Annotated in this window: 48 protein-coding genes, 1 other RNA gene and 1 riboswitch (2 of these 50 running past the window's edge); of the genes, 15 read left to right on the forward strand and 34 right to left on the reverse strand. The window is 67.1% G+C overall.

The window, feature by feature from the left end; genetic code table 11:
- The 8 genes in view from ftsW to mraZ are tightly spaced (at most 14 nt apart) and all read right to left on the reverse strand, a layout consistent with a single transcriptional unit that may run on beyond the window.
- Positions 1 to 86: the start of a putative lipid II flippase FtsW gene (gene ftsW, locus TEP_RS16295; protein ID WP_132825950.1), read on the reverse strand. It extends 1,234 nt beyond the left edge of the window; the window shows 86 of its 1,320 coding nt (coding positions 1-86); the start codon lies at positions 84 to 86; its stop codon lies off the left edge, out of view.
- Positions 86 to 1,171: a phospho-N-acetylmuramoyl-pentapeptide-transferase gene (gene mraY, locus TEP_RS16300; protein WP_025876592.1), complete on the reverse strand. Its 1,086-nt coding sequence runs from the start codon at positions 1,169 to 1,171 to the stop codon at positions 86 to 88. Before mraY ends, ftsW begins: the two co-directional genes overlap by 1 nt.
- Positions 1,161 to 2,555: a UDP-N-acetylmuramoyl-tripeptide--D-alanyl-D-alanine ligase gene (gene murF, locus TEP_RS16305; protein ID WP_132825951.1), complete on the reverse strand. Its 1,395-nt coding sequence runs from the start codon at positions 2,553 to 2,555 to the stop codon at positions 1,161 to 1,163. Before murF ends, mraY begins: the two co-directional genes overlap by 11 nt.
- On the reverse strand, positions 2,552 to 4,060 hold the full coding sequence (locus TEP_RS16310; RefSeq protein WP_132825952.1) for a UDP-N-acetylmuramoyl-L-alanyl-D-glutamate--2,6-diaminopimelate ligase: 1,509 nt from the start codon (positions 4,058 to 4,060) through the stop codon (positions 2,552 to 2,554). Before TEP_RS16310 ends, murF begins: the two co-directional genes overlap by 4 nt.
- Positions 4,057 to 5,901 (reverse strand): penicillin-binding protein 2, encoded by a 1,845-nt coding sequence (locus TEP_RS16315; protein ID WP_132825953.1) that lies wholly within the window; start codon positions 5,899 to 5,901, stop codon positions 4,057 to 4,059. Before TEP_RS16315 ends, TEP_RS16310 begins: the two co-directional genes overlap by 4 nt.
- Complete coding sequence (ftsL, locus tag TEP_RS16320; protein WP_025876599.1) at positions 5,898 to 6,161, reverse strand: cell division protein FtsL; 264 nt, start codon at positions 6,159 to 6,161, stop codon at positions 5,898 to 5,900. The genes TEP_RS16315 and ftsL overlap by 4 nt, the downstream gene beginning before the upstream one ends.
- A complete protein-coding gene (gene rsmH, locus TEP_RS16325; protein ID WP_025876600.1) occupies positions 6,158 to 7,126 on the reverse strand; it encodes a 16S rRNA (cytosine(1402)-N(4))-methyltransferase RsmH in 969 nt (322 codons plus the stop codon). Before rsmH ends, ftsL begins: the two co-directional genes overlap by 4 nt.
- A gap of 14 nt (positions 7,127 to 7,140) precedes the next feature.
- On the reverse strand, positions 7,141 to 7,587 hold the full coding sequence (mraZ, locus tag TEP_RS16330) for a division/cell wall cluster transcriptional repressor MraZ (protein WP_025876601.1): 447 nt from the start codon (positions 7,585 to 7,587) through the stop codon (positions 7,141 to 7,143).
- A 324-nt stretch (positions 7,588 to 7,911) separates the two neighbouring features.
- On the opposite strand from mraZ, the gene TEP_RS16335 reads away from it, so the two are divergent.
- Entirely contained in the window at positions 7,912 to 8,700 is a 789-nt protein-coding gene (locus tag TEP_RS16335; RefSeq protein ID WP_132825954.1) for an NRDE family protein, read from the forward strand.
- Positions 8,701 to 9,023: 323 nt separating this feature from the next.
- On the forward strand, positions 9,024 to 9,524 hold the full coding sequence (locus TEP_RS16340) for a DM13 domain-containing protein (protein WP_132825955.1): 501 nt from the start codon (positions 9,024 to 9,026) through the stop codon (positions 9,522 to 9,524).
- 95 nt (positions 9,525 to 9,619) lie between these two features.
- Here TEP_RS16340 and rnpB read toward each other — a convergent pair.
- Both rnpB and rsmI read right to left on the reverse strand, forming a co-directional pair.
- An RNA gene (gene rnpB / locus TEP_RS16345) (RNase P RNA component class A) lies at positions 9,620 to 9,971 on the reverse strand.
- Between the two features lie 114 nt (positions 9,972 to 10,085).
- A complete protein-coding gene (gene rsmI, locus TEP_RS16350; protein ID WP_132825956.1) occupies positions 10,086 to 10,904 on the reverse strand; it encodes a 16S rRNA (cytidine(1402)-2'-O)-methyltransferase in 819 nt (272 codons plus the stop codon).
- An 81-nt stretch (positions 10,905 to 10,985) separates the two neighbouring features.
- On the opposite strand from rsmI, the gene TEP_RS16355 reads away from it, so the two are divergent.
- From TEP_RS16355 to TEP_RS16370, 4 genes are all read left to right on the forward strand, one after another.
- A complete protein-coding gene (locus TEP_RS16355; RefSeq protein ID WP_132825957.1) occupies positions 10,986 to 12,707 on the forward strand; it encodes a penicillin-binding protein activator in 1,722 nt (573 codons plus the stop codon).
- Positions 12,697 to 13,065 (forward strand): YraN family protein, encoded by a 369-nt coding sequence (locus tag TEP_RS16360; protein WP_206140232.1) that lies wholly within the window; start codon positions 12,697 to 12,699, stop codon positions 13,063 to 13,065. Before TEP_RS16355 ends, TEP_RS16360 begins: the two co-directional genes overlap by 11 nt.
- 109 nt (positions 13,066 to 13,174) lie before the next feature.
- Complete coding sequence (locus tag TEP_RS16365; protein WP_132825959.1) at positions 13,175 to 13,819, forward strand: metal-dependent hydrolase; 645 nt, start codon at positions 13,175 to 13,177, stop codon at positions 13,817 to 13,819.
- Positions 13,816 to 15,201 (forward strand): FAD-linked oxidase C-terminal domain-containing protein, encoded by a 1,386-nt coding sequence (locus tag TEP_RS16370; RefSeq protein WP_132825960.1) that lies wholly within the window; start codon positions 13,816 to 13,818, stop codon positions 15,199 to 15,201. The genes TEP_RS16365 and TEP_RS16370 overlap by 4 nt, the downstream gene beginning before the upstream one ends.
- Positions 15,202 to 15,302: 101 nt before the next feature.
- Here TEP_RS16370 and TEP_RS16375 read toward each other — a convergent pair whose 3' ends face one another.
- From TEP_RS16375 to TEP_RS16400, 6 genes are all read right to left on the reverse strand, one after another.
- On the reverse strand, positions 15,303 to 17,321 hold the full coding sequence (locus tag TEP_RS16375) for an acyltransferase family protein (protein WP_132825961.1): 2,019 nt from the start codon (positions 17,319 to 17,321) through the stop codon (positions 15,303 to 15,305).
- Between the two features lie 154 nt (positions 17,322 to 17,475).
- On the reverse strand, positions 17,476 to 20,409 hold the full coding sequence (locus tag TEP_RS16380; protein WP_132825962.1) for an autotransporter outer membrane beta-barrel domain-containing protein: 2,934 nt from the start codon (positions 20,407 to 20,409) through the stop codon (positions 17,476 to 17,478).
- A 147-nt stretch (positions 20,410 to 20,556) separates the two neighbouring features.
- Positions 20,557 to 23,820 (reverse strand): autotransporter outer membrane beta-barrel domain-containing protein, encoded by a 3,264-nt coding sequence (locus TEP_RS16385; protein ID WP_132825963.1) that lies wholly within the window; start codon positions 23,818 to 23,820, stop codon positions 20,557 to 20,559.
- A gap of 169 nt (positions 23,821 to 23,989) precedes the next feature.
- On the reverse strand, positions 23,990 to 24,982 hold the full coding sequence (locus TEP_RS19970) for a fimbrial protein (RefSeq protein WP_240790718.1): 993 nt from the start codon (positions 24,980 to 24,982) through the stop codon (positions 23,990 to 23,992).
- Between the two features lie 37 nt (positions 24,983 to 25,019).
- Entirely contained in the window at positions 25,020 to 25,529 is a 510-nt protein-coding gene (locus tag TEP_RS16395) for a fimbrial protein (protein ID WP_132825964.1), read from the reverse strand.
- Between the two features lie 34 nt (positions 25,530 to 25,563).
- Positions 25,564 to 28,014: a fimbria/pilus outer membrane usher protein gene (locus tag TEP_RS16400; RefSeq protein WP_240790761.1), complete on the reverse strand. Its 2,451-nt coding sequence runs from the start codon at positions 28,012 to 28,014 to the stop codon at positions 25,564 to 25,566.
- Between the two features lie 500 nt (positions 28,015 to 28,514).
- Here TEP_RS16400 and TEP_RS16405 point away from each other — a divergent pair, with 500 nt between their 5' ends.
- The 3 genes from TEP_RS16405 (at position 28,515) to TEP_RS16415 (ending at position 30,645) form a co-directional block, all read left to right on the forward strand.
- A complete protein-coding gene (locus tag TEP_RS16405) occupies positions 28,515 to 29,030 on the forward strand; it encodes a fimbrial protein (protein WP_132825965.1) in 516 nt (171 codons plus the stop codon).
- Positions 29,031 to 29,087: 57 nt separating this feature from the next.
- Positions 29,088 to 29,810, forward strand: a complete 723-nt coding sequence (locus TEP_RS16410; protein ID WP_206140234.1) for a fimbria/pilus periplasmic chaperone — start codon at positions 29,088 to 29,090, stop codon at positions 29,808 to 29,810.
- Positions 29,811 to 30,234: 424 nt separating this feature from the next.
- On the forward strand, positions 30,235 to 30,645 hold the full coding sequence (locus TEP_RS16415) for a hypothetical protein (RefSeq protein WP_032978965.1): 411 nt from the start codon (positions 30,235 to 30,237) through the stop codon (positions 30,643 to 30,645).
- A gap of 438 nt (positions 30,646 to 31,083) precedes the next feature.
- On the opposite strand, the gene thiL is transcribed toward TEP_RS16415, so the two are convergent.
- From thiL to TEP_RS16440, 5 genes are all read right to left on the reverse strand, one after another.
- Positions 31,084 to 32,046: a thiamine-phosphate kinase gene (gene thiL / locus TEP_RS16420; protein ID WP_051562411.1), complete on the reverse strand. Its 963-nt coding sequence runs from the start codon at positions 32,044 to 32,046 to the stop codon at positions 31,084 to 31,086.
- A gap of 120 nt (positions 32,047 to 32,166) precedes the next feature.
- Entirely contained in the window at positions 32,167 to 32,646 is a 480-nt protein-coding gene (gene nusB, locus TEP_RS16425; RefSeq protein WP_049469504.1) for a transcription antitermination factor NusB, read from the reverse strand.
- Entirely contained in the window at positions 32,643 to 33,110 is a 468-nt protein-coding gene (gene ribH / locus TEP_RS16430; RefSeq protein WP_025876639.1) for a 6,7-dimethyl-8-ribityllumazine synthase, read from the reverse strand. Before ribH ends, nusB begins: the two co-directional genes overlap by 4 nt.
- Before the next feature lie 165 nt (positions 33,111 to 33,275).
- Complete coding sequence (gene ribB / locus TEP_RS16435; protein ID WP_132825966.1) at positions 33,276 to 34,376, reverse strand: 3,4-dihydroxy-2-butanone-4-phosphate synthase; 1,101 nt, start codon at positions 34,374 to 34,376, stop codon at positions 33,276 to 33,278.
- A complete protein-coding gene (locus TEP_RS16440; protein ID WP_132825967.1) occupies positions 34,373 to 34,999 on the reverse strand; it encodes a riboflavin synthase in 627 nt (208 codons plus the stop codon). Before TEP_RS16440 ends, ribB begins: the two co-directional genes overlap by 4 nt.
- Before the next feature lie 77 nt (positions 35,000 to 35,076).
- Positions 35,077 to 35,223: riboswitch (FMN riboswitch) on the reverse strand.
- A 300-nt stretch (positions 35,224 to 35,523) separates the two neighbouring features.
- Between TEP_RS16440 and TEP_RS16445 the strand changes: the two genes are divergently transcribed.
- The 3 genes from TEP_RS16445 (at position 35,524) to TEP_RS16455 (ending at position 37,806) form a co-directional block, all read left to right on the forward strand.
- On the forward strand, positions 35,524 to 36,147 hold the full coding sequence (locus TEP_RS16445) for an outer membrane beta-barrel protein (protein ID WP_132825968.1): 624 nt from the start codon (positions 35,524 to 35,526) through the stop codon (positions 36,145 to 36,147).
- Between the two features lie 149 nt (positions 36,148 to 36,296).
- Complete coding sequence (locus TEP_RS16450; protein ID WP_132825969.1) at positions 36,297 to 37,178, forward strand: hypothetical protein; 882 nt, start codon at positions 36,297 to 36,299, stop codon at positions 37,176 to 37,178.
- Complete coding sequence (locus TEP_RS16455) at positions 37,165 to 37,806, forward strand: hypothetical protein (protein ID WP_132825970.1); 642 nt, start codon at positions 37,165 to 37,167, stop codon at positions 37,804 to 37,806. Before TEP_RS16450 ends, TEP_RS16455 begins: the two co-directional genes overlap by 14 nt.
- A gap of 70 nt (positions 37,807 to 37,876) precedes the next feature.
- On the opposite strand, the gene ribD is transcribed toward TEP_RS16455, so the two are convergent.
- The 6 genes from ribD to TEP_RS16485 form a co-directional block, all read right to left on the reverse strand.
- Complete coding sequence (gene ribD, locus TEP_RS16460; protein WP_132825971.1) at positions 37,877 to 38,962, reverse strand: bifunctional diaminohydroxyphosphoribosylaminopyrimidine deaminase/5-amino-6-(5-phosphoribosylamino)uracil reductase RibD; 1,086 nt, start codon at positions 38,960 to 38,962, stop codon at positions 37,877 to 37,879.
- A gap of 120 nt (positions 38,963 to 39,082) precedes the next feature.
- Complete coding sequence (gene nrdR / locus TEP_RS16465; RefSeq protein WP_025876654.1) at positions 39,083 to 39,604, reverse strand: transcriptional regulator NrdR; 522 nt, start codon at positions 39,602 to 39,604, stop codon at positions 39,083 to 39,085.
- A 94-nt stretch (positions 39,605 to 39,698) separates the two neighbouring features.
- Positions 39,699 to 40,142 (reverse strand): hypothetical protein, encoded by a 444-nt coding sequence (locus tag TEP_RS16470; protein WP_025876656.1) that lies wholly within the window; start codon positions 40,140 to 40,142, stop codon positions 39,699 to 39,701.
- A 30-nt stretch (positions 40,143 to 40,172) separates the two neighbouring features.
- Positions 40,173 to 40,592 (reverse strand): hypothetical protein, encoded by a 420-nt coding sequence (locus TEP_RS16475; RefSeq protein ID WP_132825972.1) that lies wholly within the window; start codon positions 40,590 to 40,592, stop codon positions 40,173 to 40,175.
- A gap of 67 nt (positions 40,593 to 40,659) precedes the next feature.
- Complete coding sequence (gene glyA / locus TEP_RS16480; RefSeq protein ID WP_132825973.1) at positions 40,660 to 41,913, reverse strand: serine hydroxymethyltransferase; 1,254 nt, start codon at positions 41,911 to 41,913, stop codon at positions 40,660 to 40,662.
- A 185-nt stretch (positions 41,914 to 42,098) separates the two neighbouring features.
- A complete protein-coding gene (locus tag TEP_RS16485; RefSeq protein WP_132825974.1) occupies positions 42,099 to 42,575 on the reverse strand; it encodes an RcnB family protein in 477 nt (158 codons plus the stop codon).
- 252 nt (positions 42,576 to 42,827) lie between these two features.
- Here TEP_RS16485 and ettA point away from each other — a divergent pair, with 252 nt between their 5' ends.
- The 3 genes from ettA (at position 42,828) to TEP_RS16500 (ending at position 46,807) form a co-directional block, all read left to right on the forward strand.
- Complete coding sequence (ettA, locus tag TEP_RS16490; protein ID WP_117309515.1) at positions 42,828 to 44,492, forward strand: energy-dependent translational throttle protein EttA; 1,665 nt, start codon at positions 42,828 to 42,830, stop codon at positions 44,490 to 44,492.
- Positions 44,493 to 44,737: 245 nt separating this feature from the next.
- Positions 44,738 to 45,427, forward strand: coding sequence for an outer membrane beta-barrel protein (locus TEP_RS16495; protein ID WP_093818867.1), 690 nt, complete (start codon positions 44,738 to 44,740; stop codon positions 45,425 to 45,427).
- A gap of 63 nt (positions 45,428 to 45,490) precedes the next feature.
- Positions 45,491 to 46,807, forward strand: coding sequence for an NCS2 family permease (locus tag TEP_RS16500; RefSeq protein ID WP_132825975.1), 1,317 nt, complete (start codon positions 45,491 to 45,493; stop codon positions 46,805 to 46,807).
- Between the two features lie 33 nt (positions 46,808 to 46,840).
- Here the strand turns inward: TEP_RS16500 and bcsZ are convergent, their stop codons facing one another.
- The 7 genes in view from bcsZ to bcsG are tightly spaced (at most 3 nt apart) and all read right to left on the reverse strand, a layout consistent with a single transcriptional unit that may run on beyond the window.
- The gene (gene bcsZ / locus TEP_RS16505; RefSeq protein ID WP_132825976.1) at positions 46,841 to 47,974 is read right to left on the reverse strand and encodes a cellulose synthase complex periplasmic endoglucanase BcsZ; all 1,134 of its coding nucleotides are present in this window, start codon (positions 47,972 to 47,974) and stop codon (positions 46,841 to 46,843) included.
- Positions 47,958 to 51,533, reverse strand: a complete 3,576-nt coding sequence (gene bcsC, locus TEP_RS16510) for a cellulose synthase complex outer membrane protein BcsC (protein ID WP_132825977.1) — start codon at positions 51,531 to 51,533, stop codon at positions 47,958 to 47,960. The genes bcsZ and bcsC overlap by 17 nt, the downstream gene beginning before the upstream one ends.
- Positions 51,534 to 51,536: 3 nt before the next feature.
- Positions 51,537 to 53,909 (reverse strand): cellulose biosynthesis cyclic di-GMP-binding regulatory protein BcsB, encoded by a 2,373-nt coding sequence (gene bcsB, locus TEP_RS16515; RefSeq protein WP_132825978.1) that lies wholly within the window; start codon positions 53,907 to 53,909, stop codon positions 51,537 to 51,539.
- On the reverse strand, positions 53,906 to 56,530 hold the full coding sequence (gene bcsA / locus TEP_RS16520) for a UDP-forming cellulose synthase catalytic subunit (RefSeq protein WP_132825979.1): 2,625 nt from the start codon (positions 56,528 to 56,530) through the stop codon (positions 53,906 to 53,908). The genes bcsB and bcsA overlap by 4 nt, the downstream gene beginning before the upstream one ends.
- Complete coding sequence (gene bcsQ / locus TEP_RS16525) at positions 56,527 to 57,282, reverse strand: cellulose biosynthesis protein BcsQ (RefSeq protein ID WP_117309510.1); 756 nt, start codon at positions 57,280 to 57,282, stop codon at positions 56,527 to 56,529. Before bcsQ ends, bcsA begins: the two co-directional genes overlap by 4 nt.
- A complete protein-coding gene (gene bcsR / locus TEP_RS16530) occupies positions 57,279 to 57,458 on the reverse strand; it encodes a cellulose biosynthesis protein BcsR (protein ID WP_117309509.1) in 180 nt (59 codons plus the stop codon). Before bcsR ends, bcsQ begins: the two co-directional genes overlap by 4 nt.
- On the reverse strand, positions 57,458 to 57,671 hold the 3' end of the coding sequence (bcsG, locus tag TEP_RS16535; RefSeq protein ID WP_132825980.1) for a cellulose biosynthesis protein BcsG. The gene runs 1,415 nt beyond the window's last position; 214 of the gene's 1,629 nt are visible here — the last part of the coding sequence; its start codon lies beyond the right edge, outside the window — the gene reads right to left on this strand; it ends in the stop codon at positions 57,458 to 57,460. The genes bcsR and bcsG overlap by 1 nt, the downstream gene beginning before the upstream one ends.

The raw sequence follows: 57,671 nt of genomic DNA on the forward strand, positions 1-57,671 counted from the left end.
AGCGCGATCATCGCGCCGAGCAGCCACTTGTCGTAGCTGCCACCGATGGCCTCAAGGCGTGTTGCCTGGTGCGACAGGTCATTCATCAGCGTACCTTCAACGTGGCCAGGCCGATCAGCACCAGCACGACGGAGATGATCCAGAAGCGCACGATCACGCGCGGCTCCGGCCAGCCCTTCAGTTCGAAGTGGTGATGGATCGGCGCCATGCGGAACACGCGCTTGCCGGTCAGCTTGAACGAGGCGACCTGGATCATCACCGACAGCGTTTCGATGACGAACACGCCGCCCATGATCACCAGCACCAGTTCCTGGCGGGTGATCACCGCGATGGTGCCCAGCACCGCGCCCAGCGACAGCGCGCCGATATCGCCCATGAAGACCATGGCCGGATAGGTGTTGAACCACAGGAAGCCCAGCCCCGCGCCGGCGATCGCCGCACAGATGATGACCAGCTCACCGGCGCCTGGAATCTGCGGGATCTGCAGGTAGTTGGCGAACACCGCGTTGCCCGAGGCGTAGGCGAACACGCCCAGCGCGCAGGCCACCAGCACCGTCGGCATGATCGCCAGCCCGTCCAGGCCGTCGGTCAGGTTGACCGCGTTGGAGAAGCCGACGATCCAGAAATAGGCGATGGCCACGAAGCCGATCCCGGCCAGCGGCAGCGCCACCGACTTGAACATCGGGATGTAGAAGGTCAGCGCCGCCGGTACGTCGGCGGTCTGGAACAGGAAGATGCCCGCAGCCAAGCCAAAGATCGACTGCAGCAGGTACTTCCATCGCGACTTCAGGCCGTTCGGGTCGCGACGGACGATCTTGATCCAGTCGTCGTACCAGCCGATGGCGCCGAAGCACAGCATCACCGCCAGCACCAGCCACACGTAGCGGTTGCGCAGGTCGGCCCACATCAGCACCGACAGGGTGACGGTGAGCAGGATCAGCGAACCGCCCATGGTCGGCGTGCCGGCCTTGGAGAAATGGGTCTGCGGACCATCGGTCCGGATCGGCTGCCCCCCCTTGAACTGGGCAAGCTTGCGGATCATCGCCGGGCCGAGCCACAGCGACAGGAACAGCGCCGTCAACGCGGCAAGGATGGCGCGGAACGTCTGGTAGTTGAACAGCCCGAACAGGCTCTCCAACTGCTGCAACCATCGAGCCAGTTCATACAACATGCGGGGATTCCTCTCCTTGCGCCAGCAGCGCTTTGACAATCGTGTCCATGGCGCTGCCACGGGAACCCTTGACCAGGCAGCGCACGCCGGCGTGCAGCGCTTCCTGCAACGCCTGCGACAGCGCGTCATGGGTGGTGAAATGATGTCCGCCCTCGCCAAACGCAGCGGCGGCAGCGGCGCTGAGCGGGCCCAGCGCATACAGGCGCTTGAGGCCGGCTGCACGCGCGCGGATACCGGCCTGTGCATGCAGCGCCTCGGCGTCGGCGCCCAGCTCGCGCATGTCACCCAGCACCAGCCAGCCCTCTTCCGGGGCGGCGGCCAGTGCATCGATGGCCGCAGCCAGCGAACCGGGGTTGGCGTTGTAGCTGTCGTCCACCAGCACTGCGCCATTGCGCAGCTGATGGGCGATCTGGCGGCCCGGCACCGGCTGCGCTTTGGCCAGGCCGGTAGCTACCAGTGACAGCTCGATGCCGGCGGCCAGCGCCAGGCTGGCGGCGGCCAGCGCATTGCTGATGTTGTGGCGGCCCGGCAGGCCCAGCACCACGCCCGCCTCGCCCATCGGCGTGACCAGGGTGAAGCGGCTGCCCTGCGCGCCGGCGCGGATGTCGCGCGCGGTGACGTCGGCGGTGTGTTCCAGGCCATAGCGAAGCACCCGGCAACGTGCCGGGGTACCGATGAAATGCTGTTCAAACCAGCGCCCGTAGGCATCGTCGGCGTTGATCACGGCCACCCCATCGGCCGGCAGCGCGGCGTAGATCGCGCCCTTGGTCACCGCCACGCCGAGCAGGCTGCCCATCCGCTCCAGGTGGGCCGGGGCGATGTTGTTGACCAGGGCATAGCGCGGGCGCGCGATGTCGGTCAGGTAGGCGATGTCGCCCGGCTTGCCGGCGCCCATCTCGTAGACGGCGTAGTCGGCATCTTCCGGTGCGTCGATCACCGCCAGCGGCAGGCCGATCTCGTTGTTGCGGTTGCCCGGGTTGGCGTAGACCACCTTGTGCGCGTGCTGGGCCACCTGCTGCAGGATCGCCAGCAGCAGGCTCTTGACGCTGGTCTTGCCGTTGCTGCCGGTGATGGCGAACAGTTCGGTCGCGCGGTCGCGCTGCATGCCGGCGGCGATCTTCGCCAGCGCGCGCTCGCTGTCGGCCACCAGCACCTGCGGCAGCTCCAGCGGCAGCAGGCGCTCGACCAGCAGCGCGCTGGCGCCACGTGCCTGTGCGTCGGCAGCAAAATCGTGGCCGTCGAAGCGTTCGCCACGCAGCGCCACGTACAGGCTGCCCGGGCCAAGGCTGCGGGTATCGTTGCTGACCGCGTCGATGGCCACGTCGTCGCCATGGATCTCGCCGCCAGCCCAGTGTGCGATCAGCGAAAGCAGGGTGCGCTTCATGCGTCGCCCTCCCCGGTCTGGGCTGCTAGAACGCCGGCCTTCGCAGCCAGCGCGGCGGCCGATACTTCGGTGTCGTCGAAGTCATGCCGCACGCCGTTCACTTCCTGGTAGGGCTCGTGGCCCTTGCCGGCGATCAGGATGATGTCGCCGGCACCAGCGCGCTTCACCGCCAGGCCGATCGCACGCGCGCGGTTGCGCTGCACGGTCACGGCCGAGGCATCGGTGAAACCGGCCAGGATGTCGGCCACGATCACGTCGCCGTCTTCGCCACGCGGGTTGTCGTCGGTGACGATGACCTGGTTGGCCAGGCGCTCGGCAATGGCGGCCATCTGCGGGCGCTTGCCGGTATCGCGCTCGCCACCGCAGCCGAACACGCAGAACAGCGTGCCCTGCAGGTGGCCGTGCAGGCTGTCCAGCGCCTGTTCGAGTGCGTCGGGGGTGTGTGCGTAATCGACCACCACGGTCGGCAGGCCGTCTTCACCGCCCAGGCGTTTCATGCGGCCACGGATCGGCTGCAGTGCCGACAGCACCTCGGCGATGCGCGGCAGCGGATGCCCTAGCGCATGCAGGCTGCCAGCCACGGCCAACAGGTTGTCCACGTTGAAGCGGCCCAGCAGCGGCGACTGCACTGCAGCGCGCTGGCCGTCGACGACCAGTTCGAAACCGATGCCGCGGCCATCCAGCTGCAGCGCTTCGGCGCGCACGCTGGCACCGTCGGCACCACGCGAGCTCAGGCCGATGGCCTGCACGCCCGCCGACAGGCCGGCGAACAGCTGGCGACCGAACGCATCGTCAAGATTGATGACCGCCGCCTTCAGGCCCGGGCGATGGAACAGCCGCGCCTTGGCCGCGCCGTAGCTGGCCATGTCACCGTGGTAGTCAAGGTGATCGCGGGTGAGATTGGTGAACACCGCCACGTCGTAGTGCACCGCATCCACGCGGCCCTGGTCCAGCGCATGCGAGCTGACTTCCATCGCCACCGCGCGCGCGCCGTCGTCGCGCAGCTGCGCCAGCAGCGCATGCATCTGCAGCACCAGCGGGGTGGTGAAACCGGTTGGCTCGACCGCACCATAAAGTCCGGCGCCCAACGTGCCGATACTGCCACTGGGCGTACCGAGCAGATGCCAGGCCTGGGCCAGCAGCTGCACGGTGGAGGTCTTGCCGTTGGTGCCGGTCACGCCAACCATGGTCATCGCCCGCGAAGGCGCGCCATGGAACTGGTCGGCCATTGCCCCCAGACGCGCGCGCAGGTCCGGCACGGCGATGGCATCGGCCGGTGCAGGCAGCTCGGCAGGCGCCGGCGCCTCGAACAGGATCGCACCGGCACCGGCAGCACGCGCCTGCTCGACAAAACCCAGGCCATGCGCGCCGAAACCGGCGATGGCAACGAAGGCATTGCCGGGGCGCACGGCACGGCTGTCCAGCACCAGGCCGGTCAGAACGGGATCATGGCCCGCCAGGGCCACGTCCGGAAGCAACTGCGAAAGCAACATCGAAGGGCTCATTGCGTGCCTCCCGTGGCGGGCGGCACATGGGGGTGCGCGCTGGGCAGCGCGGCATCGAATTCAGCGGCGGCATCCACCGGCAGTGCGGCTTCGGCCGGCGGCACCGGCAGCACCGAGGCCGAATGCCCGATCTTTCCGGACTGCTGGGCAGCCAGCCACGACTGCAGGTCATCCAGTGGCACGTCCATCAGGCGCAGGGTGCCTTCCATCACGTTGTGATAGACCGGCGCCGACACCAGGCCGCCGTAGAACTTGCCGCCCTGCGGATCGTTGATGACGATGACGGTGGCAAAACGCGGATTGGTGGCCGGCACCACGCCGGCGAACAGCGCGTTGTAGTGGCCGCGCTCGTAGCCACCGGGGCCGGTCTTGCGCGCGGTACCGGTCTTGCCGGCCACGCGGTAGCCCAGCACCGCCGCCTGCTTGGCGCCGCCCTGGGTGACCACCGTTTCCATCATCGCCACCACCTGCTTGGCGACGTTCTCGTCGATGATCTGCTGGCCTTCGTTGCGCTGGCCCTTGACGAAGGTCGGCGCGATCAGCTTGCCGCCGTTGGCCAGCGCCGAGTACGCGGTGGCGATCTGCAGCGGCGTGACATTCAGGCCATAGCCGTAGGACATGGTGGTCTTGGTGGTGCCCGACCAGCGCGCCGGACGCAGCACCACGCCACCGGACTCACCCGGGAAACCACTGTGCGGGACCGAGCCGTAGCCGAAACGGCGCACACCGTCGTAGAACACCTGGTCGGGCATCTTCGCGGCGACCTTGGCCGCCCCCACGTTCGAGCTGCGGGTGATCACGCCGGTGACGTTCAGCACGCCGTTGTTGCGCGGCACATCGCGGATGGTGAAGCGCCCCAGGGTCATGTAACCCGGGTTGGTGTCGATGACGGTGTCCTTGGTCACCGCACCGGCCTGCAGCGCGGTGGCGATGGTCAGCGGCTTCATCGTCGAACCCGGCTCGACCAGATCGGTCACCGCGCGGTTGCGGCGCGTGTCCGGCTGCGCGCTGGTCAGCGAATTGGGGTTGTAGGTCGGCAGGTTGACCATGGCCAGGATCTCGCCGGTGGTCACGTCCATGATCACCATCGAGCCGCCGGCCGCCTTGTTGGCCACCAGCGCGTTGCGCAGTTCCTTGAAGGCCAGGTACTGGATGCGGCGGTCGATGCTGAGGGTCAGGTCCTTGCCCGGCTCGGCCGCACGCAGCAGATCGCTTTCGACCGTCTCGCCCTTGCGGTTGCGGATCACCCGCTTGCCGCCGGGCTTGCCACGCAGCCATTCGTCGAAGGCCAGCTCCAGGCCTTCCTGGCCGCGGTCGTCGATGTTGGTGAAGCCCAGCACGTGCGCCATCGCTTCGCCCTGCGGGTAGAAGCGGCGGAACTCGCGCTGTGCGGCCACGCCCGGAATCTTCAGCGCGACCACGCGCTCTGCCTCGTCCGGATTGATCCGGCGACGCAGGTACATGAATTCCTTGTCCGACTTCTGCGACAGGCGGCTGCTCAGCTCGTCCACCGACATGCCCACCGCCTGTGCCAGCTCGGGGATGCGCTCGGGAGAACGCAGCAGGTCCTGCGGGTTCACCCAGATCGAGGCGACCGGCGTGGACACCGCCAACGGCTCGCCGTTGCGGTCGGTGATCATGCCGCGCGAAGTCTTGATCGGCAGTTCGCGCAGGTAACGCGCTTCGCCCTGGCGCTGGTAGAAGTCGCTGTTGATGATCTGCACGTATGCGGCACGACCGACCAGCGATACCGAGCACAGGCCGAGCGCCAGAGCCACCCAGCGCAGGCGCTGGCGCAGGTTGAAGGCATTGCGTGGACGGTTGCGGCCGGTCTTGCTCATGGGCGCACCACCACCACGTCGGCGGCTTCGGGGAACTTCATGCCGAGCTTTTCGCGGGCGATGCTGTCCACGCGGTTGGCTTCGGCCAGGGTCGCCTGCTCCAGCTGCAGGCGGCCGAATTCGATGTTCAGGTCATCGCGTGCACGCTCGGCGCGCGACAGCTCGATGAACGTCTGCCGGTGACGGTGACGCACGAACACGACGCCGATCGCCGAGGCCACGGTGCAGGCCAACAGGATGATCAGCAGCAGCCGGCTCATGCATCGGCCTCCCGCTTCTGGGCCACACGCAGCACGGCGCTGCGGGCGCGCGGGTTCATCGCCAGCTCTTCGTCGGTGGCCTTGATGGCGCCGCCGATCAGGTCCAGGGTCGGCACGAAGGCCTGCGCCTCGGGCAGCCGGCGGTTGGCCGGCGGTGCCTTGGCCAGGCGGTTCATGTACTGCTTGACGATGCGGTCTTCCAGCGAGTGGAAGCTGATCACCGCCAGCCGGCCACCGGGCTTCAGGCGCTCCACCGCCGCGTCCAGGCCGGCTTCGAGGTCGGCCAGTTCGCGGTTGATGTGGATGCGGATGGCCTGGAAGCTGCGCGTGGCCGGATGGATCTTGTCCTTGCCACGCGGCATCACCGAGGCGATCAGCTCGGCCAGTTCTGCGGTACGGGTGAACGGCTGCTTTTCGCGGCGGGCCACGATGGCGCGGGCGATGCGCCGGCTCTGCCGCTCTTCGCCGTAGGTCCACAGCACGTCGGCGATCTCGCGATCCTCCACGCGGTTGATCCACTGCGCAGCGCTTTCGCCACTGTCCGGGTCCATGCGCATGTCCAGCGGGCCGTCCTTGCCGAAGCTGAAACCACGCTCGGCCACATCCAGCTGCGGCGAGGACACGCCAAGGTCGAACAGCACGCCATCCAGGCCTTCGGCGGTCTCGTTCCACTGCAGCAGCTGGGCGAAGCTGCCACGGAAGATCGACACGCGCGGGTCCGGCGCGAAATCGCGCTCGGCAACGGCAATGGCTTCCGGATCCTTGTCCATGACCAGCAGGCGTCCCTCGGGACCGAGCTGGGTGAGCACGCCACGTGCATGACCGCCACGACCGAACGTGCCATCCAGATAACGTCCGTTTTCGATCACCCTCAGGCCTTCCAGGACCTGGGTGTACAGGACCGGCAGATGCACCGCCGGCGACTGCGACACCGGAAGGTGACCGGTCTGCGCTTCTGGGCGCATCCGGGCACCCCGGCTCACAACTTCAGGTCGAGCAACCCATCACCCAGATCCTCATCAGACAACGTCTGCTGGATCAGGGCCCGATGCGCCTGCTCGCTCCACAATTCGAATTTGTCGCCCATACCGAGCAATACCGCCTTCTTCTCAATACCCACCGCACCGCGGTGGCTGGCGGGAATGCTGATGCGACCGTTGCCGTCCAGCTCCAGGTGGGCGGCTGAACCGACCAGCTTCTGCTGCAGCAGACGGACGACGCGCTGTGTGTTGGGTTTGGACATGACGTCGTCGCGTACCCGCTCCCATTCCGACTCGGCATACAGCCACAGGCAGCCGGATTCGAAGGGGTTGTAGGTCAGCACGAGACGGTTGTTGCTGACGCGCGCAACCAGGTCGCGGTGAGCGGTGGGAACCGCCATGCGTCCTTTGTCGTCAACTGTGATGGCCGTCTCGCCCTGGAACACGACGCCTGCACCTTATCCTTCGCCCGGTGAAACATTGAACCACGAAAATCCACAAAACACCCGGATTTCCCTCTGATGCCCACCTTAGCAGCGGGCCAAGGGTTGTCAACAACTTTTCAGCAGGGAAATCGCCAGCCGCATCAATGGTTTGCGCCGATCTTTAGAGAGTTGTTCAAGGTTTATCCACAAGTTGCTGATCCGTCTCAATTTTTGAGATTGAACGGAAGTTCAGGGGTGTGGAGGGCGCGTGAAACATGGCCTGCGCATTCATCCAGAACGGCCTGGAAGCGACGTCCCACTGCGCAAACCGGGCACAATGGCGCCATGTGCCTGCTTGCTATTGGCTGGTTGCACCACCCGCGGTGGCGGCTGGTGATGGCCGGCAACCGTGATGAGTTCCATGTCCGACCGACCGCGGCCCTGGCCCCTTGGCAGGACGGGACGTCGGTCATCGGCGGACGCGACCTGCGCTCTGGCGGTGGCTGGGCCGGGGTCGGCGCCTCGGGCCGGATGGCGGTGGTGACCAACGTCCGTGACCCGCTGGCCGCCCAGACCGGTCCGTCGCGCGGGGCACTGGTGGCCGACTTCCTGCGCGGCCGCGACCCGGCCGCCGTGCATATCGAACGACTGGCAACGGTGGCTGGCGCCTACGCGCCATTCAACTTGTTGCTGGCCGACGGCCACAGCCTGGAGTTCCTGGGCAACCACCCCGCCGAGCGGCGGACGCTTGGCCCGGGTGTGCATGGCATGTCCAACGGCGCGCTTGATGCGCCTTGGCCGAAGACCCGGCGGCTGATGGATGCGCTGTCGGCGTGGCTGGAACAAGACGGGGTCAGATCCCTTTCCCAACGGCAAAGGGATCTGACCCCGGACCTGACCCCACTGTGGGATGCGCTGGCCGACGAACATCGCCCGGTCGACAGCGACCTGCCCGATACCGGTATCGGCCTGGAACGCGAACGCTGGCTCAGCCCCGCTTTCATCCGTGGTGACGATTACGGCACCCGCGCCAGCACCGTGCTGCTGATTGACGGCAACGGCCACGGCGAAATCCATGAGCGCCGCTTTGGTCCGCAGGGCATACCCAGCGGACAGGGTCACGTCATTTTCTGACGGGAACGGTAGTGCCGGCCGCTGGCCGGCAACTTCTGGATCTTCGGATGCACCTTGCGACTGCCGGCCAGCGGCCGGCACTACCGGGCATCGCGTTGTCGCGATCCACGCGACGGCAGTTGTCATCGCAACGGGCGAGAAACGTCATTCAGCTTCCAACCGCGACCGCGATCCACCCACGCCACAGGGGCTCCGTCGTCGCAGCCCGCGCACTGTGTCCTTTTCGTATCCGGCTCTGTGTCTATAAATGTCGGCCCTGACCTCCCAGGGTGGTCACGCCCGGCACTGAGCCGTGCGATCGACCACACCCACAAGGAGGCCCCATGCGCCGCATCCTCATCCTGCTCGTCACCCACCTGCTTGCCCTCGGCCTTGGCTTCGGCCTGGGCGTGTACTTGCTGCCCATCCTGATCGCTCCCGATGACCCGCCGGTCGCGCAGGTGCAGGCGGTAATGGCCGACGCCACTTACCACACCACCTTCCGTCGCAACCTCAAGGGCAGTGACGCGGTGCATTGGGCCGAAGGCAAGGTCAGCGTCAGTCCGCGCCAGGTCGCTTTCGACGGCAAGATGGGCCCCGGCCCGGACTACAAGGTCTACCTGGTGCGCGACTTCGTCGACAACAAGGCCGACTTTCTGAAGATCAAGGACAAGGCCCAGCGCGTCGGTGAGGTCAAGACCTTCAACCGCTTCCTGGTGGACGTGCCGGCCAATGTGGACGTGGACCAGTTCACCACCGTGGTGGTGTGGTGCGAGCGCTTCTCGCAGTTCATTTCCGCCGGGCACTACCAGGTCCACACGCCCTGCGTGGAGGGCGATAGGTAGATCCACGCCATGCGTGGATGGGGTAGATCCACACCCTGCGTGCATGGAGGTTGGTAGATCCACGCCATGCGTGGATGGATGTGGATGGAATGAAGGGGCGGAGCCGGCCGATAAGCCGGGTTCTGTCGTGGACAGTCATTCCTCTAGGCGCTGCGTCGCCGCAACGCTCAAGCAACCTACCCGGATCCAACGCGGGCCGCGCCAATGGATCCCTATTTGGTCTTGCTCCAGGTGGGGTTTGCCGTACCGGTCTGTTGCCAGACTCGCGGTGCGCTCTTACCGCACCATTTCACCCTTACCGGCCTTCCGAAGAAGACGTAGGCGGTATCTTTCTGTTGCACTTTCCGTCGGCTTGCGCCGCCCAGGCGTTACCTGGCACCTTGCCCTATGGAGCCCGGACTTTCCTCGGCACCCCCGAAGGGATGACGCGACTGTCTGGCCGACTCCGCCGCGCGCATTCTAGCGTACATGGGAGGTTCCTGCCCGCCGCGCTCCGGTAGCGCCGGGCCATGCCCGGCAGCTGTTCGATACCGCTACGCGCTCGCCGGGCATGGCCCGGCGCTACCGGCCGTACAACGCCTTGCGCGGTGCGCCCGTCAGCTCGGCCGCCAGCTTGGCCGCGGTCGACGGTGGCAGGTGCTCGCTCAGCTTGGCGTAGACGTGCCGGCCATGTGCCAGCTGCGCCTCGGCATCGTCGCCAGCGCCCTGCACCATCACCACGAACTCGCCTTTGCGCTGGTTGTCGTCGGCTTCCACCTGCGCCAGCAGCCCGGCCAGGTCGCCATCGAGTACGGTCTCGAACAGCTTGGTCAGTTCGCGCGCCAGCACGGCCGGGCGCTCGCCACCAAAGATGGCCGCCATGTCGGCCAGCGACTCGGTGATGCGGTGCGAGGATTCGTAGAACACCATCGTGCGTGCTTCGCCGGCCAGCCCCTGCAGGCGGTCGCGGCGGCCGCTGGCCTTGGCCGGCAGGAAACCTTCGAAGCTGAAGCGGTCGCTGGGCAGGCCGGCCACGCTCAGCGCAGCGATGGCCGCGCAGGCACCGGGAACCGGGCTGACCTTGATGCCGGCAGCACGTGCCGCACGCACCAGCCGGAAACCCGGATCGCTGACCAGCGGGGTGCCGGCGTCGCTGACCAGCGCCAGCGACTCGCCGGCCTGCAGCCGCGCCACCAGGCGCTGGGCCAGCGCCTCTTCGTTGTGTTCGTGCAGGGCCACCAGCGGCTGCTGGATGCCGAAATGCGACAGCAGCTGGCCACTGCGGCGGGTGTCCTCGGCGCAGATGGCCGCCACCGAACGCAATACGTCCTGCGCGCGCGGGCTCAGATCGGCCAGGTTGCCGATCGGCGTGGCGACGACATACAGGGTTGGGACACTCATTTCAGCGGTACTCACGGGGCAAGGGTAGAATCCTAGCGTGTACCTGGCCAAGGCCGCTGCCCTCATCGCATGGACCCGATCATGAACAAGCCCGCCGCACGCATCTCTGCCCTGTCGCTGTCGTTGATGCTGCTGGCCGGTTGTGCCACCACCAGCCTCGTCAGCACGCCCGAATCGCCGGCCCAGAGCCAGGCGCTGGCGCTGATTGAACAAGGCAAGCCGCGCGACGCCGCCCTGCAACTGGAAGCGCTGGCCGCGACCCTGCGCGGCGGTGCCCGCAGCAACGCACTGGCCGATGCGGCCTGGGCCTGGCACCTGGCCGGCGACAGCGCGCGCGCGCGCGGCCTGCTGGGGCAGGTGAACGCCCGCCAGCTGACCGGCGCCAGCCTGCAGCGTTACCAGCTGGCCAGCGCCGAACTGGCGCTGGCCGACAAGCAGCCGGCGCAGGCACTGGCCCAGCTGAAGGATCATGGCGACAACGTGCACCCGAGCCTGCGCACGCGCTGGTACCTGGCCCGTGCCAACGCGCTGCAGGCCACCGGTGACGCCTTCGGCGCCGCCACCGAACGCGCCCGTGCGCATGCCGGCCTGGCCGGCACCGCGCGCAGCGAGAACCAGGCCGCCATCTCCGGTCTGCTCGGCACCCTCGACGATGCCACCCTGCGCAGCCGCGCCGCCGCCTTGCCGGCCAATGATCCGCTGTACAACTTTGCAGGCCGTGCACTGATCGCCCGTGGCCTGCCGCTGCCGCGCCCGTTCGATCGCGATGGCGCCGCCCAGTTCGACACCAGCAAGCGCCCGCCGGCGATGAGCGATGGCTACCGCCCGCCGGCCAAGCTGGCCGTGCTGCTGCCGCTCAGCGGCCGCCTGGCCACCGCCGCACAGCCGGTGCGCGATGGCCTGCTCAGCGCCTACTACGGTGAAACCCGCCGTCGTCCGGAGGTCAACTTCTTCGACACCGCCGGTACCCCGGCCGGTGCGCTGGCCGCGTATGACAAGGCCGTCGCTTCCGGCGCCGACTTCGTGGTCGGCCCGCTCGGCCGCGACGAGGTGGATGCGGTATACGGCCGCCAGCAGCTGCCGGTGCCGGTGCTCGGCCTGAACCGCGGCAAGGATGCACCGCCCGCCGGCAGCGCCGGTTTCTCGCTGGCACCGGAGGACGACGGCATCGTCGCCGCCGAATACATGCGTGGCCGCGAGCGCAGCAAGGCGCTGGTGATCAACAGCAGCGACGACACCGGCCGCCGCGCCGCAGCCGCCTTCGCCCAGCGCTTCGCCCAGCGCGGCGGCAGCGTCGCCGCCACCATCGCCGTCAGCGAAACGGTGGGGGATGTCAGCGCGCAGGTGCGCAACGCCGGCGCGGTCGATGCCGTGTTCCTGGCCGTACGTGCACCGCAGGCCCGCCTGCTGGCCCCGCAGCTGGCGCTGGCCGGTGCCGGTGGTGCCACCCGCGTGGGTACCTCGCAGCTGACCACCGGCAGTGGCAAGGTCGAAGAGGACGTGGCGCTGGACGGCATCATCTACCCGAACGAAGCCTGGAACGTGCGCAGCGTGTCCGGCGTGCCGTCCGCTGCCCAGGTCACGCAGACCCTGCCCAGCGCGCGCGGCGCCGCCAGCCGCCTGTTCGCCTTCGGCGCCGATGCGTGGAAGATCAGCGCCTACCTGGACAAGCTGGCCACCGAAGGCGGCCTGGACGGCGCCACCGGCACGCTGTACCTGGACAGCAACGGCAACATCCTGCGCCAGCCGGCATGGTCGACCTTCAGCGGTGGCCGGCCGATGCCGATCGCCGGTGGTCGCTGAGCACCTGCAACGTGGCTCGGCGGTGGAAGCCGCCGCCGAGCAGCACCTGCAGCAGGCCGGGTTGCGGCCGCGTGCACGCAACGTGCGCTATCGCGGCGGTGAACTGGACCTGGTGATGGATGACGCCGGCACCGTGGTATTCGTGGAAGTGCGCTACCGCGCGCGGCAGGACTTCGGTGGCGGCGCGGCCTCGGTCGATCCGCGCAAATGCCGGCGCCTGATCCACGCGGCACAGCTGTACCTGCAGGACCACCCGGCACTGGCCAATGCGCCGTGCCGCTTCGATGTGGTTGACGCCACGGGCGAGCCGCCGCAGCTGCGGTGGCTTCGTGATGCGTTCCGATTGGATGATTGCTGATGGCTACCGTTTGCTCTGGTAGAGGCCGACCTTGGTCGGCGCTTCTGTGCCAACCAAGGTTGGCACCTACCAGAGCGCAGCTTGCCGGCACTACCACGGTGCGTGACTGATGCCTTCGATCATCACCCACGCGGCGGTGCCACTGGCGTTGTGGTGCGCTGCTGATCGCGGCCGCATTCCGCCGCGCCTGCTGGGCGCCGGCGTAATCGCGGCGATGCTGCCCGACGCCGATGTACTCGCGTTTGCCCTGCATATTCCCTACGCCGATGCGTTCGGCCATCGCGGCGCCAGCCATTCGTTGTTGTTTGCCCTGGTGCTGGCCGTGTTGGCGGCAGTGTTGGCGTTCTTTGCTAGCCGCCGACCGTGGTCGGCGCCTCTCGGCTCCTGTAGTCGCCAACCTTGGTTGGCGGTGCTGTGCCAACCAAGGTTGGCACCTGCCACGGCAAAGCCAACCTTGGCATCGACCGCACAAGCGGCGGTGTTCGTGTTCGTCTGCGCGGCCAGCCATCCGCTGCTGGATGCGTTGACCTCCGGCGGCCTTGGCGTCGCGCTGGCCTGGCCCTGGAGCGAACACCGCTTCTTCGCACCGTGGCGGCCAATCCGCGTTTCACCGTTTGCCCCGCAGTTCTTCAGCGCGCGCGGCCTGGCCACCCTGCTGTCGGAACTGCGCTGGGTGTGGCTGCCGCTGGCCGGCGCTGTCATCGCTTGGAAACTGATTCAGCCCGCCCCTGCTGCCCCACGAGATCCGTCATGAGTACCGCACTACCCGCTGCACTGGTTGCCGAACTGTCCGCCCTGCTGGGCAGCGACGGCTGGCGCATGGATGACGGCGCACTGGAGGCGAACGCGCAGGACAACTCGTGGCGCCACCAGCGCCCGGCTGCGGTGGCACTGCCGGCCGACATCGAACAGGTGCAGGCGCTGGTGCGTGCCTGCCGCGCGCATGGCGTGGCCCTGGTCGCGCGCGGTGCGGGCACCGGCACCACCGGCGCCGCCGTGCCGATGCCCGGCAGCATCGTGCTGTCGTTCACCCGCATGGATCGCATCCTCGAGATCCGCGCCGGTGACCGCTGTGCGGTGGTACAGCCGGGCGTACTCAACGGGACGCTGCAGCAGGCGCTGGCACCGCACGGCCTGTTCTGGGCACCGGACCCGTCCAGCGCGGAGATCTGCAGCATCGGCGGCAACCTGGCCTGCAATGCCGGCGGTCCGCGCGCGGTGAAGTACGGCACCAGCCGCGACAACGTACTGGGCCTGGTGGCGGTGACCGGTGCCGGTGAAGTGATCCGCTGTGGCGGCGCCTACACCAAGGACGCCACCGGCTACGACCTGACTCATCTTCTGGTGGGCAGCGAAGGCACGCTGGCGCTGATCGTCGAGGCAACGCTGAAGCTGACCCCGCTGCCGGTCAGCCAGGCCGGGCTGCGTGTGCTGTACCGCGATGCCGACGCGGCCGCCGCTGCCGTGTCGCGGCTGATGTCGCAGCCGGTCGTTCCCACGCGCTTGGAATTCATGGACGCACGCAGCCTGGAGCTGCTGCGCCTCAACGGTGCCGATGTACCCGACGCTGGCGCGATGCTGCTGGTGGAGGCCGATGGCGACCATGACACCCTGCCCTACCTGCTGCAGGCATTGGCGACCGCCGCCGAAGGTGACGGCATGATCGCACTGGACGTGGCAATGGAAGGCCGCGCGCGCGACCAGCTGTGGGCCGCACGCAAGGCCTTATCACCCGCGCTGCGCAGCGTTGCCCCGGGCAAGATCAACGAAGACGTGGTGGTACCGGTGTCGCGCATCCCCGATCTGGTGGCCGGCGTGCAGGTACTGGCCCGCGACTACTCGCTGACCATCGTCACCTTCGGCCATGCCGGCAACGGCAACCTGCACGTCAACATCCTGTACCACCCGGACGATGCCGACGAGAACGCACGCGCGCATGCCGCGCTGCCGAAGATCTTCGAACTGACGCTGGCGCTGGGGGGCACGCTGTCGGGAGAGCACGGCATCGGCCTGGCCAAGCGTGATTTCATGGCGAAGGCGTTCACCGCGGAAACGCTGGCGGCGATGCGCGCGATCAAGGCCGCGCTGGACCCGGATGGCATCCTCAACCCGGGCAAGGTGCTGCCGCCGGCATAGACCGCGGATCTACCTGTAGAGCCGAGCCATGCTCGGCTGTTCTTCGACCAGATCGCGATGAAGGCCGCGCTGCGCGCGGCAAGCCGAGCGTGGGCTCGGCTCTACGGCCTGTCGCCCGCAACATCGATCAGCGTCTGCCGGAAGCTGGGCAACAGCACGCGATTGCCATGGCCGCTCAGGTGATCGTTATCGAAGAACAGCGGTTCACCGTCCTGCACGGCCGAGCAGGTATCCGGCCCGCACAGCAGCGGCAGCGGATCCCACACGGTCAGTGACGGGTAGCGCGCGGCCAGTTCGGCCAGTAGTGCCATCTGCGGCGCACGCAGCCGCTGCAGATCCGCGCGCGACATGCTCAGGCCACCGGCGCACGCCGGATTGCCACGGTTGAACCAGTCCGAGCAGCGGTAGGCCCCTGCCTTGAACAGCGGCAGCGGCCCATCGATGACCACGTGCACGCCCAACCGCTGCAGGCGGCCCAGCACACGCTCGGCTTCATCATGCGCCGCCTGCGCATGCGCGGGCGTGCGTTCGGCCAGCAACTGCCGATAGATCTGCTGTGCGTCCTGTTGCTGCCAATCGAACCCTCGCAGCTCCGGCATGCGCAGTGCCGCCAGCAACACGATGTCACCCGGGCGCGCGTCGCGTTCGATGGCCGACAGGCTGTCCTCGATGAAGTCCTGGCAGTCGGCCGGGCTGGCCCGCAGCAGATTGACGAAGCTGCAGCCGCCGCGATCCTCTTGGCGGATCTCCATCCCGGTCTGCCGCGCGACCATGCTGGTCATCGTGCGGTAGGCCGCCGCATGCGAGTCGCCCACAACAAACAGGCGTCGCCCTTCAAGCGCGGGTGCGCTCACCGGTTCCAGCGGTCGCCACGCCGGGTAGCGACGCGCCTGCCATGCGTAGCCATCACGGGTAACGCTGAGCGAGATCTGCTCGTGGTACTCCACCGTCGCCCAGGCGCCGGCGCCGCACAGCGCCACCACCGGCAGCGCCATCGCCAGCACCTTCGCCGGCGCCAGCCGCAACAGCGGCAGCGCGCTGCGCAGCGGACGTTCAACGCAATGGTAGGACGCGGCCGACACAGCCAGCAGCAGGACCGGATACAGCCACAGCGCAGCGCCCTGCAGCCCGTAGGTCCAGCGCAGCAGCACCAGCAGTGGCCAATGCCACAGGTACAGCGAATACGACAGGCGCCCCAGGTACGACAGCGGTGCCCAGCCCAAGGCGCGGCCGACCCGCGATTGGCCATGCCCCGCTACCGCCGCCAGCAGCAGCAGGGTACCGACCACCGTGGCCAGCACACCCGGCACCGGCATCGCCAGTTGCGGCGCGACAAGTACGCCCGCCAGCAGCATCGCCAGGCCGGGCAATGCGAGCGCGTCCCCGCGCTTGCCGGGACCGCGCGTGCTCATCCACTGGTACAACAGTGCACCGGCCGCCAGTTCCCAGAACCGCGACGGCAGCAGATAGAACGCCGCCGCCGGTGCCGCCTGCGCCTGCCAGCCCGCCCATGCCAGCGACAGCAAGGCGGCCCCCGGCAACAGCACACGCGACCACGGCCAGCGGTCGCGGCCGCGCAACCAGACGAAGAACAGCAGCGGGAACACCAGGTAGAACTGCTCTTCCACGCCCAGTGTCCAGGTGTGCAGGAACGGATTGAGTTCCGCGCCGGGCGAGAAGTAGTCATCCTGCTGGCCGGCCAGTACCACGTTGCTGAAACCTACCAGCGCCGCCCAGCCGGTCTGGTCGAACTGCTCGTTGCGCCAGGCGCGGGGGATGAACAGCGCTGACAGCACGAAGGTGGCCATCAGCATCACCAGCAGCGCCGGCAAGAGGCGCAGCACGCGGCGCCGGTAGAAATCGAGCAGCAGCGCGCCCAGCGGCATGCCTGCACGCACAGCCAGCGATTGGCTGATCACGAAGCCGGAGACCACGAAGAACAGGTCCACGCCGGTGAAACCACCGGGCAGCCATGCCGCGTTCGCATGGAAGACGATGACGGCCAGCACGGCCAGGGCACGCAGGCCATCGATGGCAGCGTTGTGGGAGCGTTCGGGGTGAAGCATGCGGGCGACCGTCAGCGAGCGATCGGGCAGCATGGCCAGCGCTGGCGCAGTCATTCAATGGACAATCGCGACAGACGTGGACATCGTTCATGTCCGATCCCAACTCAGCACGATGATAGAGCCGAGCCATGCTCGGCGGTTCTGCAGCAAGGTCGCCTGGGGTCAGAGCCCATTGCCATGCAATGGGATCCGACCCCGGTGTCGCTGTTTACCAGGCCATGCGCAGGCCCACCTGGCCGCCCACGTTGCGGTAGCCGTAATCACCGCGCTGCACGCTCACGCCGCCCCATGCGTTCCAGCGCTGGCCCAGCTTCAGCTCGGCACCGGCCTGCACTTCGTAGCGGTTGCGCGGAACATCCGCGCCCAGCGTGTCACCGTTGAACTGCAACGTGCTGGTACCGCTGCCGCGCAGCCAGTTGACGCCCAGGTACGGCTGCACGATGTTGCCGGCTGCGGTGCCATGGCCGAACACGCGCGCGCCCAAACGCCCGCTCAGACCACCGGCCTCGGCATGGTCGATAACCGTACCATTGGTCTCCACGTGACGAGCCGCGCGGTAGTCTGCATACATCAGCTGCAACTGCGGCTGCACATACAGCGCACTGGCGGCGCCCTGCCACACATTGAAGGTGTAGCCGGTCTCCAGCGAGGCACTGGCCATCCGCGAATCGTAGTGCTCCGGCTCGAGGCCGATGCCCTGCACGCGGTTGTCGAAACGGCCGTACTGCAGGGTTGTATCAATGTAAGCACCCTGCGTGCCGTCAGCCTCCTGTACCCAGGTGCCGTACAGACCTATCGCGTTACCGCGCACGCGACCCTTGGCGCTGTAACCGGTCAGCCCGGACACCACACTGCTGTCGGCACGACCGCTGCCCAGCATCACGCCAAAGGCCGCGTTACCCCGGCGCAGCAGGTCGCTGCCAATCTGCAGTACCGACGTACTGCCATCCACCGACAGCTGACCGCCGACCGCGCTGAAATCCGCCTGTTGGCGGTCCACGCGCGCCCATGCAGCGTACCCGTCCTCCAGCGACACCGCACCGATACGATCATTCAGACGGTGGGCAAACATGTTGATGGCGGCCGACTGATTGGCAAGGTAGGCACCTGCCTCCGGACGCAGCACCGGCGGCGGAATCACCGGGGTGTCGCCACCTTCGCCTTCTTCGCCGCCTTCACCCGGGTCAGGGCCCGGCCCCGGGCCAGGATCGACCGCGCAGCCCGGCGCAGCCGGATCGTCCTCGCACACATCGAACCACTGCGAACGCAGGTACCAGTTGCCATCCGATGGATCGGCCAGGCCGCCCTGGAACAGGAAGTACTCGTACGAACCGCCCACCGCACGGCCGGCCAGCGCGTAGCGCGCCAGCGATGCACCGTCCACTTCGATCAGCTGGATGCCGTCGGTCGTCTGAGCGCCGACACCCCCCATGTTCTTCACCGCGATCCTCGCATCTCCCGAGGTATCGCCACGAACATGCAGGCGATCAAAGGCGCTGTCGTCACCGCCCAACGCCCCCTGGAACAGGAACGTGGCGTCCTCGCTGTGCAGATCGCCGTCCACGGTGAGCGTGTTGAATCGACCACTGCCATCGGATAACGCCACGCCACTGTTGAGCACCTGCAGTTCACCTACCGTGGCGTCGCTGGTCAGCGCCCACTGGCTGCCGCTTTCGATCGCCATCGTCTGCACCAGATCCGACGAACCCTGCCACAGCGACCCGTCCGTCAGGCGCACATGTACGTCGGACTGTGGCACCAGGCCGGCGTCCTCGTCCTCGGGCGTGATGACGATGTCGCCGACCATCTGCGAGCCTCCCTCGAGCACCACGTCGAAGCGCCCTGCTACCGCCGCGTCCAGTGCAAGGCCGATGCCGTTGCCGCCCGATACCAGCGCGCCGTTGGACAGGGTCAGACCCGCATCACGGCTGCTGCGCACCCACACGCCGCCATGCTGCGCGCTTGCCAGCGAACCACCGTCGATGCCCAGGCTGCCGCTGTCGTTGATCACCGCGGCCCATGCGCCCTCGCCTTCAGTGCGAACATGCGTGTTGGCCAAGGTCATGCCACCGCCGCCACCGGTCAGTACGCCGTGCGCCTGCCGTCCCTCCGTGAGGATGACACTATCCTGCAGGTGGAGGCTGCCGCCCTGGCGCGCCACCGCGCCAATCGCACCGGTACCAGAGGTGTGGACCTGGGCAGCGCGTGCGTTGATGGTCGCCCTCGCGCCGAAGGCGGTGAAGTCGGCATACAGCCCATGACTGCTCTCGCCGGACGTGGTCACATCCACGCGTTCCAGGTCCGCGGTGCCGGCTCGCACATCGATGCCGACCGCACGATCTCCCTCGCTGATGATCGCACTGCCTGACATCGCCAGTGTCGAATCGGCAAACATGACCACGGTTCCAACCCCGTTACCGGTGCTGTGCAGTGTGGAGTCGGCCACGGTGACCGTGTTGCCGCGACCATTGATGTCCAGCGCGATGCCGCTGGCACTCACCGTGCTTCCTGCAAGCTCAAGCTGGTTGTTGTCCTGCAGCCAGATACCCGATTCACCTTCGATCGCCACATCGGACAACACCATGTTCGCCCCGGTGGCCGACACCGCGCGGCTGCCCAGCCCCATGGCCGAGATCGAGCCACCGGTCATCGTGATGTCGCCGCCACCGGCAAGGCCGACCGACGACACACCTTCCATGCGGATGTTCACATCCTGCAGCGTGGCCTGGCTGCCGGTATGTGCCACAACGCCCATGCCAGTGCCCTTGTTGATGACGTCGGTCGCCGTCAGATGCAGTTCAGCGCCGGTCGTCGCCAGCGCCGTGGTGGCACCAAAGCCGGTGGTGACCAGGGTCGAGCCGTTCAGTTCGATACGGCTGCCGGCACCTTCGGCACGGGCGGCGGATGCGCCATCGCCGCTGGCACTCACGTTGACCGCACCCAGCGGCACGATGCTGCCGCCGTTGAGCGCATGGAAGGCATGATTGCCCACGCCGGTGACGCTGTAGTCGCCAGCGGCCGGGGTCTGCTCATCACCGTCGGCGATGATCTGTTGTGCGTGCGCGTGGACGGGAATACCTGCCGCGAGTCCGGTGGCGAACGCCAAGGCCAGCGACGAGTAGCGGGTATGATGGGGGCGCATGGTGGATGTCTCCGTTTGTCGAGACCGGCATGGTGGGCGCCGCGCCACCGACCCACCATCCAAAACGTTGCAATGTCGGCTGTGACATCACCACGCCCATGTGACCCAGCGGGACATGGTCCCGCGGTACGCCCCCGGCGCAGCCCACTACCAGGCCATGCGCACGCCCAGTTGGCCACCCACGTTGCGATAGTCCTGCTCACCCCGCTGCACGGTCACCCCCGCCCACGCGCCCCAGCGGATGCCCAGCTTCAACTCGGCACCTGCCTGCACTTCATAGCGGTTGCGCGGCACTTCGGCAGCCAGGGTATCGCCGTCGAAATCCAGGCTGCTGGTGCGGCTGCCCCGCAACCAATTCACGCCCAGGAACGGCTGCACCACGTTGCCCTCCCCGGTGCCACGGCCGAACACACGCAGGCCCACACGCCCACTCAGGCCGCCGGCATCATCGTTGTCCACTACGGTACCGTTGCTCTCCACATGCCGATTGGCACGGTAATCCACGTAGGACAGCTGCAACTGCGGCTGCAGGTACAGATTCGCGGACACGCCCTGCCACACGTTGATCGTGTAGCCGCCCTCCAGCGAACCGATGCCCGCACGCGAATCATAGGACTCACGGGCCAGACCATCGCCCTGCACACGGTTGTCGAAGCGTGCGTACTGCACACTGGCATCCACATACAGCCCAAGGCCCTGCGATGGGTCCTGCAACCAGGTTCCGTATACACCTGCCGCCGCGCCACGCACACGCCCGCGGGCGCTGTACGCGGTCAGGTCCGATGTCACCGCGCTGCTGCTGCGGCCGCTCCCCAGCATTACGCCCAGCGCCAATCCTTCCCGCTGGAACAGGTCGCTGCCGATCTGCACCACCGCACTGCTGCCACGCACCGACAACTGCTGGCCCAGCGTAGTGAACTGCGGCTGCTGCTGACTGACGCGCGCCCATGCACCGCGCCCTTTTGCAAACGACGGCTCGCCCACGCGGTCGTGCAGGCGGTGCTGGAACATGTTTACCGCCGCAACCTGGTTTGCCAGGTACGCGCCAGGTTCCGGGCGCAGTATCGGTTCGGGGATGACCGGGGTGCATCCGGCGGCTTCGGGATCGACGTCGCACGGATCGGGAATCACCGGCGTGCAGCCCGGCCCCGTCGGGTCCACCTCACACGGGTCCGGAATCACGGGTGTACATCCCGGGCCATCGGGATCTGCTTCACACGGATCGTACGCTGCCGAGCGCAGGTACCAATTGCCCTCACCTCCGGCAACACCGCCCTTGTGCAGCAGATACTCATACAGCCCGGCCACCGCGCGGCCGGACAGTGTATAGGCGCCCAGCGACGCACCATCCACCTGGATCAGTTCGATACCATCGACCGTCTGCGCGCCGCGGCCACCCAGGTTTTCCACGCTGATGCTGGCATCGCCGCCGGTATCGCCCAGCACATGCAGGTGGCCCAGCTCAGAGGCATCGTCGGCCAGAGCGCCGCGGAACATCAGGCGCGCACCGGTGGTGGTCAGATCGCCCGTGACCGTGAGCGTGCCCACGCCACCACGGGCATCGCTGCCCAATACCAGCGTACTGTCGTCCAGCGTCAGCGCGCCGACCTCCGATGTACCCTGCAGCGTCCATTGGCTGCCGCCTGCGAGGCTGACGTTCTGCGCCAGCACGGTACCGCCGCTCCACAGCGAGGCGGCATCCAGGGCAACATGCACCTCCGACTGCGGCACCAAGCCGGCGGCGACGTCGTCGGGGTGGATCACCACATCGCCGTTCATCTGCGCACCGTCTTCCAGCCGTACATCGAAGCGGCCGGCGACTGCGGCATCCAGTGCCAACGCGGTTCCGTTGCCACCGGTCAGTTGTGCGCCATTGGCCAGCACCAGCTCACTGTCGCGACTGCTGCGCAACCACAGGCCACCGCCCTGCGCACTGACCAGTGAGCCGCCATTGATGGTCAACCGGCCGTTGTCTTCGATCAATGCCGCCCAGGCATCGGCGCCTTCGGTACGCACATCGGTATCGGCCAGCGTCAGCCGGCCCGAACCACGCGACACCACACCGGTTGCCTGCGCGCCGCGGGTGAGTACCTGGCTGCCGGCGATGTCCACCCCGGCGCCGCCGCGCACCATCACACCCGCAGCACCGTCGCCGTCGGTGGTGATGGACATTGCACTGGCGGTGACGCTGGGCCTGAAGCCGCTGATGCGCACATCGGCGTACAGACCGTGGCTACTGGCGCCCTGCGTGTCGATCTGTACGTTGTCCAGGGTCGTGGTGCCCGCGCGCAGGTCCATGCCCACCGCGCTGTCAGCCTCGGTGCTCACCGTACTGTCCTGCATCGACAACGTGGATTCGTGGTAAACGCGTACCGCTGCCTGCTGATGGCTGAGGAAGCGGGTTCCCTCGACCGTTGCCGTATTGCTCATGCCATTCACATCCAGCGCAACCTGCTCGGAAGTGACGCTGCCACCGGTAAGGGTCAGCCGCGCGTTCTCGCGCAGGATGATGCCGCTGTCGGCCTCCATCCGCACGTCGGTCAGCGTGGTCTGGCCAGCAGTCAGGTCGGCCGCGCGGCTGCCGGCCCCCAATGCCGTGATGCTGCCGCCGCGCATGCGCAACAACCCGCCACCACTAAGACCCATCGCGTTGTCGTTCTGCATCTCGATATCGACATTGACCATGGCCACCTGCGAGCCCACCTGTGCCACCACGCCCAGGCCCACGCCGAGTCCTGGCGTTTCATGGACCACCCGGGTGTCGCTCAGGTTCACTATGCCGCCTTGGTCGGCCAGCACCACCGTGGTACCCGCAGCGCGACTGATCAAGGTGGCGCGCTCCACATAGACCAGCGATGCAAAGCCACCCGAGCCGGTGGACCGTATCGCGTTGGCGTTGGCCCCTTCCACCGCCACCTGCCCATCCGAGAAGTAGATCTCGCTGACGCCGACGGCGAACAGGCCATGCGCACCGTTGCCACGGGCGAGGATATCGCTGCTGGCCAGGGTCATCAGGCCGTTCTCTACCTGCGCGCCATGGCTTCCCGTTCCCGTGGTTTCCACGCGGGCATTGTTGGCCACCATCTGGTAACCATCCACCGACAGCCCCGCCGCGTTCGCCCCTGCTGTCGTGATGTCCGCGCCATCGAGTGTGATCTGGCTACCCGGACCTTCCGCTCTGGCACCGGCATCGCCGTCGCCTGTGGTCGCCAGGGTTACCGGGCCCAGTGGCGTGATGCTGCCGCCGTTGAGCGCATGGAAGGCATGTCCTGCGGTGGTCTGGTAGGTCCCCGCAGGAGGGGTCTCCTGCGTGCCATTGGCCACGACCTGCTGGGCCAGGGCGATGGGGGCGGCTGCTACGCTGGCCACTGCCAGAGCAAGCAGATGGGGGCGGAGTCGAAGCGTCTGCATGGCGGTCTCCACGAAGGAAGCTCGGAATGTCAGGGGTTGCCACTGCACTGCTACGTGATCCCGCGCCTTTGCCAGACGGGGCTGCGCGACCTTCGTTCGTCCTGCGTGATATGAACGTGAAGGTCGCGAAAAGGCGGCGCCGTGTGCATTGTGCACCTTCATCAGGGCCCTACCAGTAATCAACGTTCAGCACGGCCTCGCCCTTGATGGTGCCGGGTACCAGCGCATCGTTGGTGCGGATGTAGCGCGCGGTGAACTGGTGATCGTGCACGCCGCCCGCGCCCGGGTCGAAGTCCCAGGTCTGGCCGAACTGCACTTCGGCACCACCGCGCAGCAACTGCACGCGCACGCCCTCGGCATCGGAGTCGGCGGTGGGGGTCAGCTGGCTGCCGGTGTTGCTGGCATCGCCGGCGTCACTCAGTGTCATCCGCGCACGCGGCGCCTCGGCACCGCAGTCCATGCGGATTGCGACCAGCTTTTCCTTGGCAGTGGAACCGGGCACGGACAGCTCTGCCGTCTGCACGTCCTGCAGGGTTTCGGCCTTGTCCTGCAGTGGGCAGGTCGCGGCGGGGAACTTCAGATCCAACTGCACGACCGTCTGGGTATCAATCGAGGGTAGCGACGGCGCCCGCATGGTGATCGTGCCTACCATGGGCGGGGGCGTTCTCATTCGGCCCCCACGGGAAAAGACTACTGCCCAGTACTGGATCGCCGCTTCAGTCGCCCCCCCGCCCATCTCGAATAGTCCGGGCACCTCCTGGCCGTTACGTAGCGGACCGTCTTCAGAATGGGCGACGTGATGGTAGAACATCACCAGTGGGGCGTCGGGTGCCGCCGCATATGCAGGATAGGTCTGCCCCTTGTAAGTGACCTCGCCTTCATAGGTGAGGCCCGGCATGTCCAGCGTCATGAAGACCGGCACATCCCGTTTTTCCGGACAGCCCATGAAGGAACGCGAGGCCATCTTTTTGTCAAACTGCGCCCTATCCGTTTCCGGATAGGTGTCATACATCTTGTCCAGTACCAGGTCGCGGTTGATGCCGTACTCGACACAGGCAGCTGCACTGCCTGCGCAGAACAGCAACCCCAGCAGCGAAGTCGCCAGCAGCCTGCGGACGGGGTCGTGGATGGCAGGCGTTGCAAGGGAGGTGTTGGCGTTCATATCTGTCTCCGGGGGTCACGTTCGAGCCTGAAACGGCTCACTCGTAGTCAGCGGTAACCACGATCTCGGTGGACACGTCACCGGCGCTCAGCGCCGCACCGGTGGGCACGTAGTACGCCGCGCGCAGGTCATAACGCGCGGTGGCGCCGGTCACCGGCACATCGATGCCGGTGTCGCCATCCTTCAGGTAGGTGGTGCCGGTGGTACCGGCCAGCAGCGAGATCGACACACCGCTGGCCGGGTTGGTGGTGGCGGTGTTCTTCCAGCGCTCGGCATCGCCATCGGCGGCCGTGCCGGCGAAGGACAGCACGGCCTTGCTCACGCCCACGCAGCCGTTGAACTCCAGCGCACCGGCCTTGATCTGGCTGTCCGCGCCGGGGGTGAGGTCACTGGCCTTCACCGGGTCCAGGTCGATCGGCGCGGCGGTGAGCGTGCAGGTGCCGGGCAGCACCCGGCCGGTGATGGTGAGGGTGGCGCTGTCGGCCAAGGCTACCGGCGCGGCGGCCAGCAGAGCGGTGGAAAGGGCAATGCGGTTGAACAGCTTCATGGAAAACTCCTGCGAGTGACGTTAGGGAAAGAATTCAGAGCGAGGTGGCATCGACCGCAGTCAAGGCGGCCTGCAAGCCGGGGCTGGGCGGCGGCAAGGGCGTGCACACCGCTTGGCTCCAGGACAGCCCGTAGGCATCCGGTGCAGCGGGCGTGGTGTACTCCAGGCGGCAGCGCTGCGGGCCATCGGGGTCGACGATCAACTGCCCCTGTTCGGGCGCGCCGCGCAGCTGGATCACACCGCCCTGGCCCACCGCGCCGTAGCTGCGGCCCGTCTCATCTTCGATGCGCGCGGCAAACGGCAACGGTTGGCCCAGCGCATCGGTGGCATCGATGAACAACGTGCGCTCGCGCGTGGCGTTGAAGGCCACGCGCACGATGCTGCCTGCGGTCGGTGCCACCCGCTGCGAGGTCTGCAGCAGCTCCACGTCCATCGACAGGCCGGACGGATCCAGCTCGATCTGGTTCCAGCGGTAGGGGCTGACATGCGGCAGCAGCGCGTAGCCGTTGCGGCCGATGCGCACCTCGTTGCCATAGCCGATGCGCGCACCCTGCGCACCGTCGGCCTGGACCAGGGCGAAGCCATCGCCCACCGGCGCACCGAAGTTGATGCCATCGCGATGCAGCACCACGCTGCCAGCCGCACTGGCATTGAAGGCGTTGTAGTCACCCGAGCGGCTGTAGCCGGCGGTGACCGTGCCATGCCCGCCGCGGTAGGACGCGTAGGCGCTGGCGCTGCTCGCCCCATCACTGGCGTCACTGGCAGCCAGGCTGTAGCTCAGCTGCTGGTCCTTGCCCAGCGTGCCGTTCAGGCCAAGCTGGCCTTGTTCGCCGCGTGCCGACTGCGCCAGCTGCGCGCTCAGGCGCGGCGCACTGGGCGCCTTGCCCAGCGGAATGCTGAGGGTGGCCGAGTAGCGGGTGTCCTGGCGGCCATCGCCCTGCCGGTAGCGCACCGCCGACAGGCTGTAGTTGGCACGGCCGATGCTGCTCTGGAAGCGCAGCTGCAGGTCGTTCTGCGGCGCAGCGCCATCCCAGTAGCGGACGTGGCCGCCACTCAGCGACAGCGTGCTGCGCTCACCGATGCGCTGGGAGAAATTCACCTGGAAGCGCTGGCGGGCGCGGCTGCTGTAGCCCCAATCATCCGCGCGCGCCTGCGCGAAGTCATTGAGCGAAAGATAGCCGCGGGTGCTGTAGCGGAGCGCGGCCAGGCCGAAGTTGGTGCCGGTGCTGGCAACGTAGCGCTGGTAGTTCAGCCGGAAGCTGTTGCCGGTGATCTGCTCGCCATTGGCCAGGCGCGCGCGCGAGTGGGTGACGTCGGCACCGAACGCGCCCAGCGGCGTGTTGATGGCCCCGCCGAACAGTGCGGACTGGAAATCCTCTGCCACCTGCATGCCGCCCAGGGCGGTGAAGTGGTTGCTGATGCCACGCGCATACGTGCCCTCGGCAAAGCGCAGCGATTCGCGCACGCCACGGGCATCGCGCAGCTCGCCAGCGGTGGCACTGAAGCGGCTGGCACCGGGTCGCAAGGCCTGCGGCACGGCGGAGAAGTTGACCTTGAAATTCTGCTGGCGGCCGTCAGCTTCGGTGACGGTGACATCGAGGTCGCCGCCGAAGTTGGTGGGATACAGGTCTTCGATGGAGAACGGACCGGGCGCCACACTGACTTCATGGATGACGTTGCCGTTCTGGCGGATGGTCACCACCGCATTGCCTTCGGCGATGCCCTGCACCACCGGCGCGAAGCCGCGCAGCGAGTCCGGCAGCATGCGTTCGTCACTGGCCACGCGCACGCCGGTGAACGACAGCGACTCGAACAGTTCGCCACCGGTATTGCCCTGCCCCAGCAGCAGCTGGGCGTTCCATGCCGGAAGATCGCGCTGCAGCGTGCTGCTGATGACGTCGTGGCGCGAGCCGTAGCTGGTCTGGCTGAAGGACGAACGATGGCGCAGACGCCAGGCGCCCAGGTTGAGACCGGTGTTGAGACCCAGATAGGTGCTGTTGTGCCCCTGCGAACGGTTGTGGTTGACGTTGTAGTCGAAGAAGGCGGCCGTGATGCCGTGGTCACGCTGGTCCGGCGCCACATAGCCACGCGCATTGCGTGCTTGTGCGGCCTGCGGGATGTTGACCAGCAGTTGCAGGCTGCCACTGTCGAACTCCACGGTCGCGCCTTCCACCAGGGTGGGCAGCGCCACGCAGCTGGCATCGTCCCCATCCAGCGCTTCCATGTAGGCATCTTTCAGGGCCAGCTGGCGTACCAGGCCGGCAGGCAGGCACGCAGTGGCCCCGTGCGCTGAGGGAGCTGCCACGAAGGTGATGTCGCGCTTGTCGAGGAACTGGCCGTTGACCACCACGTCCAGCGGGTACACGCCCGGCTCCATCGGGTTGCCCTGCACATAGCGCTGCAGGTCGATCGACTTGCCGCCAATCAGGAAGCCCGCGCTGAACTCCAGATGTTCGGTGTCGCTGGCGTGCACAGGATTGAGCATGGCCAACGACAGCGCCGCAGCAATGGCCAGCCCCAACGGACGGCTTACCGGCGTGGCGGGCATACGGGAAGGAACGGCGTGCTTGTTCATGGCGGACGTCATTCGATGAGGCCGAAGCCGACATCGCTCGTAGTCAATGTGGGGCGCATCGTAGACAGCGCCCTCTCGCCTTCCCATGCAATTTGTTGCAAAGCGACATGACCGAACGAAAGGACGCGGGATGCGCTGAGGCACCTGTTTCGAGTCGGTTCAGGCCTTTTTTGTCGTATCAAGCCTGTCAATGGAATGCGTTGCATTACAGCCCTGCGGGAGTGCAACGGCGTGTGGCAGTACACGATGTCGCTCCATGACTGTGCGCTTTACCGCAAGCATGAAACAACCTTCCATGCAAGCAACTTGCAACTAATTGCATGTTCACACCGTGCCTGGCTGGGAACACTGTGCGCCTCTGCTGGCTCGCCCCATGCGGATCCACTGTTTCCCCAACCAAGGACATTGCAATGTCGAACCGATTCAACCTGATCGCTGCCGGCGCGCTCGCGCTGGCCCTGTCTCCCGCCGCGTCTGCCGAAAGGCTGGAGATCACCGGAGAGCTGGTGACAAGCACCTGCTCGGTCGATGCCACCGGCGGCACCGTCACCGTGCCGATGGGCAAGGTGGATGTGGCGTCGGTCAATGCCACCGACCGCGCCGGCATGAAGAACTTCAGCATCCTTCTGGACTGCACCGGTTCCGGTGCAGCCCAGAAGGTGGGCGTGCGCTTCGGCGGCACCCCCGATGGCAGCACCGGCAACCTGGCACTGGATGCGGCGTCTACTGCAACCAATGTGGGCGTTGCGCTGTATGACGCCGGTGGCAACCAGCAGAAGCTGGGCGAAGACCCGCTGCAGTGGGTCGACATTCCGGCCGCCGGTTCGGGCCAGCTGGACTACAGCGCCTGGTATTCGTCGCCGGGCCGCAACGCCACTGCCGGTTCCGCCAACGCCTCTGGCGATTTCGTCGTGCTGTACGACTGAGCACTGCTGTGCCGGTCCGTCAGCGGGCCGGCACTTCCCACCCGATGAGGAATGACGATGAAGATTCGTGCAATGACGTGGATGACCGCGCTGCTGGCTGGCGCATTGGCGCTGCCTGCATCGGCAGCGGTGACGCTGCAGGGCACGCGCATCGTGCATGACGCCGCGCAGGGCCGCGACGTCACCGTGCGCGCCACCAACGGTGGCGATCAGGCGGCCATGGTGCAGGTCTGGATTGACGACGGCGACAGCCATGCGCGGCCAGAGAACGTGCGCACCCCGTTCCGCTTGACGCCGGCCGACCCGCGCCTGCTGCAGGCGCACCAGGGCCAAGCGTACCGCGTGACCTACGCACCGCGACCGTCGGAAGCGCCGCTGCCCACCGACCGCGAATCGGTGTTCTATTTCAACCTGCTGGACATTCCCCCCAAGCCCGCCGATGCCGCCGGCAAGAACCTGCTGCAGTTCGCGGTGCGTACGCGGGTGAAGCTGTTCCATCGCCCTGCCGGACTGCCCGGCAACGCGCGTGATGCCGCAGGCCAGTTGCAGTGGCGTGCACAGGGCGGTGCTCTGCAGGTGAGCAACCCCAGCGCCTACCACGTGACCATAAGTACGTTGACGCTGCCCGACGGCCGCAAGGTAGAGGCGGACATGATCGCGCCCGGGGCCGAGGTGCGGCTGCCGCTGCCGAGCGGTGCGGCGATGCCGTCGTCGGTGACGTTCCAGTGGCTGGACGATTACGGCACGCCGCGTGATGCCGAGGCCGCCGTCGCGCGTTGAATGCAGCCGGGCAAGCGTTCGGTTCGACATCTGCCATGCAGGAAATGTCGCAACTGGCGCGCGCATGTGCGCCTGGCTCAGCACAGCGCATGCGACACGCATCTGCAACGTTTTCGAAATTGAAACTTTTCTGATTGGTATAGCAGCACCTGCGTGCACATCATGGCGCGCCACCGACAACGGGTGGCACGGGCTTGCAATCCCGTTTGGCAACTTTGTTGTTTACGCTTGCCTGTCGGCGTCGCTCTTTCCTTGTTGGGCGGCGTCGGCAGGCAATCCGTCCGTGCCCTATGGCGGGCGGTGCGTGGGGGCCTCGTGCCCGCCGGCGTTTCGCAGAGTTGCCACCGGTATTGCAACCACGCACTGTCCGCCGCCCTCGTCCAGTGCGAGGGCGGCCCCTTGCTTCGCACTCAAGGACGCCGCCATGACTTCTTCGCTCTATCCCTATCTGTTCGCCACATTGGGCGACGCCGTCGAACGCCTGCCAGACGATCTGGCCAAAGCACTGGAAACCACGTTGGGCAGCACGATGCGCGCCCACGCCGATGAAGGCATCACCCTGCTCGGCTGCCTGCAGCGCATCCGCCACGTGGACGCTGCTGACGGCCAGCCGTGGCCGGACAAAGGACGCAAGCAGTGCTTTGGCTTCGCGATGGCACGCATCGACCGCGCCAATGCCGGGCTCACCTTGCTGCTGGAACTGCTGCACGCCATCGAACGCGTGCGCGTGGACGGCGATGCGGACCAGCAGGTGGGCGATGATGTGCGCGAAGGCTTGCTGCTGGCCTGCCGTGGGCTGGCCGAGTATGTGGATGTGCAGTTGCGGGTGGCGTAAGCAGGGCTGCTGCGCGCGCCGGCCCTGCCCTTGGTTGGCACCTACCAGAGCAACGCGGTAGCGCCGGGCCATGCCCGGCGTTCTGGTAGGTGTCGACCTCGGTCGACACAGCGTCGGCGCGAAGGCCTGACACATCCGTGCCAACCAAGGTTGGCACCCACCAGGACAACACGGTAGCGCCGGGCCATGCCCGGCGTTCTGGTAGGCGTCGACCTTGGTCGACGCAGCGTCGGCACGAAGGCCTGACACATCCGTGCCAACCAAGGTTGGCACCTACCAGAGCAACACGGTAGCGTCGGGCCATGCCCGGCGTCCTGGTAGGTGTCGACCTTGGTCGNCACAGCGTCGGCGCGAAGGCCTGACACATCCGTGCCAACCAAGGTTGGCACCTACCAGAGCAACACGGTAGCGCCGGGCCATGCCCGGCGTTCTCCTGTGTCAGGCGAAATGCTCGTATCCGCTCGGGCCGTCGTGGCCTTCGGTGTGCACGCCCTGCCCTTCCATGATGCGGCCGATGCGGGTGATCGGCACGTCCAGCGATTCGGCGACGTAGTGCAGCGCATCGCGCTGGTCGGCGGCGGCGGTGAAGCACAGTTCGTAATCGTCGCCGCCGTGCAGCGCGCAATCACGGGCGCCATCGCGGCCGAGCAGTTCGCGCAGTGCCGACGACATCGGCAATGCATCGGCGTCGACTTCAGCGCGCACACCACTGCGTGCAGCGATGTGGCCCAGGTCGGCCAGCAGGCCATCGGAGATGTCCACGGCGGCATGCGCGAAGGCACGCAGGCGCAGGCCCAGGGTGACGCGCGGGGTAGGACGCAACAGACGCAGGCGCAGGGTTTCGTAGTCGGCCAGCAGGGTGGCGGCGGTGACGTTCAATGCGCCCTGCTGCCACAGCCGCAGCGCACCGGCGGCATCGCCCAGCGTGCCGCTGACCCAGATGTCATCGCCAATCTGTGCGCGATCACGACGCAGCGCCTGGCCGCGGGATACCTGGCCCATCGCGGTAACCGACAGCGACAGCGGGCCACGCGTGGTGTCACCGCCGATCAGGGCGATGTCGTGCTGGTCGGCCAGGGCGAAAAAGCCATCGGCGAAGGCATCGATCCAGTCTTCGCTGGCCTCGGGCAGCGACAGCGCCAGCGTGCACCAGGCCGGACGCGCGCCCATCGCCGCTAGGTCGGACAGGTTGACGGCCAGCGTCTTCCAGCCGATGTCGAACGCCGGGGTCTCGGCCGGGAAATGCACGCCGCTGTTGAGCGTGTCGGCGGTGACCACCAGCTGCTCGTTCGGGCGCGGCTGCAGCAGCGCGGCGTCATCGCCGATGCCGAGCACGATGTCGTCGCGCTCGACGGTGCGGGCGCGGATGCGGTCGATGAGGGCGAATTCGGCCAGGGACATGGGGCGCTCCCGCGTTTGTACGTGCCGCGCAGTGCGCGGTGGGCGGTAGTGCCGGCCGCAGGCCGGCAACCTCAGAATCCCCGCAGTTGCCGGCCAGCGGCCGGCATTACCACAGGTGGGTCAGTGACCCGATTCGACCTTGCGCCATTCCACGGCGGCACGATCCAGCACGCCGTTGACGTAGGTGTGGCCATGTTCGGAACCGAAACGCTTGGCCGATTCGATGGCTTCGTTGATGACCACGCGGTACGGCACGTCCAGGCGGTAACGCAGTTCGTAACCGGCCAGGCGCAGCACGGCGCGTTCAATCGCGTCCACTTCGTCGATGCTGCGGTCAAGGTACGGGCCGAAGGCTTCGTCGATGTCGCGACGGTTGTCGAGCACGCCATGCACCAGCGCTTCGAAGTAGGCCAGGTCGGCGATTTCGCGGGCCTGTTCGTGGGCGAACTGGGCGATCAGCGACTGGCCGTTGCCGCCGGAGATCTGCCAGGCATAGATGGCCTGCACGGCACGACGGCGCGCGCGCGAGCGCAGCACCGGATCGATGCCATCGCGGCGGACGGGTTTACCGGAGGGCTTGCCCTGGGTGTTCTTGTTCATGGCAGCTGCTCCAGAAGGTTGACCATTTCCAATGCGGCGAGTGCGACTTCCTCGCCCTTGTTGCCGTGGCTGCCGCCTGCGCGGGCCTCGGCATCTTCCACGCGTTCCACGGCCAGCACGCCGTTCAGCACCGGCACGCCGAAGTCCAGCTGCACGCGCATCAGGCCTTCGGCACAGCGGTCGGCCACGTGTTCGTAGTGGCGGGTGTCGCCTCGGATCACGCAGCCCAGGGTGAGGATGGCGGCGTGTTCATGGGCGGCGGCCAGGCGCGCGGCAACCAGCGGCAGCTCCCAGGCACCCGGCACACGGATCACGTCGATGTTGGCTTCGGCAATGCCGTTGCCGGCCAGGCTCTGGCGGGCGCCAGCAACCAGCACATCGGTGATGCGGGCGTTCCAGCGGCTGGCCAGGATGGCGAAGCGCGCCGATTCGGGAGTGCGAAGATCGCCTTCGTAGTGGCTCATATGCGGCTTGGGATTCGATTAAGGGGTAATTCTACCGTGGATGGGCCCCGGCCGTGGCTGGCGGGGGCCTGCAGGGTGTACCGACCAACGGTCGGCACCCACCAGAGGAAGGGCATGGTCGGCACCTATGGTGGGTGCCGACCGTTGGTCGGNACACCGAGCGGGTTACGGGGTGACCGTCTCCACCACTTCCAGGCCATAGCCGGCCAGGCCGACCTGGCGGCGGGGCGTGCCCAGCACGCGCAGCTTGCCCAGGCCCAGGTCGGACAGGATCTGCGCACCGGCACCATTGCGTCGCCACTGGCCCACGTCCTTGTCCTTGCCCGGCACCACCGGCGCCGGCTGCTGGCGCAGGCGGGCCAACAGCGCTTCGCCGTCGCGCGGGGCCGACAGCACCACCATCACGCCACTGCCTTCGGCGGCGATCGCGCGCAGGGCATCGGTGGCCGCCACGCCGAAGTCATCGCGGCGCCAGTGCAGCAGGTCGGCCAGCGGGTTTTCCACCTGCACGCGCACCAGGGTGGGCGTGTCGGCATCCGGGGTGCCGCGGACCAGGGCGAAATGCAGGTCGTGGGCGATGCGGTCGCGGTAGGTGACCAGCTTGAATGGGCCGAACTCGGTGTCGATATCACGCTCGTCCACGCGCTCGACGGTCTTTTCGGTGGCCAGGCGATAGGCGATCAGGTCGGCGATGGAGCCCATCTTCAGGCCGTGCTCGCGGGCGAACACTTCCAGCTCCGGGCGGCGCGCCATGCTGCCGTCCGGGTTGAGGATCTCCACCAGCACGCCGGCCGGTTCCAGCCCGGCCAGCATGGCCAGATCGACGCCGGCTTCGGTGTGGCCGGCGCGGGTCAGCACGCCACCGGGCTGGGCGATCAGCGGGAAGATGTGGCCCGGCTGGTGCAGGTCCGACGGCTTGGCATTGGGCTTCACCGCGGTGCGGATGGTGTGCGCGCGGTCATGCGCCGAGATGCCGGTGGTAACGCCCTCGGCAGCCTCGATGCTGACCGTGAAGTTGGTCTGGAACTGGGCGGTATTGGCCTGCACCATCGGCGCCAGGCCGAGATCGGCGGCTCGGGTGCGGGTCAGCGGCAGGCACACCAGGCCACGGCCGTGGGTGACCATGAAGTTGATGTCCGACGGTTTGACCAGCTCGGCGGCCATGATCAGGTCGCCTTCGTTCTCGCGGTCTTCGTCATCGACGATGACCACCATGCGGCCCAGGCGGATGTCTTCCAGGATGTCCGGAATCGGGGCGAAATTCATGCGACATCTCCCTGTGGGTGCCGACCGTTGGCCGGCACACTGATCAGCCGCTCCACGTAACGAGCGACCAGATCGATTTCCAGGTTGACCGCGCTGCCTACGCCGGTGGCGGAGAACGCGGTATTGGCCACGGTGTGCGGGATCAGCGCCACTTCAAAGCCTTCGTCATCCACTTCGTTGACGGTGAGGCTGACGCCGTCCACGCAGATCGAGCCCTTCTTGGCGATGTAGCGGCGCAGGGAGGCCGGCGCGGCGAAACGCCAGCGCTGGGCACGCGCATCTTCATGGATGGACAGGACCTGGCCGAGGCCGTCGACGTGGCCGCTGACCAGATGGCCGCCAAGGCGGTCGGTCGGGCGCATGGCACGTTCGAGGTTGATGACCGCACCTTCGACCAGTTGGCCGAGCGTGGTCAGGCCCAGGGTCTCGGTGGACGCATCGGCCTGGAAGCTGCCGGCGTCGAACGCGATGACGGTGAGGCAGACGCCGTTGATGGCGATGCTCTCGCCCATCTGCACGTGGTCGAACGGCAGGTTGCCGACATTGAAGGTGAAGCGGACATCGCCGCCGATGGATTCGCGTGCGGCCAGACGGCCGACGCCTTCGATGATTCCAGTAAACAAGTAACGTTCTCCGCGAAAAGTGAGCGAAAAACGCCGCAAGGCAAACAGGCGGGCGCAGGGCCGCAAAGGCCCTGTGGCACCGTCTTCTTTCATCCGGACTATGACCGTCGGCTCCGGCATTGGACCGGATCTGCTGACCCCCGACGGTAAGGCCGGGGCGCTCGCGGGCTCGTGCTTGCGCACCTACCGCCGGTGGGGAATTGCACCCCGCCCTGAAGACGTTTGTGTACCGGCGAACCGGCCCGCCAAGTGTAACAGCCCGGGCTGAACGGGGCCGGATGCCCGGGGTCGGATCCCTTTCCGCAGGAAAGGGCTCTGACCCCGGTTCGTTACAGGGGCCATGGGGTCAGAGCCGTTTCCCGAGGGGAAACGGATCCGACCCCACCCAGGTGCGCCCAGGCCTGTGACGGCCGTCGCTAGCCTTTCGTAAAACTTTCATTAAAATCGGCGGTCGGACGACATGAGGTCGCCACGGACTGCCGCACAGGTGGGCCGCCAATGGACTGAAATTCACAGGAATTCCCATGCGCAAGATCCTGATCGTGGCCGCCCTGCTGGCCGCTGCCCCGTTCTCGGCCTCCGCCGACGCCCTGAGCTACACCTACGTCGAAGGCGGCTGGACCCAGGTCAAGACCGACGACGACGTGTTCAACGACCCGAAGGTGGATGGTGGCTACGTGCGCGGTTCGATCGCGCTGGCCGAGCAGGTGCACGTGTTCGGCGGCTGGAACTACGGCAGCAAGTCGTACGACTACGACTACGGCTCGATGAAGCTGAAGCTGAACCAGCCGGAGCTGGGCATCGGTTACCACATGCCCTTCAGCGACCGCGTCGACTACACCGCCGACATCGCCTGGGTCCGCCAGCAGGCCGAAATCACCGTCAAGGACGTGGACTACGGCCGCTTCAGCGTTAAGGACCACACCAACCTGGTGCGCGCCACCATGGGCCTGCGTGGCAAGCCTTCGCGCATGACCGAAGCCTGGATCAAGGCCGGTTACATGGACGGTGGCAACGAGTTCAAGGGCACCTGGGTCGGCACCCTCGGTGGTCAGATCAACTTCACCCGTACCTGGGGTCTGGTGGGCGAGATCTCCGGCTACCGCGACGTCACCCAGTACTCGGCCGGCGTGCGCGCCAGCTTCTGATTGCCCGATCCTCGTCGTGCGATCGAACGGGTCCCGCAAGGGGCCCGTTTTTTGTTGGCCATCGCGCGCAATACGCTTGGCTGCGGCGCGCCATCGAATGCAATGACAATTGCGCTAGGCTTGCCGCCCTCTGGAACAGGAACACCGTCATGAAGACCCCGATCCGCGGCCTGCTGGCCACCGCACTGCTGTGCGCCCCCTTGTTCGCCGCGGCCGCCCCGGCGCAGCTGACGCCCGAACAGACCTTCGATCTTTACGCACGCGCATTGCTGGAAGACGATGCCGCCGCCACGCGCACACTCAACGATGCATTGAAGCCGGCCTTCGACGGCCAGGATTCGGTCACGCCGGTGCCGGGCATGATGGCCCAGGCGCTGGCCGAGCCGTGGCAGACGGTGCTGGCCGTGGCTGGAGTGAAGGGTGATCCCGCAGCGGCGGAAGCGATGTACACCAAGGCGCTGAAGGCCTCGCAGTGCCGTGCCACGCGCAGCAAGGTGGAAGACAACGAATTCGTGGACGACCAGAAGATCGCCAAGGTCGATTTCAGCTGCCAGCTGGCCGACCTGGGCAGCGTGCAGCCGTTGTTCCTGGCCAGCCTGACGGGTGAGGACAAGGCTCCGCGCGCGCGCTTCACCGAGGCCTACACCCAGGCCCTGCAGAGTGGCCCGCGCAAGGCCGTGACCGGCACCCTCACCTTGTACACCGCCAAGGACAAGGGCTACTGGTACAGCAGCAACTTCGACGATCTGGTGGGCCCGGTGCTGGATGCGCTGGCGCCGTTCGATGGCTGGATGCAGGACGCTGAAGCGGCCAAGGCACCGAAGGTGACCGGCGTGCCGGCCTGCGATCTGCTGCTGCAGCAGCACCGCAGCTGCGTGGCGAAGATCGCACCGGACCAGATCAGCGGTGTGGATGCGATGACCGAAGAGTTGAAAGCCAAGACGCAGGTGATGTCGACCGAGGAAATGACGCAGGAGTGCAAGGCACTGCGTCCGATGGCCGAGATGATGTGGACCGATGCGTGCGCGTGAGTTCACTGCGCTGAAGCGACTGGGGCTGGCTGCATTGCTGGCCCCGGTTGCGGTACTGGCGGCGCCGCCTGTGCCGACGCCCGGACACGTGTTCGAGCTGTACGCACAGGTGATCGTGCACGGCGATACCGCCGCCCAGGCCGAGCTGGGCCGCTATCTGGGCACAGGCAATGGCCCGGCGATCGCGGCGGCGCTGGCGAGCGCAAGCCACCTGGAGCAGGCGCCTGAAATGGCCGATTGGCCGCAGGCCGCCGCGGCCCTGCGCAGGCGCCAGACATCGGTGCGTTGCAGTGTCGGCAGCGTGCATCATCCGCAGGTAGACATCGCCGATGTTGACTACCGTTGCCACCTGCCGGACCTGACGGCCCTGCTGCCCCTCTATCGGCAGCACCCGGTGCCATTCAACGGACCACATCCGCCGCAGATGGCGAGCGAACTGGCTACGGCGTATACGCAGATGATCGCGACGGCACCGGACCGGGAGAGGATCATCACCGTGTCCTTCGAGCGCGATCATGACGGTGGCGCTTGGCGCGTACAGAACCCCGCCCCGCTGATGGGCGAACTGGCCGATGCGTTCCTGCCGTTCTTCGAGTGGAACGAGCACCCGCCTGGCGAGGATCGTTGAACTTGGAAAGGGGACGGAAGAGATCAAGTCGTTCTTGCCACAAACGACTTGACCCCCTCCGTCTCTTTTTTCATGGCCGCAGCAGCAGGCGCAGGTCTTCGCCCACTTGGCGCTGGTCGATCACGCGCAGACGGCGCTGCTGATCCATCACGTCGATGCCGAGGTCGGCCAGCAACGGGCGACCGCTGTCGCCCAGCAGTGTTGGCGCCTGGTACATCAGCAGTTCGTCCGCCCAGCCACCACGCACCAGAGCGCCAGCCAGGGTTGCACCGGCTTCGGTGTGCACTTCGTTGATGCCGCGCTCGGCGAGGAGTGCCAACACCGCGCCCAGATCAAGGCGACCGTGGCGGACGGCGACGCTGGCAAAGGCCGCGTCGGCGGCGTCGGGCGGGCTGATCATTGCATCGTGCAGGTACAGCGTGGGCGCCCCACCCACGCGCACGCGACTGCATTCCAGCGACCGCAGGCGTGAATCGAGGACGACGCGCAGTGGCGGCATCACTTCAGTGTCAGCCAGGCGCACGGTCAGCATCGGGTCGTCGGCGATCACGGTGTCGGCGCCGGTGAGGATCGCGCCAGCGCGCGCGCGCCAGTGCTGCACATCCTCGCGAGCGGCGGGGCCGGTGATCCACTTCGAGCTGCCGTCGGCCATTGCGGTGCGGCCATCGAGGCTGGCGGCCAGTTTCACCCGCAGCCACGGACGACCACGCTCCACGCGCGACAGGAAGCCCTTGTTGAGTTCGCGCGCCTGCGCCGCCATCAAGCCCTCGGCGACCTCGATGCCGGCATCGCGCAGCAGGTTGAAGCCACCGCCATCGACCTTCGGGAAGGGGTCGCGCATTGCCGCGACCACGCGCGACACGCCGGCTTCAATCAGCGCCAGTGCGCACGGCGGCGTACGGCCGTAATGCGCGCAGGGTTCCAGGGTGACGTAGGCGGTGGCACCACGCGCGTCGCTGCCGGCTTCGCGCAGGGCGAACACTTCGGCATGCGGGCCGCCAGCGCGCTGGTGCCAACCCTGCCCGACCACGCGCTCGCCATGGGCGATCACACAGCCGACCATCGGATTGGGACGGGTGGTATAGGCACCGCGCTCGGCAAGCCGCAATGCGGCAGCCATGTGCAGGTGGTCAAGGACGGTGAACGATGTGCTCATGCCGCCATGGTAACGCCGTAGGTGGAGATCCATGCCATCGTGCCAACCAACGGTTGGCACCCACCAATGGATGGGGACATGCGTGCCAACCAAGGTTGGCAGCTACCGAAGCAGAGGCCGTCAGCCCTTCTTTTTCTTGGTGAGGGCAATCACATCGCCCAGCAGCTGCAGTTGCTCGGTGCTGGAAGGCAGGTCGCGTTCGAGCTTCTCGATTTCCTCGCGGAAATCGGCCACGTCCTCAAAGCTGCGATAGACCGAAGCGAAACGCACATAACCGACATGGTCAAGCTTGCGCAGTTCGTTCATCACGAACTCGCCGACTTTGATCGACGGCACTTCGCGTTCGCCGCTGATGCGCAGCTGATGCACCACTGCGCGCACCGCCGCTTCAATCTTCTCTTCCGGCACCGCACGCTTCTGCAGCGCGCGGTCAAAGCCGGCGCGGACCTTGCGGGCATCGAAGGCTTCACGGGTGCCATCGCTCTTGACGATGGCCGGCAGCTTCAGTTCAACGGTTTCCAGCGTACTGAAGCGTTCGTTGCACGCCTCGCACTCACGCCGACGGCGAATCGTCGCGCCGTCTTCGGAGACGCGCGAGTCGATGACCCGTGTATCGGCATGCTGGCAGAAGGGGCAATGCATTGAACGCCTGGCTCAGGGAAATACCTGCTGCCACGGTCGTGGTAGCGTCGCAACGGTACCTGAGAAGGGGTTTTGCAGCAAATGCAGGCGGCAATCAGCCTTGTCCAGCAAGGCCCGGAGCGCGACGCAACCACACCAGATGCGCAGCCGGCACCAGCAGCGGCACGCCCAGCACCAGATAGCCCAGTACCTGCCAGGGGCTGCCGGCAAACAAGCTGAAAAGCACCACGCCGATCACCGCCAGCGCCGCCATGGCGCCCAGCGCCAAGCCGATCCAGGGAATACGGGCGGTGCGCCGCAGGCCATCGCGCCCTAGCCGCAGGTAGCGGATGCTGAGCCACAACCAGGCCAGCAAGCCGATCACACCCGCCAGCGCCCACAGCAACAGCACCGCACCTTCGTCGCCGCGCATCAGGCCGTGGCGGGTCAGGAAGGTGTAGATGCCGAAGCCGGCGACGCCGCCACCGGCCACCAGTGCAGGCAACCCCAGCAGCAGGCATTGGGCGATATACAGGCGTTTGTGCAGGCGCTCATCCATGCGTTCGAATCTCTTTGCAGGTCGCTCGCTTCACGCGCGCGCTCGCAGCCACAACAGCATGCCGGCAGGGACCAGCATCGACGGCCCCAGCAGCAGCAGACCGAAGCCTTCGGCGTGGACCGTGACGCTCCACCACGCCGCCAGCCCCAGCGGCGGCAAGGCGGCCAGACCTCCGGCCAGCAACATCCACCACCAGACCGGCCGCACCCGCAGACCGGCACGTCCGTGCATCAGGTAACCCGCACTGAGCCACAGCCAAGCCAGGCAGCCGGCAATGCCGGCCAGGCCCCACAGCGGCATCAGCGTCACCGATGCCAGGGTGCCGTGACCAAACTGGCCCAGGCCCATCAACAGCAGCAGCATCGCTGCGGCCCCACCGCCTACCAGGCTGGGCAGGCCGAAGAGCACAGCCAACGCTGCATAAAGATACTTGGGGCGGCGCTCATCCATGCGCGGGTACTCCGGTGCCGGGGTCAGAACCCTTCCCGCAGGGAAGGGCTCCGACCCCAGTGCCCGATCAACCGTAGACCGGGTACTTGCGGCACTGCGCGCTGACCGCATCACGCACGCGGGCGATCACGGCCTCATCGGCCGGGGCGTCGAGCACGTCGGCGATCCAGTTGGCCAGGTCCACGCAGTCCTGTTCCAGGTAACCGCGGGTGGTCACCGCCGGGGTGCCCAGGCGCAGGCCCGAGGTCACGAACGGCGAACGCGGGTCGTTCGGCACCGAGTTCTTGTTGACGGTGATATGGGCCTTGCCCAGCGCAGCTTCCGCGTCCTTGCCGGACACGTCCTTGCCGATCATGTCGACCAGCATCAGGTGGTTCTGGGTGCCGCCGGAGACGATCTTGTAGCCGCGTGCGATGAGCGTGCTGGCCATCGCCTGCGCGTTCTTCACCACCTGCTGCTGGTAGGTCTTGAAGCCCGGTTCCAGCGCTTCCTTGAAGGCCACGGCCTTGCCGGCAATGACGTGCATCAGCGGGCCACCCTGGATGCCCGGGAACACGATCGACTGCAGCTTCTTGACCAGGTCTTCGTCGGCGCCCTTGGCGACGATGATGCCGCCGCGCGGGCCGCGCAGGGTCTTGTGGGTGGTCGAGGTCACCACGTGCGCATGTTCCAGCGGGCTCGGGTAGACGCCAGCAGCAACCAGGCCGGCGACGTGCGCCATGTCGACGAACAGGTAGGCGCCGACCTTGTCGGCGATGGCGCGGAAGCGCGCCCAGTCGATCACCTGCGAGTAGGCCGAGAAGCCGGCCACGACCATCTTCGGCTTGTGCTCCAGGGCCAGGCGCTCGACTTCGTCGTAGTCGATCAGTCCCTGGTCGTTGACGCCGTACTGCACGGCGTTGAACAGCTTGCCCGAGGCGTTGACCTTGGCACCGTGGGTGAGGTGGCCGCCGTGGGCCAGGCTCATGCCGAGGATGGTGTCGCCCGGCTGCAGCAGCGCGAAGTACACGGCCTGGTTGGCCTGCGAGCCGCTGTGCGGCTGCACGTTGGCGTAGTCCGCATCGAACAGCTGCTTGAGGCGGTCGATCGCCAGCTGTTCGGCGATGTCCACGTATTCGCAGCCGCCGTAGTAGCGCTTGCCCGGGTAGCCTTCGGCGTACTTGTTGGTCAGCTGGCTGCCCTGGGCTTCCATCACCGCCGGGCTGGTGTAGTTCTCGCTGGCGATCAGCTCGACGTGGTCTTCCTGGCGCTGGGTTTCGGCGGCGATGGCCTTGGCCAGTTCGGGATCGTAGGTTTCGATGCGGACGTCACGCGGGAACATCGGTTACTCCAGCAGGCGGGGAAAGGGGTGCGGCTCAGCCCTTGATTGTAGCCCCGCCCCGGCCTGCTGGGGCCGAAACGACCGGGGCCGGATTCGACGAACGAATCCGGCCCCGTATGGTTTCGAATGGCGTTGCGGGGGTCAGAGCCCTTTCCGTTGGAAAGGGATCCGACCCCGGCGCTGCATCAACGGTTGTTGATGATGTAGTCGGCGATGATGCCGGTTGCCACGGCCACCAGCAGCATGTTGCCGCGGTCATCGCGGATCCAGTGGTGGCCGTACGGCGGGCGGCGCAGGTGGTAGCGCGGGTAGTCGTTGACCACGTAGATCGGGCCGCGGTAGTAATCGCGATAGCGGTGGCCGCGCTGCCAGCCATAGCCATAGCCGGGCCGGTAGCCCGGGCTGTAGACCACGCGCGGCGGCGGCGGTGCCGGGCGGTAGTAGCCATGGGCGTAGCGGCGGTCGTGGCGGTCGTCACGGCGCGCTTCGCGGCGGTCGCGTTCCCAGTCGCGACGGTCGTGGCGCCACTCGCGGCGGTCTTCGCGCCATTCACGGCGGTCGTGGTCGCGACCACGGTGGTCGTTGTCGGCGAAGGCCGGGGCGATGGCGCCCAGCGCCAGTACAGAGGCCACGGCGCCGGCCATGAGTCGATGGATGTGCATGGGAGACCTCTGCTGGGTGGGTGGTGAGCCCATATTGCGCATTCGATCTGAACGGTTTCCGGCTGGAAACGCTTCCCGCTGCGGGACTGTGACGGCCCATTCAGTCCTCGGCCAGCCCCGGGCACCGCCGACGGCGCGGGGCGTAAGCGGTTCCGGCTATAATTGGGGGTATTCCATTCAGTCTGTGCCCGCTGCCGCAACGGGAAGTTCCCCGTGACGGACCGGGCGCAGGGTCGCGCCTACGGAGACCTCATGTCCTCGCAATACATCTACACCATGAACCGCGTGTCCAAGGTGGTCCCGCCCAAGCGGCAGATCATCAAGGACATCTCGCTGTCCTTCTTCCCGGGCGCGAAGATCGGCCTGCTGGGCCTGAACGGCGCCGGCAAGTCCACCGTGCTGAAGATCATGGCCGGCGTGGACACCGATTTCGAGGGCGAAGCCCGCCCGCAGCCGGGCATCAAGGTCGGCTACCTGGCACAGGAACCGGAACTGGACCCGACCAAGACCGTGCGTGAAGCGGTGGAGGAAGGCGTGGGCGAGGTGCTGCAGGCACAGGCTGCGCTGGACGCGGTCTACGCCGCCTATGCCGAAGAAGGCGCCGATTTCGACGCGCTGGCCAAGGAACAGGAGCGCCTGGAGGCGATCCTCGCCGCCGGTGATGCGCACACGCTGGAAAACCAGCTGGACGTGGCCGCCGATGCGCTGCGCCTGCCGCCGTGGGATGCCATCGTCGGCAAGCTGTCCGGTGGTGAAAAGCGCCGCGTGGCGCTGTGCCGCCTGCTGCTGCAGAAGCCGGACATGCTGCTGCTCGACGAACCGACCAACCACCTCGACGCCGAGTCGGTGGAATGGCTGGAACAGTTCCTGGCGCGCTACACCGGCACCGTCGTGGCGGTCACCCATGATCGCTACTTCCTGGACAACGCCGCCGAGTGGATCCTGGAACTGGACCGTGGCCGCGGCATTCCGTGGAAGGGCAACTACACCGACTGGCTGACCCAGAAGGATGAGCGCCTGAAGCAGGAAGACAACCAGGAAAAGGCCCGCCAGAAGGCGATCCAGAAGGAACTGGAGTGGTCGCGCCAGAACGCCAAGGGCGGCCGCACCAAGGGCAAGGCCCGTCTGGCCCGCCTGGAAGAGCTGCAGTCGGTCGATTACCAGAAGCGCAACGAGACCAATGAAATCTTCATCCCGCCGGGCGAGCGCCTGGGCCAGGCGGTGATGGAATTCAAGAACGTCTCCAAGAAGTTCGGCGACCGCCTGCTGTTCGACAACCTGAACTTCCTGGTGCCCTCGGGCGCCATCGTCGGCATCATCGGCCCGAACGGCGCCGGTAAGTCGACCCTGTTCAAGATGATCACCGGCCAGGAAAAGCCGGACACCGGCGAGATCGTGGTCGGCCCGACCGTGCAGCTGTCCTATGTGGACCAGAGCCGCGACGCGCTGGAAGGCAACCACAGCGTGTTCCAGGAAATCGCGGGCGGCCTGGACATCCTCAACATCAACGGCATCGAGATCCAGTCGCGCGCCTACATCGGCCGCTTCAACTTCAAGGGCCAGGACCAGCAGAAGATGGTCGGTTCGCTGTCCGGTGGTGAGCGTGGCCGCCTGCACATGGCCAAGACCCTGCTGCAGGGTGGCAACGTGCTGCTGCTCGACGAACCGTCCAACGACCTGGACATCGAAACCCTGCGTGCGCTGGAAGATGCGCTGCTGGAGTTCCCGGGCAACACCTTCGTCATTTCGCATGACCGCTGGTTCCTGGATCGCATCGCGACCCATATCCTGGCGTTCGAAGGCGATTCGCACGTGGAGTTCTTCCAGGGCAACTACCGCGAGTACGAGGAAGACAAGCGCCGCCGCATGGGCGACGACGCTGCGCCGAAGCGCCTGCGCTTCAAGGCGCTGAAGTAAGCAAGAACGAAAGGCCGCGCTCGCGCGGCCTTTCGCCTTTCATGGGCCGCAATCGATTTTTGTTGACGCTTTTGGCCTCTTCGCGACGCGCTTCAACGCCACCCGGCTGAAGGTTGCCCGTGTAAAGCAGTGTTGATTCCTTGTCGCACACGGCATCCTCCGTACTTTGCAACTCGTTGTATGTTCCCGGCCCAACGCTTCGGTTTTCCTACGCACCCGATTCATCCCCCTCGTAGGAAAACACCATGAAAGCACTGATCTCCACCACGGCAGCGCTGCTGCTGTCGGGCACTGCCGCGGCCGCGCCGGCGAACTGGGAAGGCATCTACCTGGGTGCCCATGCCAGCCATGGCGAAGGCCACAGCCAGGACCGCAGCAACGCCAATGCCTCTGAAAAAAGCATCCGTGGCTTCGCTGGCGGGCTGCAGGCCGGCCGCAACTGGCAGTTCGACAACAATGTGGTTGCCGGGATCGAAGGCACCCTTTCCTTCGGCAACATCACCCAGCAGTGGAAGGACCGCGACAACCACCAGTACAGCCCTTACTACGGCAAGGATGCGGTGACCCGTTCGGGCGCAGTCAACCTGACGCTGGGCTATGCGGCGGGCCAGTGGCTGCCGTACGTCAGCGCGGGTGTGAGCGTGGCCCGCCAGGAGTTTTCGCTGGGCTGCGACAAGTCGCTGGTGGAGGCCACCAACGGCTGCCGCGTGGCCGAATTCGAAACCCGCGCATCCCATGTATCCACCGGCGCGAACGTCGGCGCGGGCGTGCTGTACCGCTTCAGCGACCAGCTTTCGGCGGGTGCGGAGTACCGTTACACCCATCTGGGCTCCAGCCCGGTTTACCTGGAAGATCCCAACTACCCGGCTGCGGCGCGACGCAGCTTCCATACCAACTACAGCAGCGTTACGCTGAAGTTGAACTACCACTTCTAACCGCCTGGCGACGCACCCGCCGGTCCTTCGGGCGGCAGGGCGCGCAGGTACGAGAGATCTGCGATGTCCCTGTTCGAACGCCTGTTCCAGCTGCAGCAGCACGGCACCACCGTGCGCTCCGAACTGCTGGCCGGTGTCACCACCTTCCTGACGATGTCCTACATCGTCTTCGTCAATCCCGAGATCCTGGGCACCACCGGCATGGACGCCGGTGCGGTGTTCGTGGCCACCTGCCTGGCCGCGGCGCTGGGCTCGGTGGTGATGGCGCTGGCGGCCAACTTCCCGGTGGGCATGGCCCCGGGCATGGGCTTGAATGCGTTCTTCGCCTTCACCGTGGTTGGCGCTGCCGGCCTGCCCTGGCAGCAGGCGCTGGCAGCGGTGTTCATTTCCGGCCTGGTGTTCCTGGTGCTGTCGCTGACCGGCGTGCGCGCGTGGCTGGTGTCGGGCATTCCGGCGTCGTTGCGGTCGGCGATCGTGGCCGGCATCGGCCTGTTCCTGGCCATCATCGCGCTGCAGAAATCCGGCGTGATCATCGGCAACGAGGACACGCTGGTCGCGCTGGGCCCGCTCAATACCGCGCCGCCGCTGCTGGCACTGGGCGGCTTCCTGCTGATCGCGATCCTGGAGGCGCGGCGTGTGCGCGGTGCGATCCTGATCGGCATCCTGGCAGTGACCGCGGCCGGCTGGGCATTGGGCGATCTGCAGTACCACGGGCTGGTGTCGTTGCCGCCGAGCCTGGCGCCGACCTTCCTGCAGCTGGACCTGCCCGGCCTGCTGCACCACAACGGCGGCGCGCCGATCGCCGTGCTGCTGCAGGTGGTGCTGGTGTTCGTGCTGGTGGAAGTGTTCGATGCCACCGGCACGCTGTATGGCGTGGTCGGCCGTGCCGGCCTGCTGAAACTGCCGGGCGCGCAGAAGCGGTTCGGGCGCGCGCTGCTGGCCGACAGCACGGCGATTGTGGCCGGCTCGCTGCTGGGCACCAGCAGCACCACCGCCTTCGCCGAAAGCGCCTCGGGTGTGCAGGTGGGTGGCCGTACCGGTTTGACCGCACTGGTGGTGGCTGCGTTGTTCCTGGCCGCGCTGTTGTTCTCGCCGCTGGCGGCGATGGTGCCCGGCTATGCCACTGCGCCGGCGCTGCTGTTCGTGGCCGGACTGATGCTGCGCGAACTGGTGGAAGTGGACTGGAGTGACCTGACCGAATCCGTACCCGCCGCGCTGTGTGCGCTGGCGATGCCGTTCACCTATTCCATCGCCAACGGCCTGGCGTTCGGGTTCATTGCCTATGCCGCGCTGAAGGCCGGCACCGGCCGCTGGCGCGAGGTGCACCCGGCGGTGTGGCTGGTGGCGGTGCTGTTCGTGCTGCGTTACGCGCTGGAGTGATCACCTGTTGAAGGGTATCGCCGGGCCGTTGCATCACCAGCGCGGCTGCAGGCGTCCGTCGGCAGCGAAACGCCAGCGGCCTTCGGCCCAGCCGCGACCAAACAGGGTGAGCATCTGCGAGTAGTACGCGGGCTCCTCGGCGCGCTGCTGCTCGGCGCTGGGCAGGCTTTCCAGCAACGCCGCAGCACGGGATTTTTCCCCCTGCGCCAGCAGGTAGGGCAGCAGTGCGGCACGGAACCCATAATTGCCCTCGCCCTGCCCTTTGCCGGTGCGCGTGTCGATCTTCTCCCACATCGGCGCACCGCTGCGCAGGCGCTGCAACGGGCCGGACAGCGCGCTGAGCTGGCGACGGAACAAGGGATCGCGCGGCGCGGTCATGCCGGCCCAGGTGTAGCAGCGGATGGCGTCGTACCCCCCCACGGCCCCCTTCACCGGATCGACGATGAAGCTGCCATCCTTCCACGCGGCCCAGTCCGGCGCGAACCCATGCGGGCTGGTCTGCTGCAGCAGGGCCACGGTGTTGTCGGCCAGCGCCTGCCAGGGACCGCTGCGATCAACCGCTGCAAATCGGCGCAGCAACGGCAACGGCAGGTAGCTTGGATTGACCCGGGTGGCGCCGTCTTCGATGAATCCCTGTGGCCCCGGCAGCAGCATCGGCCCCAGCGTAGGTATCTGCACGATCTCACGTGTGCGCACCTGTGCCAGCATGCCGTCGGCGATGGCCTGCAGCGCGGGGCGGCGCCACAGGCGCGCAGCTTCCAGCAGTGCGTAGGCGAGCCACAGGTCCGAATCGGATGCAGGATTGTCGTCCAGCAGGCGCCAGCCTTCCTTGCCCTGCCCCCACAACCAGCCTGGCAGGCGCGCGGCCATGTCACCGCCTGCGAGGTTGTCCTGCGTCCAGGCCAGGATGCGGTCGAACAGTGCAGGATCGTTGTCGACCAGCGCGAAGAACAGTGCATAGGACTGGCCCTCCGATGTGCTGCGCTGATCGTCCTGGCTGCGGTCGATCATGCGCCCATCGCGGCTCAGGCTGCTGTCCTGCAGCACCTGCCAGGCCGGCCAGCGCGATGCTGTGGTGACCGCGCCAACACCGGCGCTGCCCAGCAGCGGCAGCAGGACTGTCGCCTGCAGCAGACGGCGGCGTTGCAGGTCAGCGGAATTCGCCATACGGCACCAGCGGAGAGACGGGCAAGGGCAGGTTTCCCTGCCACGGTCTGAAGGAATAGCGCAGGTACAGCTGGAAGGTGTTCGGCGAAAAATCGCGGCTGCGCTGCAGGGTACCGGCCGCCCCCAGCACGACGTGATCACCCAGGCGCCGCTCTACCGCCGCATACAGGCGATAGCCCGTACCGGTACTGCTGCCATCGGTGGTGTACAGGCCATCCGGGTCCAGTTGCAGCGGACCGTACTGCGGTTCCAGCTGTGCGATGACGCGCTGGATGAGGGCCTCATCGGGGAAGCGGCTGATCGAGCGGGTGCGTGCATTGGAGACACTGACCGAACCATCAACGCGCACCGACCAGTCGTCGTTGCGCCAGGCGAAGCCCACCGGCAGGCTCAATGACGCGTAGCGCTGCGGGCTGTAGTAGCCGCCCTGCCCCAGCGAATAGCCGCCCAGGTCCTTCTGGTAACGCCAGTACATCGCGGTGGTTCCCACATCCAGGCGCATGTCCGGGCGTTGGATCAGCTTGTGGTACCAGCCAACCATCGCCCGCGCGCGGGTGTTGTCCACCACGTTGTGGCCGGTCAGCTGGTGCCAGCTCCAGTTCGACCACACGCCGTTGCGTCCACCTTCGTCATAGCCGAGGCTGACGGTCACGCCATTGGCGGTGACACCGCCCCAGGCAATGCCGCTGCGTGGATCGATCGCGCCAGCCTGCGACAGCAGCGAATTGGTCATCGGCCGCCGCGATACGGTCGCTCCCCAGCCCAGCCGGCCGAGGTCACCATTGAGAGTGACGCCGCCCAGCCAGTTGCCCACCACGTAGTTGGACGGCGAATGGCCGATATCAAAATTCCAGCGATCATCCAGGGTTCGCCAGCCGACGGCAAAGCCGGCACCCGAACTGCGCCGCTGGTGTACGTAGCGGGTGCAGCCCGGCGCCTGCATCCGCGTGCCGTCGGCCTGCAGCAGGCCCAGGTCGCAGCTGCCGAAATCGTCGCTGTAGGCGCCGTCGGCGTCGGTCTGGAAACGGCCTGCATCGAAATGCACCTGTTCAATGCGCGCCCAGCCCAGGCCACCGGCGAACGGTGCATCAAGATGGGCGATGCGGGTATCGCGTGCAAGTTTCGAGATGCCAGGCGTGCCGTCGCTGCGACGGCCGGAATCCTGCATCACGGTCAGCGTCGGATTTTCCTGCTGGTACAGGGTTTCCACGTCGCTGCGCAGGCTGCGCCGCAACCAGTCGTCGCCGGCGGTTTCGCGGCTGGCCAGGGTCAACGCGCGGTTGTCACGTGGCTGCGCCTGCGACGGTGCGATCAGGCCATTGTCGGCCATCGCCTGTGCGTACATGTCCAGCGCCTGCTGCGGATCTTCGCGCCGTACAAGACGCGCCGCATCGCGCCAGGACTGGGCGTCCGGTGCGCTCTTGCGGGCAAGCAGCGCGCGCAGGATCTGCAGCGCCTTGGCGTCTTCATGCAGGTCGGTCCAGATGGTCGCCAACTGGCGTTGCTGGCCGATCGCATCATCGGCCACCACGGGGGGCGCGTCGTGCATCTGCCGACGGGCACTGACCAGGTCGCCGGTGCCGATCCAGGCCTGCAGCCGCCCCAGCTGCGCATCGAGATTGTCCGGCTGCACTGCCAGCACCTGCTGGTAGTAGTGCAGCGCCTGTGCATGATCATCGCGCAGGCGTGCCCACTCGGCCAGGATCAGCTGGTTGTCCGCGCTGGGCGGCTGTTGCTGCAGCAGGGCAATGGCTTCTGCTTCCCGGCCTTGCGCGCGCAGTTCCCACAGATGATCGATCAGCTGCTGGCGCTGCAGGCGTTCTGACAAGGCGCGCATGTCATCGTCCCACTGCGCACGCGGCACGCCTTCCAGCACGGCCAGCGCCTGTGGCAGGCGATCGGAGCCGGACAGGTACAGCGCCTGCGCGTAACGCGCTTCGATGCCGGCATTGCGCGCGGCCATATCGGCAACCACCGCATCTGCTTCGTCCAGCTTGCCGGCCGCCCGCAGTTCATTGCCCAGCGCATACGCCAGCCAGGCATCGCCGGGCAGTTCGCGGCGCAGCTCACGCCCCAACGTGATGGCCGCATCGGCATCACCAGCGGCCAACGCCTGCTCGCGACGCTCACGCAGCCGGCTGATCCGCAGCTGGCGCAGGTCTTCGGCGTACAGGGTGCGCTGCGCTGCAGGCAAGGCGTTGATGAAGGATTCCAGACGCTGCGGGTCGGTACGGCCATACAGCTGCACCAGCTTGCGGATCACATTGGCATCGCGCGGGGCGATCCGCCGCGCGGCCTGCAGCTGCCGCTCGGCGGCTTCATCGTCGCCACGCGCCACCGCGACATCGACCAGGCCGAGGATGGCGTTTATCTCGCGCGGCTGCTGCCGGCGCGCCTGCGAATACAGTGCCTGAGCATCATCGAGCCTGGCAGCGGCCAGCGCGGTGTCGGCCTGGTCCAGCAGCAGCCAATAGCGGGTGCTGGTGATCAGGTCGCGCCATCTGTCGCTGGTATCACCCGCGGGTGTGGCCTGCACGGCACGCTGGAAATAGGCGATGGCCTGCTCGCGGCGCCCCTGCCGCATCAGGGCCATGCCCAGCCCACCGAGGAACTCCGCTTCGCGCGGATAGCCGCGCAGCGATTGCAGGAATGCGCGCTCGGCCTCTGCATTGCGACCGGCGTCGAGCAGCTGCTGGCCACGCAGGCCAGCGCGCCAGGAGGGATCGCTTACCCGCTTGTGCTGTTCGGCATAGCGTTCGCGCACCAGCGCAATGTCGCTGAAGGTGGGGTTGCGGGTGATGAATTCCTGCAGGCGGCGCACGTTGCGCTCGTCGGCAGGCTGGTCCTGCAGGTAGCCCCATTCGGCATCGGCCGCCAGCGCGCGCGCTTCCGGATTGCGCCCCATGCGCTGCAGCGCGGCCAGGGCATCGGCATCACGCCCGGCTGCGAACAACAGCTGCGACAGTGTCTGCAACAGGGTGGTGTTGCCGGGGTAACTGCGGTCCAGCGCGGTCAGTTCGCGGATTGCGGCGTCGCGCCCGCTGGCCTGCGTGCCGCGCAGGCGCCAGTACTCCAGGCCCAGCTGCAGCCCCGGTGGATCGTCGTTGAACAGACGGCGGTAGATCGCCAACGCTTCGTCGCTGCGACCACCGGCGGCGAACAGCCGTGCCTGCTGCAGTTCCTGCTGCAGGTCGCCGCGATAGGCGCGCCACAGGCGCTCACCGGCGGCCAGTTCGCGGCTGCCGGCGCCGAGCTGGCGCAACCGTTGCAGGGTCGCATCGGCATCTTCCATCTTCTGCTGCGACAGCTGCACCTCCAGGATCGCCACCAGGGTGCTGCGGTCGTCCGGTGCGAGCATGCGCAGCCGGGCCAGGGCATCTTCGATCAGCCCCTGACGGCCGCTGGCCTCGCCGATGCGCACCTGCTGCAGCAGCCATTGCCGCTGCTCGGCGACAGTGCCGCCGGGCGTGGCTGGCAGCGCCTGCGCCGCGCACGGGCCCGCCAGCCCGATCAGGACCAGGCCGGAGGCGGCGACCAGCGACGGCGGCGTACGCACCATCAATCAGTGCCCCGGATCCAGCCGCTTGGCTGCCACCCAGCGCAGCACACGCCAGAACAGGAATGCCACCATCAGCACCACCACCGTGGCCAGCACCGCCAGCAGTGCCGGATGGTCGGCCAGGTGGTACCAGAGCAGCAGCCACCACGGCAGCGCGCCAACGTAGTAATGGTCGCCGACGAACTGGCTGTGGATGCCCGAACTGCGCAGGATCGCCACCGAACCGGCGATCGCCTGGCGCTTGCCGGTATCGCTGAGGGCGTCGTCGAGCAGGCCGTAGTCGGCGGCATTGCTGGCCGCCAGCGAGACGATGCTGCGCTGCGCGTGATGCGGCGACTGCAGGCCGATGATCGCCGCGAAGGGCGCTTCGGCGGTGACCGCCACCTGGGTAACTGCCGGATCACCGGCACGGCTGCCGCGACGGGCCTGCTCCATCGCCAGCTGCGGCGACGGTGACTGGCCATTGAGCAGGCGCGTGCGCTGGTCATCGATCAGCAGCGACAACTGATCGCTGCCGCGCAGCTCTGCCGGCATTGCACCCAGCATCAGCAGGTCGGCATCCAGTGCGCTGGCCTGCTTCCAGTCGTCGGACAGGCGCAGGCCATAGGCCGGGTACCCCGTCTGTACGCCCAGGCCGCCCACCAGGTTCAACAGCAGGCTGACCTGCGACTCGCTCGCCGTTGCCGGTACCAGCACCACCGTCTCGGACAGATCGGCCATGCGGCTGAAGGGGAAACCGCTGAGCGCGAATGCAGACAGGTCCGGCAGGCCCATGTAGTGGTGGAAACCGGAGAAGTCGATGGTCGAATCTTCTTCGATCGCCGCCTGCAGGTTCGGCGGCAGCACGGTCTGGCAGTGGTCGCGCTGGGCACTGCCCATCACGCTGGCAAAGTTGAAATCAAAGCGCAGCTGGTTGCGGTCGCCCAGCTTGAGCGAGGGAATCAGCAGGCGACCGTCGTCGGCACCGGCGTCGCCGGCCAGCACCGGCAGGCGGATTTCCTCCAGGCCCTGCTTGCCGTTGCGGCGCACCAGCGGGAAGCTGGAAATGAACTGGTCGTTGATTGCTACGCCCAATCGCGATTCATCGCTGCCGAACGGTGGCGTGTAGCGGTAACGCAGGTTCAGCGGAATGCCCTGGTTGCGCCAGATGAAAAGATCCGGCGGCAGGTTGAGGTTGACCGTGATCGGCTGCGGCGACACGCCGTTGGCGTGCAGCTGCTGCGGGTAGTCGAGCAGTTCGGCCAAGCGCACGGCCCGGTCGGTGCGCACCCAGTTCGGTGCATCGTACGGCTTGCGCGGGGCCAACGGCTTGACCTCGTCGATGCTGACCTGGCGGCCACGGAACAACGCGTTGCCCGCCGCCATCGCCGCCACCGCCTTCTGCAGATCGTCATCGTTGCGGCCCAGCACCAGCAGCAGCTTGCGCTGCGGATCCTCCGGCAGCGCCATCAGTTCCACCACTGGGCCCTTCACCGGTGCATGGTTGGCGATCACCGGCGGGAACTTGCCATTGACTGCCAGCACCACGGCATGGCCCTGCGCCGGCAGTTGGCCGAAGCTGACCGGGAAGCGCGCCTGCCGCCACCAGCCGGCCAGGCTGCCGAAGTAAGAGGCCATCACCGCACCGGCGCGTTGCTGGGCCAGCGTCGGTGCGGCACCGAACACCACCGGCAGCTCCAGGCGCGCGGTGTCGCGTGGATCGAAGAACGGCAGCGGGAAGTTGGCCAGGTCATCCTGCATCGCCAGCAGCTGTCCGCCCAGGCGCAGCGTGCTGTTGCTGGACAGGTTCACCCACAGCGAACTGTGGGTGGGTTCTTCGCAGATGTCGGTGTAATGGCCGACAAATTCCAGCCGCACCTGGTTGAAGTCTGCGATCAGGCGCGCATCCAGCGGCAGCTTGGCCTGCACCGGGCGGCCAAGCTGGTCGTTGCTGATCGGCACCACTCCCATCAACGCATCGTTGAGATAGACCCGCAGGTGCGACAGGGTCGGCAGCAGCGACGGCGACGGTGTGAAGCTCAGGTCCAGTTCGGCCTCGCGCGCGAGCCGGTCGCGGCGCACCTGGAATTCGAAGGTGGTCGCGTTGCGCACGCCCGACAACAGCGTGTCCTGGCGACGACCCAACTGGGCGAAGGTACTTTCGCGTTGCCAAGGCCAGGCACTGCCTGCCCAGGTCTGCGGCAGTGCAGCTTCACTGCGCTGCGCAGGAACCGCTGCAGCCGCCACCGGGGTCGGTACGGCGACCTGGGCAGCCGGTGCGTCCGGGGTGGAACCGGTGGTCGGCGTGCGTGCCGGCGCCGGCGCACTGTTGCCCGAGGCCACAGGCAAGGCCAGCAGAGGCAGCAGCAGCCAGCGCAGAGAGGACGGAATGCTCATGGACGAAGCCCTGGATCAGCGGCTGGGTCAGCCGGGTGGGATGGAAGCGGACGTTGCGGGGCGAAACTGGCCAGCCAGCGCAGCAGGCGACGGTTCCAGTGCGCGGGACGGTCAAGGTCGAACGGAGTGAAGTCGCCCATCCGCCGGTAACCGCGCCAACCAAGCACCAGCACGCTCCACAGACTGCGTGGCAAGCTCTTGGGCTGGTAGCCGGCGTGCCAGTCGAGCCACGCATCGGCGCGGGCGAAGGTGCACTGGGCAAATTCCACGCGCTGGCGTTCATTCTCGAACGTCAACAGCAGGCCGAGGCGATGGCCGACGCTGCGCTGCACCCGTGCGGGGAACGCAAACTCGCGGCGGCCCCGGCCCAGCAGCACCTGCACCGGTTGCCCCTCAAGCAGCTGCGGGTCGTCGCCCAGCTCGATGCCGACACCGTCGTTGGAGTAATCCTGCATGACGCCACGCAGGCGGCGACCATCGGGAACCTGCAAGGCCATCGGCAAGCGTGTCGTCACGCGATGGGTGCGGCGCACCTGCTGCACCTCGGCGGCCACGGCCAGCGCGCCACCGATGATCAGCAGGTTGTACAGCACCCACAGCGAGCTGACGACCACGGTGCCGCGTTCATCAGCCGGGCCGTGCATGAAGCGCCAGACCGCAAAGCACAGGCCCAGCACGTTCAACAGTGCCAGCACCAGGTATGGCCGTGCCACACGCCAGTCGAAACGGTCACCGGCCTGGGTGCCGCCCTTGTCGGTGACGTTGAACTTGCCACGCCCCGGGCTGAACAACGCAATGGTGGTCGGCCGTGCGATGTACCAGGCCAGCACGGTCTCGTAGACCTCGCCCCAGAAGGGCCGCCGATACTTGCCCTGGATGCGTGCGTTGGTAAGGCTGGCGTGGGCCATGTGCGGCACCACGAACAACAGGATGGCCAGCGCTGGCGCATAGATGATGTAGACGTGCAGCAGCAGGAACGCCAGCGGCGCGGTGAGGAACACCAGACGTGGAATGCCGGCGAGGAAATGCAGCATCGCGTTGGCGTAGCAGAAGCGCTGGAACAGGCTCAGGCCCTTGCCGATCAGCGGATTGTCGATGCGGAAGATCTGCACCATGCCGCGCGCCCAGCGGATGCGCTGGTTGACATGCGCTCCCAGGCTGTCGGTGGCCAGGCCAGCCGCCTGCGGGATACGCAGGTACGCCGAGTTCCAACCGTTGCGGTGCAGGCGCAGTGCAGTATGCGCATCCTCGGTGACGGTCTCGGTGGCAAAGCCGCCAATGGCATCGATCGCCTCGCGGCGCAGCACCGCGCAGGAGCCACAGAAGAAGGCCGCGTTCCACAGGTCGTTGCCATCCTGCACAAGACCGTAGAACAACTCGCCCTCGTTGGGGTCGCTGCGGAATACCTGCAGGTTGCGCTCGAACGGATCGGCCGAGAAGAAGTGGTGCGGCGTCTGTACCAGCGCCAGCTTCGGGTCGCGCAGGAACCAGCCACAGGAGACCTGCAGGAACGACCGCACCGGCAGATGATCGCTGTCGAAGATGGCCACCAGTTCGCCATCGATCAGGGTCAGGGCGTGGTTGAGGTTGCCCGCCTTGGCGTGTCGGTTGTCGGTGCGGGTGATGTAGTTCACTCCGGTACGTTCGGCGAAAGCGCGGAACTCTTCGCGCCTGCCGTCGTCGAGAATGTGGATGCGCAGCTTGTCGGCCGGCCAGTCCAGGCCCATTGCCGCGTACACGGTGTGCCGCACCAGGGCCAGGTCTTCGTTGTAGGTGGGAATGAGCACATCCACCGTCGGCCACTGCTGGACATCGGCGGGCAGCGGCGCCGGGCGACGGCGCAGCGGCCAGGCCACCTGCACATACCCCAGCATCAGCACCAGCCACGAGTAGGTTTCCGCAGCCAGCAGCACCAGCCCGCAGACCAGGTCGAAGGTGCTGTTCCAGTTCAACGTGGCCGTATAGCGCCACCACAGGTAGCGGCAGGACACGGTGATCGACAGCACCACCAGCACCAGGGTGGCGTAGCGCCCCTGCATGCGCCGCACCAGCAGGGCGATGACCCACAGCAGCAGCACGAACACGAACTGCGCGAAGTAGGTGAACGGCTGGGTGATGCACAGCACGGCCAGGCCCAGCGTGACCAGGCCGACCAGGAAGGTCAGCAGATTGCGCGTACGCGGCGACAGCCCCTGCAGGCGCTGGCTGATCCAGGCCATGAAGCGGCTGTTCCAGACCTCGTTGGGTGCATCGCGCATTGCGCGCACGTAGCGCAGGTGGCCACGCCCGGCGGCGCCGCGCAGCTCGGCGATGCGTTGCCGGCGCGCGCGCGCCAAGCGTTGCCGGCGCTGCGAAGGGCGCGGCACCAGGCGCACGATCGACAACCAGAGCGCCTGGATCAGCAAGCGGATCGGGTCGCCGGGGCGCCAGCGACGGTCACCCTGCAACTGCGGGAAGGCGCTGCGCAGGCGCGGTGCCAATGCCTGCCAGGACGGGGCTTCCAGGCGCAGGAACGCCCAGCCGATGGCCTGCAGCAGCCATAGCACCAGGCAGGTCGCCCACGGCGCATGGACCCGATCACGCAGGCGGCTCCAATGCAGGTAGTAGACCCGCGCGCTCATCGGTGCGCGCCCTCCGCCTGCCGCCGGGCCGACTCGGCCAGGCACCACAGCGCCAGACCATCGATATCAGCGGCGGCCAGCGAATCGGCCGCATAGCGGCCCAGCGGCTGCTTGCTGGCCAACGCCGCCGGTACCCGCGCATCCTCATGCAACGGTTGCGGCAACAGGAGCGCAGCATGCGAGTGCAACCACAACTGCATCAGGTCGCGCTGTACCGGCACGGCAGGATCGTAGCGGTTGGCCAGCACACGGCGTACGTCGTCACTGTGCCGTTGCAGCACCACATGGTTGGCCGGATCGACACAGGCCAGGCGAAGCGGCAAGGTGCAAGCAGCATGCTGGTTGATCGCGGCCACGTGGGCTGGCAGCCGCTGTGGCAGGTCGAACATCACCCAGTCGAACTGCGCTGCCAACAGCGGCATGCGTTCGGCCCAGGTTGCCGGCGCAGCCTGCAGCTGCTGCTCAATGTGCAGTGCCTCGGCGTCATCGACGCGGCCATAAGGAAGCACGGCCAGGCCCGGCGCACAGGCAAAGGCCGCCGCGCGCCAGTCGCCTCCGTCAAGCTGGGCGCGCGCCCAACCGCCCGCTTCCTTCGCGGGCAGGCCCAGGTGCAGGCCCAGCATCTGGTCCGGGCTGCATTCGACCAGCAGCACGCGCTGGCCCTGCGCGTGCAGGGCCTGGCCCAGCGCCGCCAGCACGGTGGTTACCCCGGTGCCGCCATGCACGCCCTGCAGAGACAACAGGGTGCTCATGGCTGCTGCTCCAGTTCCGCCAGCAGCGGCCAGCGTGCCAACGCGTGCGCGCGCTCGCGCTGCGCCGAAAAGTCCACGTAGGGCATCTCCGGCATGTTCAGGCTGCGCCGCAGCAGGTCGATGTCGTCTTCCTCGACCGACAGCGTAGTGGGCACCGCGAGGATGTCGGCAGCCATCAGCGTTTGTCCTCGGGGTAAGGGCTCCAGGCCTGGCTGCCCTGCAACTGCAGCCACGGCTTGCCGTCGTAGTCGATGACCTTGGCACCTTCGTTCTCGGAAACCGATGGCGTCCGTGGCAGCCCCTTCAGCAGGCTGTCCCAGTCACGGTCGGCAGGCGGGGACTGCGCGTTGAGCGCGTAGACCCGTGCCACCAGTTCGGAGATGGCCAGG

The organism is Stenotrophomonas sp. TEPEL (assembly GCF_004348785.1).
Taxonomy (GTDB): domain Bacteria; phylum Pseudomonadota; class Gammaproteobacteria; order Xanthomonadales; family Xanthomonadaceae; genus Stenotrophomonas; species Stenotrophomonas indicatrix.

Coding starts and splice junctions, on each gene's coding strand:
- mraY (WP_025876592.1), bottom strand. CDS start 1,171: ATGTTGTATGAACTGGCTCGATGGTTGCAGCAGTTGGAGAGCCTGTTC.
- murF (WP_132825951.1), bottom strand. CDS start 2,555: ATGAAGCGCACCCTGCTTTCGCTGATCGCACACTGGGCTGGCGGCGAG.
- TEP_RS16310 (WP_132825952.1), bottom strand. CDS start 4,060: ATGAGCCCTTCGATGTTGCTTTCGCAGTTGCTTCCGGACGTGGCCCTG.
- TEP_RS16315 (WP_132825953.1), bottom strand. CDS start 5,901: ATGAGCAAGACCGGCCGCAACCGTCCACGCAATGCCTTCAACCTGCGC.
- ftsL (WP_025876599.1), bottom strand. CDS start 6,161: ATGAGCCGGCTGCTGCTGATCATCCTGTTGGCCTGCACCGTGGCCTCG.
- rsmH (WP_025876600.1), bottom strand. CDS start 7,126: ATGCGCCCAGAAGCGCAGACCGGTCACCTTCCGGTGTCGCAGTCGCCG.
- TEP_RS16335 (WP_132825954.1), top strand. CDS start 7,912: ATGTGCCTGCTTGCTATTGGCTGGTTGCACCACCCGCGGTGGCGGCTG.
- TEP_RS16340 (WP_132825955.1), top strand. CDS start 9,024: ATGCGCCGCATCCTCATCCTGCTCGTCACCCACCTGCTTGCCCTCGGC.
- rsmI (WP_132825956.1), bottom strand. CDS start 10,904: ATGAGTGTCCCAACCCTGTATGTCGTCGCCACGCCGATCGGCAACCTG.
- TEP_RS16355 (WP_132825957.1), top strand. CDS start 10,986: ATGAACAAGCCCGCCGCACGCATCTCTGCCCTGTCGCTGTCGTTGATG.
- TEP_RS16365 (WP_132825959.1), top strand. CDS start 13,175: ATGCCTTCGATCATCACCCACGCGGCGGTGCCACTGGCGTTGTGGTGC.
- TEP_RS16370 (WP_132825960.1), top strand. CDS start 13,816: ATGAGTACCGCACTACCCGCTGCACTGGTTGCCGAACTGTCCGCCCTG.
- TEP_RS16375 (WP_132825961.1), bottom strand. CDS start 17,321: ATGACTGCGCCAGCGCTGGCCATGCTGCCCGATCGCTCGCTGACGGTC.
- TEP_RS16380 (WP_132825962.1), bottom strand. CDS start 20,409: ATGCGCCCCCATCATACCCGCTACTCGTCGCTGGCCTTGGCGTTCGCC.
- TEP_RS16385 (WP_132825963.1), bottom strand. CDS start 23,820: ATGCAGACGCTTCGACTCCGCCCCCATCTGCTTGCTCTGGCAGTGGCC.
- TEP_RS19970 (WP_240790718.1), bottom strand. CDS start 24,982: ATGAACGCCAACACCTCCCTTGCAACGCCTGCCATCCACGACCCCGTC.
- TEP_RS16395 (WP_132825964.1), bottom strand. CDS start 25,529: ATGAAGCTGTTCAACCGCATTGCCCTTTCCACCGCTCTGCTGGCCGCC.
- TEP_RS16400 (WP_240790761.1), bottom strand. CDS start 28,014: ATGCTCAATCCTGTGCACGCCAGCGACACCGAACATCTGGAGTTCAGC.
- TEP_RS16405 (WP_132825965.1), top strand. CDS start 28,515: ATGTCGAACCGATTCAACCTGATCGCTGCCGGCGCGCTCGCGCTGGCC.
- TEP_RS16410 (WP_206140234.1), top strand. CDS start 29,088: ATGAAGATTCGTGCAATGACGTGGATGACCGCGCTGCTGGCTGGCGCA.
- TEP_RS16415 (WP_032978965.1), top strand. CDS start 30,235: ATGACTTCTTCGCTCTATCCCTATCTGTTCGCCACATTGGGCGACGCC.
- thiL (WP_051562411.1), bottom strand. CDS start 32,046: ATGTCCCTGGCCGAATTCGCCCTCATCGACCGCATCCGCGCCCGCACC.
- nusB (WP_049469504.1), bottom strand. CDS start 32,646: ATGAACAAGAACACCCAGGGCAAGCCCTCCGGTAAACCCGTCCGCCGC.
- ribH (WP_025876639.1), bottom strand. CDS start 33,110: ATGAGCCACTACGAAGGCGATCTTCGCACTCCCGAATCGGCGCGCTTC.
- ribB (WP_132825966.1), bottom strand. CDS start 34,376: ATGAATTTCGCCCCGATTCCGGACATCCTGGAAGACATCCGCCTGGGC.
- TEP_RS16445 (WP_132825968.1), top strand. CDS start 35,524: ATGCGCAAGATCCTGATCGTGGCCGCCCTGCTGGCCGCTGCCCCGTTC.
- TEP_RS16450 (WP_132825969.1), top strand. CDS start 36,297: ATGAAGACCCCGATCCGCGGCCTGCTGGCCACCGCACTGCTGTGCGCC.
- TEP_RS16455 (WP_132825970.1), top strand. CDS start 37,165: ATGCGTGCGCGTGAGTTCACTGCGCTGAAGCGACTGGGGCTGGCTGCA.
- ribD (WP_132825971.1), bottom strand. CDS start 38,962: ATGAGCACATCGTTCACCGTCCTTGACCACCTGCACATGGCTGCCGCA.
- nrdR (WP_025876654.1), bottom strand. CDS start 39,604: ATGCATTGCCCCTTCTGCCAGCATGCCGATACACGGGTCATCGACTCG.
- TEP_RS16470 (WP_025876656.1), bottom strand. CDS start 40,142: ATGGATGAGCGCCTGCACAAACGCCTGTATATCGCCCAATGCCTGCTG.
- TEP_RS16475 (WP_132825972.1), bottom strand. CDS start 40,592: ATGGATGAGCGCCGCCCCAAGTATCTTTATGCAGCGTTGGCTGTGCTC.
- glyA (WP_132825973.1), bottom strand. CDS start 41,913: ATGTTCCCGCGTGACGTCCGCATCGAAACCTACGATCCCGAACTGGCC.
- TEP_RS16485 (WP_132825974.1), bottom strand. CDS start 42,575: ATGCACATCCATCGACTCATGGCCGGCGCCGTGGCCTCTGTACTGGCG.
- ettA (WP_117309515.1), top strand. CDS start 42,828: ATGTCCTCGCAATACATCTACACCATGAACCGCGTGTCCAAGGTGGTC.
- TEP_RS16495 (WP_093818867.1), top strand. CDS start 44,738: ATGAAAGCACTGATCTCCACCACGGCAGCGCTGCTGCTGTCGGGCACT.
- TEP_RS16500 (WP_132825975.1), top strand. CDS start 45,491: ATGTCCCTGTTCGAACGCCTGTTCCAGCTGCAGCAGCACGGCACCACC.
- bcsZ (WP_132825976.1), bottom strand. CDS start 47,974: ATGGCGAATTCCGCTGACCTGCAACGCCGCCGTCTGCTGCAGGCGACA.
- bcsC (WP_132825977.1), bottom strand. CDS start 51,533: ATGGTGCGTACGCCGCCGTCGCTGGTCGCCGCCTCCGGCCTGGTCCTG.
- bcsB (WP_132825978.1), bottom strand. CDS start 53,909: ATGAGCATTCCGTCCTCTCTGCGCTGGCTGCTGCTGCCTCTGCTGGCC.
- bcsA (WP_132825979.1), bottom strand. CDS start 56,530: ATGAGCGCGCGGGTCTACTACCTGCATTGGAGCCGCCTGCGTGATCGG.
- bcsQ (WP_117309510.1), bottom strand. CDS start 57,282: ATGAGCACCCTGTTGTCTCTGCAGGGCGTGCATGGCGGCACCGGGGTA.
- bcsR (WP_117309509.1), bottom strand. CDS start 57,458: ATGGCTGCCGACATCCTCGCGGTGCCCACTACGCTGTCGGTCGAGGAA.